Origin of the sequence: Collimonas sp. OK412, assembly GCF_900112135.1 — a bacterium.
GTDB classification, from domain to species: domain Bacteria; phylum Pseudomonadota; class Gammaproteobacteria; order Burkholderiales; family Burkholderiaceae_D; genus Collimonas; species Collimonas rhizosphaerae.
In genome coordinates this window covers 57375-114060 of sequence record NZ_FOLC01000003.1, presented here as the reverse complement: position 1 = coordinate 114060, position 56686 = coordinate 57375, and the positions used below count along the sequence as shown (strand labels likewise).

The 56686-nt window shown below is 61.8% G+C and carries 51 protein-coding genes (2 of these 51 only partly in view); 22 read left to right on the top strand and 29 right to left on the bottom strand.

The window, feature by feature from the left end:
* From BM062_RS04590 to BM062_RS04575, 4 genes are all read right to left on the bottom strand, one after another.
* Window positions 1-182, bottom strand: the 5' end (the start) of a protein-coding gene (locus BM062_RS04590; protein ID WP_092393874.1) for an NAD(P)H-hydrate dehydratase. It extends 1324 nt beyond the left edge of the window; the window shows 182 of its 1506 coding nt (coding positions 1-182); it begins with the start codon at window positions 180-182; its stop codon lies beyond the left edge, outside the window.
* An 87-nt stretch (window positions 183-269) separates the two neighbouring features.
* Window positions 270-1547 carry a D-amino acid dehydrogenase gene (locus BM062_RS04585; protein ID WP_092393871.1) on the bottom strand — a complete coding sequence of 426 codons (1278 nt, stop codon included), beginning with the start codon at window positions 1545-1547 and terminating at the stop codon, window positions 270-272.
* A 182-nt stretch (window positions 1548-1729) separates the two neighbouring features.
* A complete protein-coding gene (locus BM062_RS04580; protein WP_092393868.1) occupies window positions 1730-2932 on the bottom strand; it encodes a DUF2252 domain-containing protein in 1203 nt (400 codons plus the stop codon).
* A gap of 112 nt (window positions 2933-3044) precedes the next feature.
* Window positions 3045-3644, bottom strand: a complete 600-nt coding sequence (locus tag BM062_RS04575) for a short chain dehydrogenase (protein WP_092393865.1) — start codon at window positions 3642-3644, stop codon at window positions 3045-3047.
* 121 nt (window positions 3645-3765) lie between these two features.
* Here BM062_RS04575 and BM062_RS04570 point away from each other — a divergent pair, with 121 nt between their 5' ends.
* A complete protein-coding gene (locus tag BM062_RS04570) occupies window positions 3766-4677 on the top strand; it encodes a LysR family transcriptional regulator (RefSeq protein ID WP_092393862.1) in 912 nt (303 codons plus the stop codon).
* A 140-nt stretch (window positions 4678-4817) separates the two neighbouring features.
* Here the strand turns inward: BM062_RS04570 and BM062_RS04565 are convergent, their stop codons facing one another.
* Window positions 4818-5720, bottom strand: a complete 903-nt coding sequence (locus BM062_RS04565; RefSeq protein ID WP_175500885.1) for a LysR family transcriptional regulator — start codon at window positions 5718-5720, stop codon at window positions 4818-4820.
* 124 nt (window positions 5721-5844) lie between these two features.
* Between BM062_RS04565 and BM062_RS04560 the strand changes: the two genes are divergently transcribed.
* The gene (locus tag BM062_RS04560; protein WP_092393856.1) at window positions 5845-6864 is read left to right on the top strand and encodes a zinc-binding alcohol dehydrogenase family protein; all 1020 of its coding nucleotides are present in this window, start codon (window positions 5845-5847) and stop codon (window positions 6862-6864) included.
* Here BM062_RS04560 and BM062_RS04555 read toward each other — a convergent pair.
* Window positions 6848-8863, bottom strand: coding sequence for an acyltransferase family protein (locus tag BM062_RS04555; protein WP_092393853.1), 2016 nt, complete (start codon window positions 8861-8863; stop codon window positions 6848-6850). The two genes, BM062_RS04560 and BM062_RS04555, sit on opposite strands and share 17 nt — an antisense overlap.
* A 265-nt stretch (window positions 8864-9128) precedes the next feature.
* On the opposite strand from BM062_RS04555, the gene purL reads away from it, so the two are divergent.
* Complete coding sequence (gene purL / locus BM062_RS04550) at window positions 9129-13160, top strand: phosphoribosylformylglycinamidine synthase (RefSeq protein ID WP_092393850.1); 4032 nt, start codon at window positions 9129-9131, stop codon at window positions 13158-13160.
* Window positions 13161-13264: 104 nt separating this feature from the next.
* Here purL and BM062_RS04545 read toward each other — a convergent pair whose 3' ends face one another.
* The 7 genes from BM062_RS04545 to BM062_RS26110 all read right to left on the bottom strand — a co-directional run bounded on the left by BM062_RS04545 (window position 13265) and on the right by BM062_RS26110 (window position 17906).
* The gene (locus BM062_RS04545) at window positions 13265-14044 is read right to left on the bottom strand and encodes a peptidylprolyl isomerase (protein ID WP_092393847.1); all 780 of its coding nucleotides are present in this window, start codon (window positions 14042-14044) and stop codon (window positions 13265-13267) included.
* Between the two features lie 105 nt (window positions 14045-14149).
* Entirely contained in the window at window positions 14150-14428 is a 279-nt protein-coding gene (locus BM062_RS04540) for a BolA family protein (RefSeq protein WP_092393844.1), read from the bottom strand.
* Complete coding sequence (locus tag BM062_RS04535; RefSeq protein WP_092393840.1) at window positions 14412-15044, bottom strand: septation protein A; 633 nt, start codon at window positions 15042-15044, stop codon at window positions 14412-14414. The genes BM062_RS04540 and BM062_RS04535 overlap by 17 nt, the downstream gene beginning before the upstream one ends.
* 46 nt (window positions 15045-15090) lie before the next feature.
* The gene (gene msrB / locus BM062_RS04530; RefSeq protein ID WP_092393837.1) at window positions 15091-15489 is read right to left on the bottom strand and encodes a peptide-methionine (R)-S-oxide reductase MsrB; all 399 of its coding nucleotides are present in this window, start codon (window positions 15487-15489) and stop codon (window positions 15091-15093) included.
* A 16-nt stretch (window positions 15490-15505) separates the two neighbouring features.
* Window positions 15506-17002, bottom strand: a complete 1497-nt coding sequence (locus BM062_RS04525; protein WP_092393834.1) for a protein adenylyltransferase SelO — start codon at window positions 17000-17002, stop codon at window positions 15506-15508.
* 65 nt (window positions 17003-17067) lie between these two features.
* A complete protein-coding gene (locus BM062_RS04520) occupies window positions 17068-17682 on the bottom strand; it encodes a DUF2239 family protein (RefSeq protein WP_092393831.1) in 615 nt (204 codons plus the stop codon).
* An 89-nt stretch (window positions 17683-17771) separates the two neighbouring features.
* On the bottom strand, window positions 17772-17906 hold the full coding sequence (locus tag BM062_RS26110) for a hypothetical protein (RefSeq protein ID WP_256381564.1): 135 nt from the start codon (window positions 17904-17906) through the stop codon (window positions 17772-17774).
* 37 nt (window positions 17907-17943) lie between these two features.
* Between BM062_RS26110 and BM062_RS04515 the strand changes: the two genes are divergently transcribed.
* The 10 genes from BM062_RS04515 (at window position 17944) to BM062_RS04470 (ending at window position 30743) form a co-directional block, all read left to right on the top strand.
* On the top strand, window positions 17944-18888 hold the full coding sequence (locus tag BM062_RS04515; protein WP_092393828.1) for a branched-chain amino acid ABC transporter permease: 945 nt from the start codon (window positions 17944-17946) through the stop codon (window positions 18886-18888).
* A 5-nt stretch (window positions 18889-18893) separates the two neighbouring features.
* Window positions 18894-19946, top strand: a complete 1053-nt coding sequence (locus BM062_RS04510; RefSeq protein ID WP_254784921.1) for a branched-chain amino acid ABC transporter permease — start codon at window positions 18894-18896, stop codon at window positions 19944-19946.
* Complete coding sequence (locus BM062_RS04505) at window positions 19943-20713, top strand: ABC transporter ATP-binding protein (RefSeq protein ID WP_092393823.1); 771 nt, start codon at window positions 19943-19945, stop codon at window positions 20711-20713. Before BM062_RS04510 ends, BM062_RS04505 begins: the two co-directional genes overlap by 4 nt.
* Window positions 20710-21402 (top strand): ABC transporter ATP-binding protein, encoded by a 693-nt coding sequence (locus BM062_RS04500; RefSeq protein ID WP_254784920.1) that lies wholly within the window; start codon window positions 20710-20712, stop codon window positions 21400-21402. Before BM062_RS04505 ends, BM062_RS04500 begins: the two co-directional genes overlap by 4 nt.
* 479 nt (window positions 21403-21881) lie before the next feature.
* On the top strand, window positions 21882-22373 hold the full coding sequence (locus tag BM062_RS04495; protein ID WP_092393820.1) for an Hcp family type VI secretion system effector: 492 nt from the start codon (window positions 21882-21884) through the stop codon (window positions 22371-22373).
* 102 nt (window positions 22374-22475) lie between these two features.
* Window positions 22476-25226, top strand: a complete 2751-nt coding sequence (locus tag BM062_RS04490) for a type VI secretion system Vgr family protein (protein WP_092393817.1) — start codon at window positions 22476-22478, stop codon at window positions 25224-25226.
* 58 nt (window positions 25227-25284) lie between these two features.
* The gene (locus BM062_RS04485) at window positions 25285-27471 is read left to right on the top strand and encodes a T6SS effector phospholipase Tle3 domain-containing protein (protein ID WP_092393813.1); all 2187 of its coding nucleotides are present in this window, start codon (window positions 25285-25287) and stop codon (window positions 27469-27471) included.
* Complete coding sequence (locus BM062_RS04480) at window positions 27456-28943, top strand: virulence factor (RefSeq protein WP_254784919.1); 1488 nt, start codon at window positions 27456-27458, stop codon at window positions 28941-28943. Before BM062_RS04485 ends, BM062_RS04480 begins: the two co-directional genes overlap by 16 nt.
* Before the next feature lie 163 nt (window positions 28944-29106).
* The gene (locus BM062_RS04475; protein WP_254784918.1) at window positions 29107-30444 is read left to right on the top strand and encodes a hypothetical protein; all 1338 of its coding nucleotides are present in this window, start codon (window positions 29107-29109) and stop codon (window positions 30442-30444) included.
* A 35-nt stretch (window positions 30445-30479) separates the two neighbouring features.
* Window positions 30480-30743 carry a PAAR domain-containing protein gene (locus BM062_RS04470; RefSeq protein WP_092393810.1) on the top strand — a complete coding sequence of 88 codons (264 nt, stop codon included), beginning with the start codon at window positions 30480-30482 and terminating at the stop codon, window positions 30741-30743.
* Between the two features lie 85 nt (window positions 30744-30828).
* On the opposite strand, the gene BM062_RS04465 is transcribed toward BM062_RS04470, so the two are convergent.
* The 3 genes from BM062_RS04465 to hutC are packed head-to-tail and all read right to left on the bottom strand — an operon-like array spanning window position 30829 to window position 33875.
* Window positions 30829-31632 carry a ferredoxin--NADP reductase gene (locus BM062_RS04465; RefSeq protein WP_092393807.1) on the bottom strand — a complete coding sequence of 268 codons (804 nt, stop codon included), beginning with the start codon at window positions 31630-31632 and terminating at the stop codon, window positions 30829-30831.
* Window positions 31629-33113, bottom strand: a complete 1485-nt coding sequence (locus BM062_RS04460; RefSeq protein ID WP_092393805.1) for an MFS transporter — start codon at window positions 33111-33113, stop codon at window positions 31629-31631. Before BM062_RS04460 ends, BM062_RS04465 begins: the two co-directional genes overlap by 4 nt.
* Before the next feature lie 51 nt (window positions 33114-33164).
* Window positions 33165-33875, bottom strand: a complete 711-nt coding sequence (hutC, locus tag BM062_RS04455) for a histidine utilization repressor (protein ID WP_254784916.1) — start codon at window positions 33873-33875, stop codon at window positions 33165-33167.
* A gap of 287 nt (window positions 33876-34162) precedes the next feature.
* On the opposite strand from hutC, the gene hutU reads away from it, so the two are divergent.
* The 6 genes from hutU to hutG are packed head-to-tail and all read left to right on the top strand — an operon-like array spanning window position 34163 to window position 41509.
* On the top strand, window positions 34163-35869 hold the full coding sequence (gene hutU / locus BM062_RS04450; protein WP_092393799.1) for a urocanate hydratase: 1707 nt from the start codon (window positions 34163-34165) through the stop codon (window positions 35867-35869).
* 15 nt (window positions 35870-35884) lie between these two features.
* Window positions 35885-37426, top strand: coding sequence for a histidine ammonia-lyase (hutH, locus tag BM062_RS04445; RefSeq protein WP_371326548.1), 1542 nt, complete (start codon window positions 35885-35887; stop codon window positions 37424-37426).
* A 1-nt stretch (window position 37427) separates the two neighbouring features.
* Complete coding sequence (locus BM062_RS04440) at window positions 37428-37997, top strand: HutD/Ves family protein (protein WP_175500884.1); 570 nt, start codon at window positions 37428-37430, stop codon at window positions 37995-37997.
* A 10-nt stretch (window positions 37998-38007) separates the two neighbouring features.
* Window positions 38008-39270, top strand: coding sequence for an imidazolonepropionase (hutI, locus tag BM062_RS04435; RefSeq protein ID WP_092393791.1), 1263 nt, complete (start codon window positions 38008-38010; stop codon window positions 39268-39270).
* A 24-nt stretch (window positions 39271-39294) separates the two neighbouring features.
* Entirely contained in the window at window positions 39295-40668 is a 1374-nt protein-coding gene (locus BM062_RS04430) for a formimidoylglutamate deiminase (RefSeq protein WP_092393788.1), read from the top strand.
* A 19-nt stretch (window positions 40669-40687) separates the two neighbouring features.
* Entirely contained in the window at window positions 40688-41509 is an 822-nt protein-coding gene (gene hutG / locus BM062_RS04425) for an N-formylglutamate deformylase (protein WP_092393786.1), read from the top strand.
* A gap of 4 nt (window positions 41510-41513) precedes the next feature.
* Here the strand turns inward: hutG and cls are convergent, their stop codons facing one another.
* Together cls and BM062_RS04415 are read right to left on the bottom strand one after the other, a co-directional pair.
* Window positions 41514-42851 (bottom strand): cardiolipin synthase, encoded by a 1338-nt coding sequence (gene cls / locus BM062_RS04420; RefSeq protein WP_092393783.1) that lies wholly within the window; start codon window positions 42849-42851, stop codon window positions 41514-41516.
* Between the two features lie 131 nt (window positions 42852-42982).
* Window positions 42983-45094: a site-specific recombinase gene (locus BM062_RS04415; RefSeq protein WP_092393780.1), complete on the bottom strand. Its 2112-nt coding sequence runs from the start codon at window positions 45092-45094 to the stop codon at window positions 42983-42985.
* A 99-nt stretch (window positions 45095-45193) separates the two neighbouring features.
* Here BM062_RS04415 and aroQ point away from each other — a divergent pair, with 99 nt between their 5' ends.
* Window positions 45194-45769, top strand: a complete 576-nt coding sequence (aroQ, locus tag BM062_RS04410; RefSeq protein ID WP_092393777.1) for a gamma subclass chorismate mutase AroQ — start codon at window positions 45194-45196, stop codon at window positions 45767-45769.
* A gap of 13 nt (window positions 45770-45782) precedes the next feature.
* Here aroQ and BM062_RS04405 read toward each other — a convergent pair whose 3' ends face one another.
* The 4 genes from BM062_RS04405 to BM062_RS25870 form a co-directional block, all read right to left on the bottom strand.
* The gene (locus tag BM062_RS04405; protein WP_254784914.1) at window positions 45783-46880 is read right to left on the bottom strand and encodes a patatin-like phospholipase family protein; all 1098 of its coding nucleotides are present in this window, start codon (window positions 46878-46880) and stop codon (window positions 45783-45785) included.
* Window positions 46881-46956: 76 nt separating this feature from the next.
* Window positions 46957-47589 (bottom strand): hypothetical protein, encoded by a 633-nt coding sequence (locus BM062_RS04400; RefSeq protein WP_139219993.1) that lies wholly within the window; start codon window positions 47587-47589, stop codon window positions 46957-46959.
* A gap of 75 nt (window positions 47590-47664) precedes the next feature.
* A complete protein-coding gene (locus tag BM062_RS04395; RefSeq protein WP_092393768.1) occupies window positions 47665-48108 on the bottom strand; it encodes a CHRD domain-containing protein in 444 nt (147 codons plus the stop codon).
* A gap of 124 nt (window positions 48109-48232) precedes the next feature.
* Entirely contained in the window at window positions 48233-48445 is a 213-nt protein-coding gene (locus BM062_RS25870) for a hypothetical protein (RefSeq protein ID WP_254784938.1), read from the bottom strand.
* Here BM062_RS25870 and BM062_RS04390 point away from each other — a divergent pair.
* Complete coding sequence (locus tag BM062_RS04390; protein ID WP_254784934.1) at window positions 48350-48541, top strand: double zinc ribbon domain-containing protein; 192 nt, start codon at window positions 48350-48352, stop codon at window positions 48539-48541. The genes BM062_RS25870 and BM062_RS04390 overlap by 96 nt on opposite strands.
* A 37-nt stretch (window positions 48542-48578) precedes the next feature.
* Entirely contained in the window at window positions 48579-49508 is a 930-nt protein-coding gene (locus tag BM062_RS04385; RefSeq protein ID WP_092393762.1) for a cation diffusion facilitator family transporter, read from the top strand.
* Between the two features lie 125 nt (window positions 49509-49633).
* Here the strand turns inward: BM062_RS04385 and BM062_RS04380 are convergent, their stop codons facing one another.
* From BM062_RS04380 to BM062_RS04350, 7 genes are all read right to left on the bottom strand, one after another.
* The gene (locus tag BM062_RS04380; RefSeq protein ID WP_092393759.1) at window positions 49634-50644 is read right to left on the bottom strand and encodes a GGDEF domain-containing response regulator; all 1011 of its coding nucleotides are present in this window, start codon (window positions 50642-50644) and stop codon (window positions 49634-49636) included.
* 29 nt (window positions 50645-50673) lie between these two features.
* Window positions 50674-51735: a chemotaxis response regulator protein-glutamate methylesterase gene (locus BM062_RS04375; RefSeq protein ID WP_092393756.1), complete on the bottom strand. Its 1062-nt coding sequence runs from the start codon at window positions 51733-51735 to the stop codon at window positions 50674-50676.
* Window positions 51732-54014 carry a hybrid sensor histidine kinase/response regulator gene (locus BM062_RS04370; protein WP_092393753.1) on the bottom strand — a complete coding sequence of 761 codons (2283 nt, stop codon included), beginning with the start codon at window positions 54012-54014 and terminating at the stop codon, window positions 51732-51734. Before BM062_RS04370 ends, BM062_RS04375 begins: the two co-directional genes overlap by 4 nt.
* Window positions 54011-54694, bottom strand: a complete 684-nt coding sequence (locus BM062_RS04365; RefSeq protein WP_092393750.1) for a chemotaxis protein CheW — start codon at window positions 54692-54694, stop codon at window positions 54011-54013. Before BM062_RS04365 ends, BM062_RS04370 begins: the two co-directional genes overlap by 4 nt.
* 81 nt (window positions 54695-54775) lie before the next feature.
* Window positions 54776-56011 carry a CheR family methyltransferase gene (locus BM062_RS04360; RefSeq protein WP_092393747.1) on the bottom strand — a complete coding sequence of 412 codons (1236 nt, stop codon included), beginning with the start codon at window positions 56009-56011 and terminating at the stop codon, window positions 54776-54778.
* Window positions 56011-56469: a chemotaxis protein CheW gene (locus BM062_RS04355; protein WP_092393744.1), complete on the bottom strand. Its 459-nt coding sequence runs from the start codon at window positions 56467-56469 to the stop codon at window positions 56011-56013. Before BM062_RS04355 ends, BM062_RS04360 begins: the two co-directional genes overlap by 1 nt.
* Window positions 56470-56491: 22 nt before the next feature.
* Window positions 56492-56686, bottom strand: partial view of a methyl-accepting chemotaxis protein gene (locus BM062_RS04350; RefSeq protein WP_092393741.1) — the 3' portion only. 1434 nt of this gene lie beyond the right edge of the window; the window shows 195 of its 1629 coding nt (coding positions 1435-1629); its start codon lies beyond the right edge, outside the window; the stop codon is at window positions 56492-56494.

Below are 56686 nucleotides of genomic sequence, written 5' to 3'. Positions count from 1 at the left end.
CCGTTGTTGCCGGGGCCTGCCAGGACCAGGATCGTGGATGTATGGGGCGGGCCCGGGAGCATGCGCAAGGCCGCTTGCGCCGCCGCCTGGCCGGCGCGTTGCATCAGGCTGTACGGCGGCAGCGCGCGCAAGGCGGACTGTTCGATTTTGCGGATGTCGGCGACGGGATAGATGGCGCTCATGGTGTGTTGTCCGTTAGCAGGAGCCAGGGCAGCCTGGAGCTTCCAGCATATAGCAAAAGAAACGCCGCCTTCGGCTGACCGTTTTTGTCAGCGATAGCGCGCGACAGTCAATCCGTCCAGGTCAACCTCGGGTACTAGCCCGCTGATCTGGTCGGCCAGCACCTTGGCGGCGCCTAGCGCCATGCTCCAGCCCGAACCGCCGTGCCCGATATTGACAAATACGTTGCTGGCGCCGGTATGGCCGATGAGCGGTACCTCGTCAGCCAGCATCGGCGTATGGCCGCACCAGAAACTGGCGCTGTTGAAATTGGCGGCATCGGGGAACCAGTCCTGCGCCACTTTCAGCAGTGTACGCATGGCCTTGTCGTCGAACGACATGTCCTGGGCGCCGAACTCGGCAATCCCTGCCAGTCGGATACGATCGCCGATGCGCGCCATGGTGACCTGGTAACTGCCGTCCAGCACTGCCGTCTGCGGCGCGACGTCGTAGTTCTTTACGGTGGCGGTAGCGGTGTAAGTCTTGATCGCGTGCAGCGGCAAGCGCAGGCCGAGCGGCTTCAGCAGCTCCGCGCTGGCGCCGCCGGCGGCGCACACCACGGCGTCGGCCAACAGCACGTTGCCGTCGATATGCAGAGCGACTTGCGCGCCTTGCGGTGCGACGGCGGAGACTTTGCTGTCGAAATGAAACTGTACTCCCAGTCCTTGCAGGATGGCTTTCAACTGCTTGGTAAACAGGGTGCAATTGCCGGCGCCGAGGTCGGGGAAATACAAGCCGCCGGCCAGCTTGCCGGCGCCGGCCAGGGCCGGTTCCTGCAGCCGCACGGCAGCCTCGTCAAGCAGCTGGTGCGCTACGCCGCATTCGGCCAGCAGCTCGCGGGCGGGAGCCAGCGCCGCCAGTTCGGCTTCACTGCGAAACAGGCGCAGCAAGCCCGGGCTCTGCTCAAAGTCGAGCTGGAAATGCTGTTGTATCTGCTCCAGCAAATCCTGGCTGTAGGAAGCCAGTCTTTGCATCTGGCGGGCGTGGGAGCGAAAGCGCTGGATATCCGATTCCGCCATCCAGCGCCGCATCCAGCGCCACAGCGCAGGGCTGAAGCGGGCGTTGAGCACGTTCGGCGCTTCCTGGTTGAACATGCCGGAGAGGATCTTGCGGCGCATGCCCGGCACTGCCCACGGTAGCGCGGCGCCGGCCGACAAGATGCCGGAATTGCCCAGCGTCGACTGCTCCGCGACATTGCTGCGTTGTTCGACTACGGCAACCTGGTGCCCGGCTTCGGCCAGAAAATAAGCGCTGCAGACTCCCATCACGCCGCCGCCGATAACCACGATTTGTTTCTGTGTCTGCTGCTGTATCACTATTGTTCTCAAGGGGTTCTGCGCGGCACGACGCGTTGCAGCCGACCAGAATCATACCTTGAATTACTTGATGACAGGACAGCAGAATGCACAATTACCTCGTCGCCGGCGGTTTGGTTAACTCAGGCAGGGGCGGGGCATGGCGCCCCATGTTTGTTCAAATGTGCACTTGAACCAGCGGCCGCCCAACGTGGCTATAACTTAAATGCGCCGGCGTCATAGGCCTTGCTGTAGGTCTGCCAATCCTTGCGTACTTGCGCCGCGCAATCCTGGGCCGCATCCAGCAACTGCTTTTTCCATTTCTTGCCTTCTCCGAAAGCGATCAGCTCATCGGCAATCGCCGATCCCTGGCGGCCGGAGCTGCGCAATTGCGCCCAGGCGACGATATTGCCCATGACTGTCATGACTTGCTGGATTTCGGCCAGCGTGTGGCGCGGCTGCTTGAGCGCGACCCGGTCTTCGCTGGGTTGCAGCCCGCGCAGCACATAAGCGGTCTTGCCCAGCATGACCGGCTGCAGGAACGCCATCGACACCGCCTGGCAGCGCCGCTGCAGCGACACCACGCGCTGCGCCTGGTTCTTCCATCTGGGTTGGGCCGCCTTCAGGTAAGGCGCCAACGATGAGGGCAGCGCCTGCTTCAAATCAAGCAGGTAGTTGCCGTCCGGCGAACCCTTGCCCTGCACCAGGATGGTGTAGCGGTCGACGCCCAGGCTGCCGGTGCCGGCGATGCGGCGCGCCACATCCAGCACCTTGTAGAAATCCGGATTGGGCTGTTCGGCGGCGAAGCGCTTCATGAATGCAGTGACTTTGGCGCGTTGCTTGTCTGAAGCCGGCAGCGCTTTCTTGCCATCCGTGTTCAGTACGCGCAGCTTGCCTTTGCGTACCGTGCGGGCATTCAGGTAATCGGCGCGCTGCCGGCCGCGCAAGCTGTTCAGCAAATCGCCGACCATGCCTTGCGCGGTATCGCGCTCGACCCAGCGCGGTTTACCCAGCGTCAAGGCGGCGCCGTAGGCGTCGATGAAGCTGCGGCACAGGATCCGGCTATCGGCGGCGCCGTTGGGCGCGGCATCGGCCGCAATCAGCACGCTGGTCAGCAGCCGCACCAGTTCCCAGCTGACCGGCGCCAGCGCGGCTTCATCGAAATCGTTGAGGTCGAAATAAGCCAGGCGGTTGTCGCCCTTGTAGCTGCCGAAATTTTCCAGGTGCAGGTCGCCGCAGATCCAGGCCAGCGGCGCAGAACGCATCACGCCGCTTCGCGGCAGGCGCTCATAGAACAAGTGGCAGGTCCCGCGCAGGAAAGTGAACGGATCGTTGCGGATATTCTTGTATTTCAGCTGCAGCCGCTGCGGATCGCGGCCTGCGTTGTATTCCTGGATGCGTTTTACTACATTCACCATGGCACGCCTCTTGAGGATGGGATCGGTTGCTTTGGAGCAGTGCCAATCTTACTGCATCATCTTGACAAAATGCTGACAAGAACGATGCGGCTTCCTCAGAGGCAGTCCTGGTTTACCAGACCCGGTACACGCGCCCGGTCTGTGCGCCTTCGACGCTGCGGCTGTATGCCTGGGCCACGCGGCTTGCCGGGGCCGCCTCGAAACCATAGAAGAACGGGCCGTAGACAGGCAGCGATTCTTCCAGCACCGTCGGATTGACGACATTGATGCGGATGCCGCGCTTGAGTTCGATCGCGGCGGCGCGCACAAAACCGTCCAGCGCCGCATTGACCGTGCTGGCGTTGACGCCTTGCAGGATAGGTTCGTCGCTGAGAATGCCGCTGGTGAGCGTGATCGAACCGCCGTCGTTCAGGTGGTGCTGCGCCACCAGCGCCAGGTTGATCTGACCCATCAGCTTGTCGCGCAGGCCGACTTCGAATTTCTCGGGCGTCAGTTCCTGCAGCGGGCCGAAATGCAGTTTGCCGGCGGTGGAGACGATCGCATCGATCTTGCCGATCTGCGCGAACAAGCCTTCGACGCTGCGGATGTCGGTGATGTCGACCTGGAATTGGCCGCTGCTGTTGCCGACCTGGATGATTTCATGGCGGCCGGCCAGTTGTTTGACGACTGCCTTGCCGATGGTGCCTGTGGCGCCGATAACTGCGATTTTCATGATGTGCTCCGTAAAAAGTGGGTAAGGAAGGAGATCCAGCGTTCATTGTGATTGCTTCTTTGTGGTAGATAAACAGCGTAATATTCATATTACTTAAAACCATTGGTGCGCAATAAGAAATATGGACAGACTGACCAGCATGCAGATTTTCGTCCGCGTGGTTGAAAAAGGCGGGTTTTCGGCGGCAGCGGAAGAAGCACGGATTTCGCCCACCATGGTGGGCAAGCACGTGCGCCAGCTGGAGGAGCAGCTCGGCGTGCGCCTGTTGAACCGCACCACGCGCCGCCAAAGCCTGACCGAGATCGGCCAGCTGTACTTTGAGCGCTGCAAGCAGGCCTTGCTGGAAATCGAAGCGGCCGACGCTTCGGTCAAGCAGATGCAGCTGCTGCCGCGCGGCGTGCTGCGGGTGACGGCGCCGGCCACTTTCGGCGGCCAGATGCTGGCCGCCGTGGTGCGCGCCTACCTGGAACGTTACCCGGATGTCGAACTCGACCTGTCCCTGAACGACCGCGTGGTCGACCTGGTGGAGGAGGGGTTCGAGGTGGCGATCCGGATCGGCGCGCTGCCCGATTCGACCCTGGTCGCGCGCCCCTTGCAGCCATATCGGGCGCTGGTTTGCGCGGCGCCGGAATACCTCGCGCGTTGCGGCACGCCGCAGACTCCGCAGCAATTGCGCGATCACAATTGCATGAGCTTCGTGCACGGCAACCATTACAACCGCTGGCGCTTTTCCAAGGACGGCGTGGAGCAGGAGGTGGAAGTGCACGGCAATTTCCGCGCCAACAACGGCCTGGCGCTACGCACCGCCGCCCTCAACGGCATTGGCATCATCATGCAGCCGGAAGCCTTGCTGTGCGGGGAAATTGCCGCGGGACGGCTGCGGCGCTTGCTGGTTGGCTATGAGCTGGAACACCGCGCCATGCACATCGTGGTGGCCTCGAACCGCAAGATGACGCCCAAACTGACGTCGTTCATCGAATTCGTGGTCGAACATTTCGGCCGGGACGCCGGATCGTTCACGGCGCCGGATTAAGGGGCCGTCAGGGAATAAGTTGAACATTTGCGCTGGCCGTAGCCGGCGCGCCGCTGCGTTAGCCGCCGCTTGCAGTGCTCGCACTGCGGCGCGTCGTCTGCCTTGCTTCGCATCCAGCTATGACCGCCCAAATATCCAACTTATTCCCTAACGGCCCCTAGCGCGGCAAACTGCGCACGCAAGAATGCCAGCAAAGCGCGCAGCGACGGCGACATGCTGCTGCGATGCGGATACACCATGCTGAGCGGTGTTTCTTCGCCGGTGAACTGTTCCAGGATGATTTCCAGGCGGCCGTCGGCTACATCCTGCCGCACGTCCAGCCAGGACTTGTAGGCGATGCCTACGCCTGCGACCGCCCAGGTCCTGGCGATGGCGGCGTCGTCGGTCATGCGGTCGCCGCGCACCTTGACGTCGACCGCGGTCTTGCCGGTGTAGAAGCGCCAGTTGTTGAACAAGCCGTGCTGCAGGTAGTACAGCAGGCAATTATGGCTGGCCAGGTCCTTCGGCACGCTGGGCCGGCCGTGTTTTGCCAGGTAGGAGGGCGCCGCCACGGCCACCCGGCGGCTGGGCGCGAGGATCTGCGACACCAGGGTCGAGTCGTCCAGCGGGCCGTAGCGAAAAGCCACATCCACCGGATCGCGGAACAGGTCCACCACGCGGTCGGAAAATTGCAGCGACAGGGTCACTTGCGGATGATTGTCCTGGAAGGCGTCCAGCCACGGCAGCAGTACATTGCGCCCGACATCGGACGGCATCGACAGCCGTAAATGACCGCTGACCGGGCCGCCGGCGGTGAGCAGGGCCTGGCCTTCCTGCAGCAGCGCCAGCGCCTGCCGGCTGTATTCCAGGAACAGGGTCCCTTCCGGCGTCAGCCGCATGCTGCGGGTCGAGCGCACGAACAGCCTGGTGTTGAGCTGCTGCTCCAGCCGCTTCAGGCTGGCGCTGGCGGTGGCCGGCAGCAGGTCGAGCTGGCGCGCCGCGTTCGACAGGCTGCCGAGATCGGCGGTGTGAATGAAAAGCTGGAGGTCGGTGGTCGAATACATTATCAAATATGGATTGAAAGTGAATCAAATCCAAGGCTATTTATAAAATAATTCAACATTATCATAATGGCTCTCATTCGATCGGATTGATCGTGAATCTGTGTTTATCCTCAGGAGCCCGCAAATGAAAGCCATCGCCTTAACCCGATACCTGCCCATCGAGAACCCCGAATCGCTGGTCGACGTCCAGCTCGACAAGCCGACGCCGCAAGGCCGCGACATCCTGGTCGAAGTCAAGGCCATCGGCGTCAATCCGGTCGACGTCAAAGTGCGGGCGCCCAAGGACGCCATCGAAAAAGCGCCGCGCGTGCTGGGCTGGGATGCCGCCGGCGTGGTGCAGGTGGTCGGACCCGAGGTCAGCGGTTTCAAGGCTGGCGACAGGGTGTTTTATGCGGGCGACATCACCCGCCCCGGCAGCAACAGCGAATTCCAGCTGGTCGACGAGCGCATCGTCGGCCATATGCCGCAATCGCTGTCATTCGAGCAGGCCGCCGCCTTGCCGCTGACCACGATCACCGCCTGGGAAGCGTTGTTCGAGCGCCTGCATGTGCCGCCCGCGGCGACGGCGTCGGCCAAATCCATCCTGATCATAGGCGGCGCCGGCGGCGTCGGTTCGATTGCGATCCAGCTGGCGGTCAAGGTCGCCGGCTTGAAGGTGATCGCCACGGCATCGCGGCCTGAGTCGGAAAAATGGGTGCGCGAGCTGGGCGCGCAGCATGTCATCAACCATTTCGGCGACCTGCCGGCGCAGCTCAAGCAGGAAGGTTTCGACAACGTCGACTATGTGCTGATCCTGAACGACACCGACCGCCATTTCCCGGCAGCGGCAGCAGCGGTAGCGCCGCAGGGGATGATCTGCACCATCGTCGAAAACGCTGCGCCGCTCGACGTCAGCCTGCTGAAAGCCAAGAGCGCCGGCTTCATCTGGGAATTCATGTTCACCCGCTCGATGTTCCAGACCGCCGACATGCAGCAGCAAGGCAACCTGCTGGACCAGGTGGCGCGCCTGATCGACAACCAGGTGATTGTCACCACGGTGAACCAGGTTTTGTCGCCGATTAATGCGGCCAACCTGCGCCAGGCCCATGCCACGCTGGAAGGCGGGCGCGCGATCGGCAAGATCGTGCTCAAGGATTTTTCTTGAACGCGAGGTTCCTCCAGATCGACAGCAGGCTTTCTGTGAATGAGGATGTAAGCACACGATTGCCGTGGCCGCTGAGATGATTGGAGTCGAAATAGAGCGGCTTGCCGCGATCGTCGTAGGCCGAGCAGGTAGCGCCGGGGCAGAGCAGCGGCAACGGGTCCCAGACAGTCAGGCCGGGATGTTCCCGTTGCAGCAAGTCCAGGAGTTGCATCTGCGGGGCACGCAGGCGTTCGAGCTGGACGCGTTCCATCGTCAGGCCGGGAGCGCAAACTGGGTTCATCTTGTTGAACCAGTCCGAGCAGCGGTTGGGCGGCGCCTTGAACAAGGGTTTGGGCGCGTCGATCAGGACCTGCACTTGCGCTGCTTCCAACCCCGCGAGGATGGCTGCGGCGGAGCTTCGGGCGCCTTCGTTCATCGAAGGTGTCAGCTCGGCCAGCGCTTCATTGACGACGGCATTCTCGCCGCGTTGCCACTCGCGGCCGTCGAGTTCGGGCATCCTGAGAGAGGCAAGGAAGACGATGTCGCCCGGTTTTGCCTGGGCCTCGATGGCTTTCAGGTCGGTTTCCCGGCGCTGGGCACACTTGGCCGGATCGGGACCGATCAGCGTGACCACGCCACAACCGCCCTGTTCGTATTCCAGCACCTTGATGCCGAGTTTCAGCGATACGATCTTCAGCATGGTGCGATAGGCGGCGGTATGCGAGTCGCCGATGACGAACAGCTGGCGCCCCTCCACCTGCGGATCATCGATCTTGCTGATTTCCTCCCGAGGAAAATGCCGGTACGCATACCAGGTGTAGGTGTCGCGTGTCTGGCTGAGTGACAGGCGGTCAGGGTTGTCCGAGATCCACAGCGCGGTCCATGAGAACAGGCCGAGCGCCATGAAGCTTGACGCGAATGCGACCCACGCGCGGCGCTGCAAAAGCGACTTGCCGCTGCGGATCGGCGTCTCGATCCAGTGATAGGAGGCGGCGGCGAGCGCTACGACAATCACGGGATAGAGGAGCTGGACGGCGAGGTGCTCCAGCCCCGTTGTCCAGCGCAAGAACACGGCGACCGGCCAATGCCAGAGGTAGAGCGAATAGGACAGCCGGCCAATATAGGTCGCCAACGGCGATTGCAGCAGGCGCTGCAGCGGGGAGAAGGGACCTTCGGCCCGCAGCACCAGCGCCGCGATCATCAGCAGCGAGCCTGACACCGTTGCCAGCGCCCAGGGGAAGGGGAACTGATTGCGCCCGGCGAAAAGAAACCCCGCCATGACGAGCGCGAGGCCGGCCGGCAGCAAGACGTGGGCCAGCCATCTGGGGCGTGCTGAAAAGCGCCTTGCGCCGATGACTTGGAAGAGCATGGCGCCCGCCGCCAATTCCCAGAACCGGCTTGGCAGCAGGTAAAAGGCTGAGAGCGGCTCGGCGCGTGTCTGGAAGGCGCTGATCGCCAGCGAAGCCAGGGCCAGGACCGGCAGAATAGCCCACACCATCGTGGTCTGTTTCCTATATCGAAGCCACACGAAATAAATCGCGGGAAAGATGACATAGAACTGCTCCTCCACGGCCAGCGACCAGGTATGCAGGTAGGGATTGAGCTCGGCGCTCGGTGAAAAATAAGTGTCCGTGTTCCAGGCCAGCACGAAATTGCTGAATCCAAAGAAGGCCGCAAGTCCAGTGCGGTTCATCAGCTCGCTAAGCCAGAATTGCGGCATGAACATCGCCGATGCCAGGAAGCTGGCAAACAGGACAACCAGGAGCGCAGGCAGGATGCGCAGGAAACGCCTGCGATAAAAATCCTTCAGATAATCGGCAAATCCCAAGTCGGCCCGCTCGAAACGCTCGGAAAGGGATTGGCTGATGACATAACCGGAGATCACGAAGAACATGTCGACGCCGGTGAAGCCGCCAGGAAGAATGCCTAGGAAGTTGGCGTGAAAGATGATGACGGAGAGCACGGCGATGGCGCGCAGGCCGTCGATTGCAGGAATGTAGGCTGGAGAGGGGTGGGGCATCGTGCGGAGTAGATGGATTGTAATTGGTAAAAGATTAACATGAATGGGTAGCCTGCCTTGTCCTGGCCGATTTTTTATTCTTTTTGCCTATCTCGCTTCAGCGAGTTTTAATTAAAACAACGAGTTATGCGCTCGCCGCGGCTTTTGTCCGGTTTGGCGGCAAGGTGATTTTGTCATCAACCCTGGGGCGCTGGGCGGGCCGGCACTGTATAATGGCGGCTTCTGATTTAACCCGCAGCAACGCTGCATCAACTCCCTCCTCGCCATGTTGATTTTGCCCGGTTCCAACGCTCTGCCTGCCTTCCGTTCCCAACGTCTTCTAGCCCAGTTACAAGCGATCGACAGCAATGTCGTCGAAGTGACCGGGCGTTTTGACCATTTTGTCGATGCCTCGACCGTGCTCAGCCAGGACGATATCGGCCGCCTGAACGCCTTGCTGACCTATGGCGATCCATTCACTGCAGGCGAAGGCGGCGAAGAATTCATCGTGATTCCGCGGTTCGGCACCATCTCGCCATGGGCCAGCAAGGCCACCGACATCGCCCATAACTGCGGCATGGCGCATATCAAGCGCATCGAACGCGGCATTGCCTACCAGGTGAAACTGAAGAGCGGCTTGCTGGGCGGCGCCAAGAAACTCAGCGACGACAGCGTGCGCGCCATCGCCGACGTGCTGCACGACCGCATGACGGAAACCGTCTTGCGCAGCGCCGAACAGGCGGCCGGCCTGTTCCGCGAACTGGATGCCAAGCCTCTGGCGTTCGTGGACTTGCTGGCGGGCGGCAAGGGCGCCCTGGAACAGGCCAACAGCGAGCTGGGCCTGGCGCTGTCGGACGATGAAATAGATTACCTGCTGGCCGCCTTCACCAGCGCCAAGCGCAATCCGACCGATGTCGAGCTGATGATGTTCGCGCAAGCCAACAGCGAACATTGCCGCCACAAGATTTTCAACGCCGACTGGGTTATCGACGGCGCAGCGCAGGACAAGTCATTGTTCGCGATGATCAAGAACACCCACCAGCTGCAGCCGAAAGGCACGATCGTCGCCTATAGCGACAATTCCTCGATCATCGAAGGCGCCACCGTGTCGCGCTTCTACGCGCGCGGCGCGGCGGAAGGCAATACCTATCGTGCTTCGGATGAGCTGACGCACATCCTGATGAAAGTCGAAACGCATAACCATCCGACCGCGATTTCGCCGTTTCCCGGCGCCTCCACCGGCGCCGGCGGCGAGATCCGCGACGAGGGCGCAACCGGCCGCGGCGCCAAGCCGAAAGCTGGCTTGACCGGTTTCACCGTATCCAACCTGCTGCTGCCGGATGCGCAGCAAGCTTGGGAGAATTCAGCTGACGTCAGTGCCAGCGACGCCACCGCTGCCGGCCAGTCGGATGCAAGCCAGTACGGCAAGCCGGAGCGCATCGCTTCGGCCTTGCAGATCATGATCGACGGTCCGCTTGGCGGCGCTGCGTTCAACAATGAATTCGGCCGGCCCAACCTGGGCGGTTATTTCCGCACCTACGAACAGAACGTCGGCGGCAATGTGCAGGGTTACCACAAGCCGATCATGATCGCCGGCGGCATCGGCAGCATCTCCGACAAGCACACCAAGAAGAACGAACTGCCGGTCGGCAGCCTGCTGATCCAGCTGGGCGGTCCCGGCATGCGCATCGGCATGGGCGGCAGCGCGGCATCGTCGATGGCCACCGGTTCGAATACCGCCGACCTCGATTTCGATTCGGTCCAGCGTGGCAATCCAGAAATGGAACGGCGCGCCCAGGAAGTGATCAACGCCTGCTGGGCCATGGACGACAAGAATCCTATCCTGTCGATCCATGACGTCGGCGCCGGCGGCTTGTCCAACGCTTTCCCGGAAATCACCAACGACGCCAAGCGCGGCGCGATTTTCGATTTGCGCAAAGTACCGCTGGAAGAAAGCGGCATGGCGCCCAAGGAAATCTGGAGCAATGAATCGCAGGAACGCTATGTGCTGGCGATCGCGCCGGAAAGCCTGCCGCTGTTCGAGTATTTCTGCCAGCGCGAGCGCTGCCTGTTCGCGGTGGTCGGCACGGCTACCGAAGAGCGCCAGCTGAAGGTGATCGATCCGCAGCACAGTGATAGTCAAATGAGCAATCCGGTCGACATGCCGATGGACGTCCTGCTCGGCAAGCCGCCCAAGATGCAGCGCGACGTCATTCGCTTGAATCCGACCTTGCCGGCGGTCGACCTGACCGGCATGGACCTGCTGGAAGTCTCGCAGCGCGTGCTGAAGCTGCCGACGGTGGCCGACAAATCCTTCCTGATTACCATCGGCGACCGTACCGTGGGCGCGACTTCGGTGCGCGACCAGATGGTCGGCCCATGGCAGATCCCGGTCGCCGACTGCGCGGTCACCAGCATGAGTTTCGAGGGCTACCTGGGCGAAGCGATGGCGATGGGCGAGCGTACGCCGCTGGCGGTCATCAATGCCGCCGCATCGGGCCGCATGGCGGTCGGCGAAGCCTTGACCAACATCGCTGCCGCGGCGATTGCCGATATTTCCGACGTCAAGCTGTCCGCCAACTGGATGGCTGCCTGCGGCCAGCCAGGCCAGGACGCCGCCTTGTTCGATACCGTCAAGGCGATCGGCATGGAGTTGTGCCCGGCGCTGGGCATCAGCATCCCGGTCGGCAAGGATTCGCTGTCGATGCGCACTACCTGGAATGACGACGGCCAGGCCAAGGCGGTGACCTCACCGGTGTCGCTGATCGTCTCCGCATTCGCGCCGGTGAGCGATGTGCGCCGTTCGCTGACGCCGCAGCTGCGCACCGATCTCGGCGATACCGCCATCATCCTGGTCGACCTCGGCCGCGGCAAGAACCGCATGGGCGCTTCGGCGCTGACCCAGGTGATGCAGCAGATCGGCAATGAAACGCCGGACGTCGACAGTGCGGAAGACCTGAAGGCTTTCTTCGCCGCGATCCAGCAATTGAACAGCGAACAGAAACTGCTGGCCTACCATGACCGTTCCGACGGCGGCCTGTTCACTTCCTTGTGCGAGATGGCGTTCGCCGGCCACAGCGGCCTGTCGATCAATCTCGATATCCTGACCATGGAAAGCGAGCACGCAGCCGACTGGGGCGATTCCAAGAACTGGACCGGCCAGGTGGCCGAGCGCCGCAATGAACTGACCTTGCGCGCGCTGTTCAGCGAAGAACTGGGCGCGGTGCTGCAAGTGCGCGCCGAACAGAAGTCGGAAGTCATGAACGTGCTGCGCAGCTTCAACCTCGGCGCTTGCAGCCACATCATCGGCAAGCCGAACACGCGCGACGTCATCGAGTTCAGCCGCGACGCCAAGACCATCTACAGCCAGACCCGCATAGCGCTGCAGCGCCTGTGGAGCGAAACCAGCTGGCGCATCGCCCGCCTGCGCGACAATCCGGCCAGCGCCGATGCCGAATACGACCGCATCCTGGATGCCGCCGATCCTGGCATCACGCCGGTCGTGCCGTTCGACCTGCAAGACAATATCGCCGCGCCTTTCCTCAACCTGGCGGCCAAGCCGCGCGTGGCGATCTTGCGCGAGCAGGGCGTCAACTCGCATGTAGAGACTGCTTATGTCATGCACCAGGCCGGTTTCTCCGCGGTCGACGTCCACATGAGCGACCTCATCGCCGGCCGCGCGCGGCTCGACGATTTCAAGGGTTTCATCGCGGTCGGCGGTTTCTCGTACGGCGACGTGCTGGGCGCCGGCGAGGGCTGGGCCAAGACGATCCTGTTCAACGCCAAGCTGGCGGAGCAGTTCTCGCTGTTCTTCCAGCGCGGCGACACCTTTGCGCTGGGCGTCTGCAACGGCTGCCAGATGATGAGCAACCTGAAGGCGATCATCCCCGGCGCCCAGGCATGGCCGAAGTTCACCCGCAACAAGTCGGAAAAATTCGAGGCGCGTTTCTCGATGGTGCAGGTGGAATCGTCGCCATCGATTTTCCTGCAAGACATGGCCGGCACCCAAAGCGCCATCGCCATCGCCCACGGCGAAGGTTTTGCCGATTTCTCGCAAACCGGCGATATCAAGGAAGCGCTGGTCGCCATGCGCTTTGTCGACAACAAGGGGCAGGTGAGCGAAGCTTATCCGTACAACCCGAACGGTTCGCCGCAAGGCATCACCGCGGTGACTACGCCGGACGGCCGCTTCACGGTCTGCATGCCGCACGCCGAGCGGGTGTTCCGCACCGTGCAGCAATCGTGGCACCCTGATTCGTGGGGCGAGGATTCGCCATGGATGCGCATGTTCCGCAATGCGCGCAAGTGGGTGGGATAATCGCCAGGCCGGCTGGCCATGCCGTTCGCGGCATGGCCGGGGCATAAAAAAAGCGCTCCGAGGAGCGCTTTTTCATTTACTGCGGTTTTGCTGTTGCCGGGGTCTTATTGCACCTTGGCTTTGGCGCGCAGATCAGCTTGGTAAGCTTGCAGTTTTTTCTGTTGCAGGGCTTCAGTGATTTGCGGTTTGACTTCAGCCAAAGTAGGAATCTTGGCTGCGCGTACTTCTTCCAGCTTGATCACGTGGTAGCCGAACTGGGTCTTGATCGGCGTTTCGGTCAATTGGCCAGGCTTCAAAGCCACCAGCGCATCGGAGAAAGGCTTCACGAAAGAAGCTGGAGTCGCCCAGCCCAGGTCGCCGCCGTTGGCTGCCGAACCTGGATCTTTCGATTGTTTGGCCAGGTCTTCAAACTTGCCGCCGGCTTTCAGCTTGGTGATGACGGATTTTGCATCGGCTTCGTTTTCAACCAGGATATGGCGAGCGTGATATTCCTTGTCGCCGGCTTGCGCCTTGAACTTGTCGTATTCAGCCTGGATGTCGGCATCCTTGATCGGGTTCTTCTTGACGAAGTCGGCAACCAGGGCGCGGATCAGGATCGATTGGCGGGCGATGTCGGCTTGCGCCTTGACGTCGGCGTTATTGCCCAAGCCCAGCTTGTCGGCTTCCTGGATCAGCACTTCGCGGTTGATCAGTTCGTCCTTGACCATGCTGCGCAGTTCCGGGGTGTCGGCTTGGCCGCCTTGCGCGGACAATTGCTTGACCATCATGTCGGCGCGCGACGAAGGGATTGCCTTACCATTCACGACTGCAAGGTTTTGGGCCATAACAGGCAAAGTCGCTGCTGCAAAAAGTACCACCAGTAAACGTGAAGGTTTAAATGTCATTATCAAATCCTAAATTGGGGAGGTTGTTAATAAATCAATGCGAGGCAAGGGCAGAATAACTGAAGTGTGTTTGAAGGGCAATTATTCTTTAAGATCACTTATGTTTTACGCAGCTTTGGTTTCAGATGGAGCCAGTGCAGTGATAGCCAATGCATGAATTTCAGTTTGCATCATATCAGCCAAGCAATCATACACCAGCCTATGCCGATTTAAGCGGTTTTGTCCTTCAAAAACTGCGCAAACTATCCGTACTTTATAGTGTCCGCCGCCTGATGCAGCACCGGCGTGTCCCACATGCAGCGCCGATTCGTCCTCAACTATACATTCCGACGGCGCCAGCGCCGCTGTCAATTTGTTACGAATGGTATCAAGTCTTGGGTTCATCTGGGTCCTTGATGTATTTGGAGAGCAGGATGCTTTGGCCGATCACGAAGGCAAACATCAGTCCCATGCCGCCGAACAGCTTGAAGTTGACCCAGGTAGCGGTCGGGAAATTGAAGGCGATGTACAGGTTCAGGCAGCCCATGGCGATGAAGAAGGCGATCCAGGCAAAGCCGACCCGCGGCCAGATCGGGTCGGGCAGGGCGATCTGCTTTTCCATCATGGTGCGGATCAGGTTCTTCTTGAGCAGCACCTGGCTGATCAGCAATGCCGCCGCGAATGCCCAGTACAAGACGGTCGGCTTCCATTTGATGAAGGTTTCGTTATGGAAGTAGATGGTGGCGCCGCCGAAGACGCAGATGATGACCAGGGATACCCACAGCATCGCATCGACTTTTTTCCGGCGCAGCAGCAGGTAGCCGATTTGCGCAATCGTGGCGACGATCGCCACCGCGGTAGCCAGCAGCACCGGCGCTTGCGTGGCGGTGACCACGCCGCCGGACACGAAACCCGACAGGTACTGGCTGACCAGTGCCTGGGCAGCATCGGCGTTGCCTTCGCTCCATTTGAAGATACCGAAAAAAAGGATTACCGGGAACAGGTCGAACAGGAACTTCATGGGTGTTTTTGCTTTCAGTCAGGATAAATGGTGGTCAGCGCGTGCATCAGCCGGCGGGATCAAAACGCAGCGACGCCGAATTGATGCAGTAACGCAGGCCGGTTGGCGGCGGGCCGTCGGGAAATACGTGGCCGAGATGGGCGTCGCACACCTTGCATAAAATTTCAGTGCGCATCATGCCATGGCTGCGGTCGACGCGCTCTTCGACATTGTCAGGATTGATCGCCTTGAAATAGCTCGGCCAGCCGCAGCCGGAATCGAACTTGGCGTCCGATTCGAACAAGGGCGTGCTGCAGCATACGCAGGTATAGACGCCATGCTCGTGATGATCCCAGAACTTGCCGGTGAACGCCCGTTCGGTGGCGGCGTGGCGGGTTACTTCGTATTCCATCGGTTCCAGCTCGGCGCGCCATTCGGCGTCGGTTTTGATGACTTTGCTGCTCATAACGTTTTAATCCAATCTAGGACGAACAACTGACTTCCAGCCCGCGCGCCCAGTCAGGGGGCAATTCGGCGTACCGGGCATGTTGCGGCTGTTCGTCAAACGGGTTTTCAAGAATCTGCTGCAGTTTCCTGACTTCCGAGAAGTCTTTCTCCTGCGCTCTTTCGATAGCGGTTTGCGCCAAATAGTTTCGCAACACATATTTGGGGTTGCTTGCATCCATGGCAAGCTTGCGGCTCCGGTCCTGGCTGTTTTCCAGTTTCAGGCGCGCCCGGTATTGTAACGCCCAGGCGTCAAATGCCGCACGGTCGATAAACAGGTCGCGCAGGGCTTCGTCGCCGCCGCTGCCGTCCAGGCGCAAATTGCCGAGCCGGCGGAAAAACAGGGTGAAATCGACGTGGCTGCCCTGCATCAGGGCAAACATGGCGTCCAGCAATTTATCGTCGTCAGGCTGGCGCGACGCCAGGCCCAGCTTGGCATGCAGCAATTCATCCAGCTTGGCGCCGTATATGGCCTGATAGTTGCCCAGCGCAGCTTCGGTTTCCTCGACGCTGCCGATCAGCGGCAACAGCGCCTGGCCCAGGGCAAAGCAGTTCCAATGGCCGATCTGCGGCTGCCTGGCGTAGGCGTAGCGGCCTTGCTGGTCGGTATGGTTGCAGATATGGCCCGGGTCGTAGGCTTCCATGAAGCCGAACGGGCCGTAATCCAGGGTCAGGCCGAGGATCGACATGTTGTCGGTATTCATCACGCCGTGCATGAAGCCGACCGCCTGCCATTGCGCCATCAGCTGCGCGGTGCGGCGTGTCACTTCGGCCAGTAGCGCCTGGTAAGGATTGCTTGCCGCCTGCAGTTCCGGGTAAAAACCGGCGATCACATGGTCGGCCAGGGTTTTCAGTTCCTCGCGGCGGTTGTTGTAATACCAGTGCTCGAACGAACCGAAGCGCACGAAGCTGGGCGCCATGCGCGTCACCACGGCGGTGGTTTCGGGCCGCTCCCGCATCGCCAGCTGGTCGGAACCGATCACCGACAAGGCGCGCGAAGTAGGGATGCCAAGCGCCGCCATGGCTTCCGAGCACAGGTATTCGCGGATCGACGAGCGCAGCACGGCGCGGCCGTCGCCCATGCGCGAATAGGGCGTTGCGCCGGATCCTTTGAGCTGCAGCTCCAGCCGCCCGCCGTCGCTGGCGGCGACGTCGCCCAGCAGGATGGCGCGGCCGTCTCCCAATTGCCCGGCCCAGACGCCGAACTGGTGGCCGGAATAGACTGCCGCCAACGACTGTGAATCGGCGGCGGCGCGGTTGCCGGAGAACGTCTGGATGAAGTCCTCGCTGGCGCATGCCGGCGGCGCCAGTCCGATCAGCTGCGCGGCTTGTTCGCTGGCGGCGACCAGGTAGGGCGCGGGCAGCGGTGTCGGCGCAAGCCTTGTATAAAAGGCAGCGGGCAGGCTGGCAAATGCGTTGGCGAAGCGTAGATGCGCGATTCCGGTCGCTTCGGGGAAAGCCAGGCGGTTGTTCATGACTGCATTGATCCTGATGGCAAGAAGGGAAAATCCAAGTATCGCACGGCGGCCGTTTACCGTTTTTATTCGGCTGAAGCGAAGGCTCTGGCGGCCAAGGTCCTGGCGTGATCGCGGATGTCGATCTGCCATGGTTCGCTCAATTCTTCGAAGCGCGACTGGTCGCCGGCAAAAAAGGCGCGCGTCGCCTCTTCAAAATTGGCCTGGTTGCCGGCCATGGCTGACATGAAACGGTAAGCGTATTCTTGCGCCTTGCGTACCTGGTCGCGCTCTTCGCTACGACGTTTTGCATCTTCGACCAGCTTGCGCAGCGCCACCGAAGCGCCGCCCGGCTGCTGGTTGAGCCAGGCCCAGTGACGCGGCAGCAGGGTGACCTCGCGGCCGACGACGCCCAGTTTCGGACGTCCCGGGCCACGCGCCGTTTCCTGCGCGTCGACGCTTGTTTCTGCTGCCGCGGCGACGGCTTCCGTAGCGGACAGGCGCTGCAATACCTGCTCGGCGCTGCCGCGGAAATCGATTTCGACCTGTTCGCTGGTGACGCCGTCGAAGATCAAGATGCTTGCCGAGTCATTCCGGTCGATCAGTTCTTTTGCTTTCAGCGCCACCAGCTCCAGCTGGCCGGAAGCAATACGGTTGGCGCCGGCAAAGGCGATAACCTGGTGCGGGGTAATCTGGTTCATCGGATTCTCGTGATCTGTTTAGGTGAGTTAATATTACCCTGGTTTAATTGATGGGTCAATATTACCTTGGTAAAAATATTCGACTGACATTAACCATGGCCGGCAAACCGGCGGCCGGCGAACCGGTGGCCGGCGAACCGGTGGCCGGCAAACCGGTGGCCGGCAAACCGGTGGCCGGCAAACCGGTGGCCGGCAAACCGGTAGAATGCCGCACTGCCTGTCATTACCGTCTCTCATTACCGTCTCTCATCATCCTGCGCAATGGAATTTACCCTCATTACTTTGCTCAACGGCCTCAGCTACGGCTTGCTGCTGTTCCTGCTGTCGTCGGGACTGACGCTGATTTTCAGCATGCTGGGCGTGCTCAATTTCGCGCATGCGAGTTTTTACATGCTGGGCGCGTATTTCGCCTATGCGATCAGCACCAGGCTGGGCTTCTGGCCGGCGCTGCTGCTGGCGCCGCTGCTGACCGGCCTGCTGGGGGCGCTGGTCGAGCGCTTCGGACTGCGCCATGTGCGGCGCCATGGGCAGGTAGCGGAGCTGCTGTTTACTTTCGGCCTGTCTTACCTGATCGTCGAGCTGGTGCAGCTGGCCTGGGGCAAAGCGGCGCTGCCGTATGCGATTCCGGCGCAGCTGGATGGCCCGCTATTCACGTTTTATGCCACCACGTTTCCCATCTACCGCGGCTTCATGATGCTGCTGGCGTTGCTGGTCTTGCTGACAGCGGCCTGGCTGCTGAAACGTTCGCGCATCGGCCTGCTGATCCAGGCGGCGCTGACGCATCCGCAGATGGTGGAAGCGCTCGGGCATGACGTGCCGCGGATTTTCACACTGGTGTTTGCGGCCGGTTGCAGCCTGGCTGGGTTGGCGGGCGTGGTCGGCGGCAATGCCTTTGTCACCGAGCCGGGCATGGCGGCCGGGGTCGGCAGCATCATTTTCGTGGTGGTGGTGGTCGGCGGCCTCGGTTCGCTGCGCGGGGCGTTCATGGCTTCGCTGCTGATCGGGATCCTGCAGACGTACGCGGTGGCGCTGGATGTATCCCTGGCCGGCGCCCTGGCGCATTGGGGCGTGGCGCTCAATCCTGATGCAGCCGCCTACCCGCTGCTGCAACTGACGCTGGCCCAGCTGGCGCCGGTGTTGCCGTACCTGCTGCTGGTGCTGGCCATGCTGCTGCGCCCGCGCGGCTTGTCCGGGGTGCGCGACTGATGGACATGCGCTTGACACGAAAATGGGCCTGGATGGCGTTTGCATTGGTGCTGCTGGCCGCGCCCTGGGTGTTCCAGCAAAGCGCCGCGCTGTCGCTGCTGTCGCAATGCGGCAGCATGATGATCCTGGCGCTTTCCTACAACATGCTGCTCGGGCAGGCCGGCATGCTGTCGTTCGGACACGCCATGTATTCGGGGCTGGCCGCTTTTGCCGCCGTGCACGTGATGAACCGATGGGCTGGCGGCAGTCCCGCCGCGCTGGTGCTGGTGCCGCTGGTCGGCGGCTGCGCCGGTTTGCTGTGCGGCGCTGTTTTCGGTTTTGTCACTACCCGTAAAGCGGGCACTGCCTTGTCCATGATCAGCCTGGCGCTGGCCGAACTGGCGGCGGCCGGCGCCTTGATGCTGCCGGGATGGTTCGGCGGCGAGAGCGGGATCAGCGCCGATCGTGTGCTCGGCGCGCCGCTGCTGGGCATCGACTTTGCTTCGCAGCTGCAGGTGTATTACCTGATCGCTTTCTGGCTGTTCGTATCCGCCGCCGCCATGTACGGGCTGACGCGCACGCCGCTGGGCCGCATCGCCAACGCCGTGCGCGACAATCCCGAACGGGCGGCATTCATCGGCCACGATCCGCGCCGCGTGCGTTACCTGATGTTCATGCTGTCGGCGTTCTTCGCCGGCATCGGCGGTGCGCTGGCGGCGATCAATTTTGAAATCGCCAGCGCCGAAAACCTGGGTTTGCTGCGTTCGTCGCAGATCCTGCTGTTTACCTTTATCGGCGGCATCGCCTATTTCTTCGGCCCGATGTTAGGCGCGCTGGCCGGCGTGCTGTTTTCCGCCCTGTCGACATACACGCGAGGCTGGCAGCTGTATCTTGGCCTGCTGTTTGTGATCGTCGTGCTGTTTGCGCCCGGCGGCATCGCCGGCGTCCTGGTGAAAGCGCTGGCGATGCGGCGGCGGCCGGCGCTGCCGTCCTTGCTGCGTTCGGCCGGGTGGCTGCTGCTGGCAGGCTGCTCCGTGCTCTTGATTGAAATGCTGTACCGACGGGCGGGCGGTGTATGAGCGCGAATGACCTGCCTGTCGTCCTGGAGCTGCGCAACCTGCGCAAGCATTTCGGCAATACGCAGATCATCCGCGGCGCGGACCTGCAGTTGAAACAGGGCGAACGGCTGGCGTTGATCGGCCCCAACGGCGCCGGAAAATCGACCCTGTTCAACCTGGTCTCAGGCCGTACCGCCGCCAGCAGCGGCGAGATCCTGCTGCGCGGACGCAACATAAACGGCCTCAGTCCGTTCCAGGTCAACCGGCTCGGCCTGGCGCGCAGTTTTCAGGTCTCCAATATATTCCCGCAGCTGAGCGTCCGGGAAAACCTGCGTGCCGCGGTGCTGTCGTCGCACGGCTACCGTCATGTTTTCTGGCGCCGCCTGTCGGCCCTGCGCGCAGTCAGCCAGCGTACCGAAGAAGTGCTGCGGCAATGCGGTTTGCAAGCCGAGTGCGACACCCTCGGCGGCGACCTCAGCTATGCCGCCCAGCGCGCGCTGGAAATCGGCATCACGATCGCCGGCGACGCCGGCCTGATCCTGCTGGACGAACCCACCGCCGGCATGAGCCGGGATGAATCGGCTGCCGCCGCCGAGCTGATCCGCAGCGTCAGCGCCGGCAAGACCTTGCTGATGATCGAGCACGACATGGATGTGGTGTTCGGGCTGGTGGACCGCATCGCGGTGCTGGTCGACGGACGGATCATCGCTTGCGATACGCCTGCGGCCATCCGCGGCAACCGCGCGGTGCAGGACGCCTACCTGGGCAATGCGGAGGCGGCGCCATGACGGCCATGCTCGAAGTGCGCGGCTTGCACGCTTTCTACGGTCAAAGCCATGTCTTGCACGGCGTCGATCTTGATGTCGGGCCAGGCGAGATCGTCAGCCTGCTGGGGCGCAACGGCGCCGGCCGTTCCTCGACCCTGAAAGCGATCATGGGCATGCTGCGCAGCAGCGGCTCGGTGCGCTTCGACGGGATCGAGCTGAACGGCTTGAAAACTTTCCGCATCGCCCGCCAGGGCCTGGCTTACGTGCCGGAAGAGCGAGCCGTGTTTCCGACCCTGACGGTGGAGCAGAATCTGCTCCTGGGCCAGCAGCGCGAGCGGGTGGCGATGGACGACATGTGGCGGCTGATGCCGCAGCTGGCGGCGCGCAGGCATGTGGCCGCCGGCCTGTTGTCCGGCGGCGAACAGCAGATGCTCAGCCTGTGCCGCAGTCTCATGGGCAAGCCGCGGCTGGTGATGGTGGACGAGCCGACCGAAGGCCTGGCGCCGCACGTGGTGCAAGCGGTGGCGCAGCATTTGCTGGCGTTGCGGGCGCAAGGACTGGGTGTGTTGCTGGTCGAGCAGAAGCTTGGCATCGCGCTGGACATATCCGACCGTGTGCTGGTGATGGGGCACGGGCAGGTCGTGTTTACCGGTACGCCGGCCGAATTGCGCGCCAATCCTGAAGTGCGGCGGAAGTGGCTGGAAGTCTGAAGTGTAGATGGGCGCCCGAAGTTCGGCGATGCCCATCAGGCCGCATAACTCTTCAATCATAAGATCACTGATGCGTGGGGTGGAAAGAATCTGCGGCTGCATCGAATACCATTTGCTGTGCGTATCGCCGAAACTATCTTTGGTTGAATAAATCAGCGTTTCCCTAATCTGGTTTTATCCGTAAACCTCGCCTCTCAGTCAGCTATCGTTTTAAATCCAGGTTTATTACAAATACAAAAATAACACGCATCGCAAGTGTTATTTGATGGTCATCAAATGTTATTTGACTGACAATGTTTCTCGTGTAAAAATACGAAAAATAAATGCATGGCAACGGGATATCTACCGCAAAAATTCCAAGTTCATTGTGTCCGTTGAGCAATCACCTTTAAGTCTCTGCTGATCAAAAGTCAGCGCCATCCGTGTGGTTGTTCAATTCGAACATCCAAACAATTTTTATATGAAAAAAAGGAGTAAATATGGCAATTGATGTCTATTTGAAAATCGAAGGCATTAAGGGGGAATCCACCGACGACATTCACAAAGACTGGATCGAATGCAAATCGGTGCAATGGGAAGTGTTACAGCCAAAATCGGCCTCATCATCGACTGGCGGCGGCCATACGGCAGAACGTTGCGAACACAAAGATATTGTGCTCACCAAGATCGCGGATTCGGCATCTCCGCTGCTGCTGCAAAATTGCTCGTCCGGCAAAACCATCCCAAGCGCCAAATTTGAATTCCTGCGCGCTGACGGCAAAGGGGACCGTATCAAGTATTTTGAAGTCGAGCTGGAAAACATCCTGATTTCCAACGTTGCTCCGGTCGTCGCTGAGGGCGAGGTTCTGAGCGAAAGCGTGAGTCTGAAATATTCGAAGGTCAAATGGAAGTACACCCAGCAAAAAATGGGCGGCGGCTCGGGCGGCAATACATCTGGCGGCTGGGATCTATCGACCAACAAGATTGCTTAATTCGTTGCACCGTTCAAGCGCGCCGTGGCACGTTGATGCACGGTGCCGCTTTCAAAAGCGCCCGGATCAATGGGCGCCTTCCTTCACCCAATATAGCGTGCGATGAATTCGAACACACTATTCGGCGCAATCGCCGGCCTGACCGAAGCCAACCGTCCCATCCGCCTGCGCCTGTCGCAAGAAAAAGGCGTCGTTGACGATGTGTTGCTGGTCAAGCATGTGCGCGGCGTGGAACGAATCTGCGGCGGTATCGAATACCATTTGCTGTGCGTGTCCACCCAGGCCAATCTGCCCACCAAACAGTTCATCGCGATGCCGGTAGAACTGCAGTTCGTCACCGACTCCGGCGGCATGCGCTCCGTGTGCGGCATTGTCGATGGTGTAGTTGCCGGCGAAGCCGATGGCGGTCTTGCCAGTTACCAGTTGATCGTGCGCGACGCGCTGGCGATCATGGAAAAGAGCTGCAACACCCGCATCTTCCGCAACAAGAGCGAAGTCGAGATTACGGAAATCATGCTCGGCGACTGGCGCCAGAAAAATCCTATTCTGGCACGCGCCTTCGATTTCGAGTTGTCGAACTTGCAGGGAAATTACCCGCAAAAAGAATTCACGATGCAGTACAACGAATCCGACGCGGCGTTCTTGCGTCGTTTGTGGAAACGGCGCGGCCTGTCGTGGTTTTTTCAGCCCGGTCAATCCAGTGCCGCCGGCAGCGACCAGACCCCAGGGCATACCCTGGTGCTGTTCGACGATTCCTGGTCCTTGAAACAAAACAGTGCCGGGACCGTACGCTACCATCGCGATGACGGCACCGAACAGCGCGATTGCATCACCGCATGGCATAAACTGCGCAATCTGACCGCAGGCAACGTCACGCGCCAGAGCTGGGACTACAAGACGGCGCGCATGAGCAGCGCCAACCTGCTCGGCACCAATGACCAGGGCGTGCTGGGCAATCGCTTTGCCCGCACGCTCAACGATACGCTGCTTGAGGCGCCCCACATCGGCGACAACGCCGCCGATTACACCAGCCTCGGCACTTTGCGCATCAAGCGTCATGAATACCGCACAAAATGCTATCAGGCCGAAAGCGGCGTGCGCGACCTGTGCGTCGGCGAATGGGTTGCCGTTACCGGCCACGCCGGTATCGACAGCCATCCGGTCAAGGAACGCGAATTCGTCATTACGGAACTGTGGGTCGAAGCAGAGAACAATCTGCCTTATACCGTCGGCGAACGTGCGCAGCGTCTGTTTGCGCTGAACCAGTGGGGCATAGGCAACAGCAACCGGGAATCGGCGCTGGGCCAGGCCAATGCCGAACGTGGCGTCCGCTACACCAATCAATTCACCTGTGTGCGGCGTGACATTCCCATCGTGCCGGCCTACGACCCCCGCATCGATCTGCCGCGCGCCGATGCGCAGGATGTGGTTGTCGTCGGCCCGGAAAATGAGGAAGTGTTTTGCGACAATCTCGGCAGAGTGAAGGTAAGGTTTCCTGGCGTCCGGCCGGAAGAACGCGCAACGCCGCAACTGGCCAGCACCGGCGTCACGGAACATGACTCGGCCTGGGTACGGGTTGCGACCTCCTGGGCCGGCGCGCAATGGGGCGCGATCTCGCTGCCGCGCATCGGCACCCTGTGCCGATTGGGGTTCCTGGGAGGCGACCCCGATAAACCGATCATTACCGGCGCCGTGCACGGCGGCACCACGCCGCCGCCCAGCTTTAGCCGCACCAGCAGCTTGCCGGGTGATCGCTACCTGTCTGGCATCGTCAGCAAGGAAGTCCGGGGGAAACGGGCGAATCAGCTGCGCATCGACGACTCGCCTGGCCAGATCTCCGTGCAATTGGGCAGCGGGCACGCCGCGACACAGCTCAATCTCGGCTACCTGACTCACCCGCGCAGCAACGGCAAAGCGACGGCACGCGGCGACGGCTTCGAACTGGCCACGAATGAAAGCGGCAGCCTGCGTACCGCGAAATCCCTGCTGATTTCAGCCTGGAAGCGGCTCGATGCCAGCGGCAGCCAATTGAGCAGCGAAGAACATATCGCGCTCATGCAGGACTGTCTGGACCTGTTTAAATCTCTGGGCCAGTATGCCGCCGAGCACCAGGCGCTGGCCCTGGATGACGCGCCACAGGCTGCGCTCAGGGATGACATCAACAGCGCGGCCGCTGGCAGTAACGTCAACCCACAGGGCGAGGGCGGTAAACCAACGATCAGCGTGACGGCGCCGGACGGTCTCGCCTTCAGCACGCCCAAGACTATCGTCAGCTATGGCGGCAAGAATGTCGACACGGTGGCGCAGCAGCATGTGCAATTGACTGCCGGCCAGCGCTTCAACCTGAACGCCGGCAAGGGTGTTTCCGTGTTCGCGCACCGGGACGGCATCAAGCAGATTGCCCACTACGGAAAATTCCTGATGCAGAGCCAACACGACGAGATGCAGATTGATTCCGCTACTGACCTCAAGGTGAGCGCCGGCAAACATCTGATCCTGATGGCGGACGAAATCACGCTCATGAGTAGCGGCGGCGCCTATTTCAAGCTCAAGGGCGGCATGCCCGAAATCGGCGGCACGGATGCGCTGCACGTCAGGACCGACGGCCATAACTGGGACGGTCCGGCCAGCGTCAGCGCCGGCCTGCCGAAATTCAGCGAGGGCGACCTGAGCCGCACGCCGCGCCTGTTGAGCCCGACGGACGGCGAACCGGTCGCAGGCATGAAATTACATGTCGAGCGCCCTGACGCCAACCCTGTGACCGGCGAGAGCGCCGGCGACGGCACCGGCGGCAAGGTGACGGCCAGCGGCTTGCAGCAGCTCAAGGCGTTTTTCTTTACGCCACGCGCATGAGGCGCGTATCCAGCATAACCGGACAGCAACCAACGATGACGTTTGAGGACATAACACAATGACCGACATTTCAACCAGCCCGGAAAGCCCGGCCTCTCCCGCTGATGATCTCAGCATCCTCGTTGTGGGTAAAAAAGAGGGCATCTGCCTGTTCAACCATAGCTACCTGGATGTCATCAAGCAACTGCCACTGCCAGGCGTCGTCATCTTTGTGCACGGCGTGAATTCGGATGGCGAATGGTATTCGGAAGCGGAAGAAGGAATATGCGCAGGATTGAATGACCGCCTCAAACGGCGGAATGAAAATCTGTTCTTTCCGACTACTGAAGCCGGCCAGTTGCGACCCGTTAAATACATGCGGGAACTGACAGCCGATGGTTATCTCAATCCCGATATGCAACCGGATACATTTCTAGATGGTGATGATACGTTTTCGCCGGTCATCCGCTTCCGCTGGGGCTACAAGGCCAGCCTGGAGGAACTGCAGCAATACGGCGACGGCATCTATGTCAACGAGCAGAACTACTGGGGCGGCGGCCCGTTTGCGAATGGCTGCACTGCGCTGCCCGACCTGTGGGGCGAAGGCTTGTCGGAAAAATTGTTCCTCTGGATGGACGTGCAGCACATGAATCCGGCCAATGACCGCCATGTATATGCTTGTCCGCCGCGTCCTTATTACGTGCTGGCGGCGCTGCGGCTGGCGAGGCTGGTGGAGTCGCTGCGCAAGAAACAGGCCGATGTGCCGGTCACCATCGTCTGCCACAGCCAGGGCAATATGGTGGGACTCGCGGCAGCCTTCCTGGGCGACCGTTTGGACCCCGCCATCGATGGCTGCGGCAAGAGCGCGCCCTGCGTGGCGGACAATTACGTGCTGTGCAATCCGCCGTATAGCCTTCGGGAAGATAATTTTGCCGAGAACTGGAGTCAGGCCGGCATGAAAGGCCCTGATGGCGATACTGGCCGTCAGACGCTCGATGCACGCAAGGCGACCCTGGCGGCATTTTTTGCGATCGTCAAGGCACGCAAGGGCGCCGAGCAGGAACCGGATCGCGTTGACCGGCGCATGGCCAATGCGGGACATGGCTTTACCGCCGAAGCCGACCGCGAGAATTATGGATATAACGGCTCGACCTATGGCCGCGTCACCCTGTACTGCAATCCGCATGACCAGGTGATTTCAGCCGCGCCGATACAGGGCATAGGCTGGCTCGGCATGAGCAAAGAGGAGATCGTGGACACCGGCGGCGCCGGCGTATTCACCCAGCGCGTGTTTGCACAGGATTTTGAAGTAGGCAAACAAGGGCAGTACGACTACTGGGAAGACCATTGGCGAAAATTGGGCGCCAAGCGCGGCAGCCAGGACTTCTGGCATCCGGAATCCCCAGCCGTCAAATATTCCGTGGCCAAGGGCTTGGATGCGAGCAAGGATAAGGGCTTTCCCAGCATTCTCACCTTTGCTTTTGCCCCCGTCATGATCGTGGCAACGAAACTGTTCGACAAGCGCGTCAATGCGCTGCCGCCGAAGGACTGGGTCATCCCGTTGGAAGCGCCGCTGCTGCCGGCGTTCCTGCCGGCCTCGAAGAGTTTCGGTGTCATGAGCACCGATTTCGACCAGGGCCTGGATGCCCCTGGCGCGTTGCGTGACAAGGAACGCGAACAGGATCCCGACGATCCCTTTGCCGGCGACCGCAAAAGGAAAGACGGCAGCACCGACGCCGCGCAAGGCAATGCAGACAGTGAAGCGACGCTGCGTTATGAATATCACGCGCTGATGCGCATGAAGGCCAAACGCGCAAGGCGGTACAGGAACGACGAGCAAGTGACCGAGGAAGATAATCCCGCGAGCGCCAGTGCTGAATATACCGCCTGGCGCAACGAGCAGATAAAGACCACCCTGGCCGACAATCTCGATACCCATGCGACCGACCATTCGACGATCATGACCAATGGCGTGCATGCGCAGAAGGCGCTGGCCTATGACGTGGCGATTGGCTGCTGCGATATACCGGAAAAGGATTTGCACAAATTGCGAATAGCAGCGGACTGGCGATTTCTCAAAGGATTGGATGAAGGTGATTCCAGCAAGCAATTTAAAGAATATTTTTCTGACGGAAAATTTTTGGGCGTGTCGACCTATGAATGGGCCAACGCACAAGGTAGTGAAGGCCGTCTGCCGGACAAAATTGTCGATAAACGTCAGTACCCAGATTTCACGTCGCAACCGCAGTCATGGCAGCGCGCTTGAATACGCTGATTGCCACCCGCAACCGGCGGCTGGGCTGGACCGTCCTTGCCTTTGTGATCGCTATTGCTGTCGCGCTGTGGCTTGCCTGGCGCGCCGATACCGCTACACCGCAACCCATGACTATTGGAGAACTTATGACCCGTTTGCTTGCTTTGCCAGCCCTTGTTGCTATTGTCGTACTAGGTTTGTTGACGGCATGTGCCGGCACACCGGTTGCCGCCGCGGCGACTGCCGCCGTTCCCGCGGCAACCGAATCTGCCAATCCGTTCATGGCGCAAGTCGTCGGCGTGCAATGGCTCAATCCGTTGCAACGTCGCGATTATCCAACTGAATGGCAATTGCTGTGGACGCTGGGGCTGGTACAGCCCAATAAGAACGACGACATGGTCAAGGCCAATCCTGAAAAATTCACAAAACTTCAAGTGATTGGGTCGATAGCCGCTGGAAATGATGGCGAAGAAACCTTCAAGGGCTATCATCATAAATATGTCGAAGAATTGATTGATATTTTCCATGACAACTATGGTGCTGATTCCCGCTATTTTTATAACGTCCACTCGCTCGAAAACAAGAAATCATGGCGTGAACTCGCCGGCATCCATATTGAATATGCGCTGCCAGCAGGGAAACTCGATCCGGTCGAGGCTGCCGATTTCACAAAGAAATACATTACTAGAAGTTTTGGGATCGGCAATCCCAGCTCTCCAACACTTTGGACGCGCAGCACGCCGCCCGACGTACGCGTAACGATGGGCGGCCCGAACGCCGGCTTCACTTCGTTGTCGGCAGCATTGGATTATCTGCAAGCACATCCCAATGAAACCGCCTGGGCCATGAATTGGGACGCACCAAGCCGCCCCAAGGATAAGCAAATCAACGAAAACATGGTGCTCCTGGTGCTGGCTGGCCCCAACTACAACACCGAGCGCGCGGCGCTGGCCTGGATCGGCTATCCAGCCACCAAGGCAGTGGCGGATTTCAACGCAGAGAAAGGCAAGCCGCCCCGCATTGTGCAAGCCTGGAAAGCCACGATGGACGCTGCCACCCACAACGCTGGCAAACAGGATACCGATATCGGTTACGTGATCCACGACGCCAACAATACGCATCCGAATTCATCGGACCGGATCGGCAACCTGGCGCAGACGCTCAGCGCTGAACTGGTCGAATTCGATTTCACGAAACAGACTTTCAACACGCCGGCCTTGCTGGGCGAGATGGGCGCCGGCACCGCCCTGACCAATGTGGCGCTCGGCATCGCCTACGCCAATCATTTCGGCAAGAACGTGCTGGTGGCCGGCACCAGCGACGCCGCCCATCCGACCGCCGTGTTGGTGACGCCGCCAGCCAAGGTTCGTCCTATCGATCCCGACAAACCCTGGTTCCGCGCCCGTGGCGGCAACAACGCTTTCCTGCCATGGTGGGGCTTGCGTCACGATGCTCCGCCAGGGTCGCAAGGGTATTCCAAGTAAGGCCGCATCAACGGCATTGAGCAGGAGAATTCAGCATGCGTGGCGTTATCCGTTTGAACGACCCCACCAGCTGCGGCGCAGGGTGATGTCGGCAGCACCGGTACAAGACATAGGCTGGCGCGCCGATACCGCTACACCGCAACCCATGACTATTGGAGAACTTATGACCCGTTTGCTTGCATTACCCGCCCTTGTTGCTATTGTCGTACTAGGTTTGTTGACGGCATGTGCCGGCACACCGGTTGTCGCCGCGGCGACTGCCGCCGTTCCCGCGGCAACCGAATCTGCCAATCCGTTCATGGCGCAGGTCGTCGGCGTCCAGTGGCTCAATCCTCTGCAACGGCGAGATTATCCAACTGAGTGGCAATTATTATGGACACTAGGGCTGGTACAACCGAACCAGAATGACGATATGGTCAAGGCCAATCCGCAGAAATATAGCAAACTTCAAGCAATTGGTTCAATTGCAGTTGGCAATAATGGGGAAGAAACCTTCAAGGGCTATCATCATAAATATGTCGATGAACTGATTTATATGTTTCGCGATAATTATGGCTCTAACTCGCGCTATTTCTATAATGTGCATTCTCGTGACGACAAGAAGACGTGGCGTGAATTGGCGGGTATCCATGTCGAATATGCGCTCCCTGTTGGTAAACTCGATCTAGTTGAAGCCACTAACTACACTCGAGATACGATCATCAAAGCCTTTGATATCGGTAATCCTAGCTTTCCGACTGTCTGGTCCCGCAGCACGCCGCCCGACGTCCGTGTAACGTTGGGCGGTCCAAACGCCGGCTTCACTTCGTTGTCGGCCGCATTGGATTATCTGCAGGCGCACCCGAATGAAACCGCCTGGGCCATGAATTGGGACGCACCAAGTCGCCCCAAGGATAAGCAAATCAACGAAAACATGGTGCTCCTGGTGCTGGCCGGCCCCAACTACAACACCGAGCGCGCAGCGCTGGCCTGGATCGGCTATCCAGCCACCAAGGCAGTGGCCGACTTCAATGCAGAGAAAGGCAAGCCGCCACGCATCGTGCAAGCCTGGAAAGCCACGATGGACGCCGCCACCCACAACGCTGGCAAACAGGATACCGATATCGGTTACGTGATCCACGACGCCAACAATACGCATCCGAATTCATCGGACCGGATCGGCAACCTGGCGCAGACGCTCAGCGCTGAACTGGTCGAATTCGATTTCACGAAACAGACTTTCAACACGCCGGCCTTGCTGGGCGAGATGGGCGCCGGCACCGCCCTGACCAATGTGGCGCTCGGCATCGCCTACGCCAATCATTTCGGCAAGAATGTGCTGGTTGCCGGCACCAGCGACGCCGCCCATCCGACCGCCGTGTTGGTGACGCCGCCGGCCCAGGTTCGTCCCATCGATCCCGACAAGCCCTGGTTCCGTGCGCGTGGCGGCAACAACGCTTTCCTGCCATGGTGGGGCTTGCGTCACGATGCTCCGCCAGGGTCGCAAGGGTATTCCAAGTAAGGCCGCATCAACGGCATTGAGCAGGAGAATTCAGCATGCGTGGCGTTATCCGTTTGAACGACCCCACCAGCCACGGTTGCAAGGTGGTGTCGGCAGCGCCGCAGAGCAAGGTGAGGGGCTTGCCGGTTGCGCGCAAGGGAGATCGCTGCATCTGCCCGATGCAAGGTCATAAAAATTGCGTAATCGCCGAGGGCGATCCCGGGGTATTGATCGATGGCATCCCTGTTGCCTTCGAGGGACACAAGACCACTTGCGGCGCCGTGCTGATCTCCACCATGCCGAACAGCGGTCGCAAATAGCTGCCCGTGAGTAAAGCAGATCCGGCTAGGATAAAACATCGCTAGAAAACACAAAAAAGGACCTGGCTTTCCTTATAGTAATTTGTCACCAATAGTCTTCAGTCACAAACTGCCCCGGCACGGCCCGTCGGCAAGGCCGCAGTCCGCGCTGGTAGAGGATTTCACGCGTGGCGGTGATCATTTCCGGATTGCCGCACATCATGATGCGCGATTTTTCTGCCGTGATATCCAGGCCCGCCGCCGCTTCCAGCTCGCCGCTGGCGAGCAGGGCGGTAATCCGTCCTTGCAGGTTGCCGTGCGCGGCCGCTTGCACATCGCGCGTAGTGGAGCGTATCAGTTGCAGCCTGGCGCCGCCGGCAGCCAGTTCCGGCCGCAACGGCAGGGCCGACAGCAGTTCCTGGTACGCCAGCTCCTCGGTGTTCCTTACGCAATGCACCAGGACCAGGTTGCGGAATTTCTTCCATACCGCGGGATCTTGCAGGATCGAGATGAACGGGCCGAGGCCGGTGCCGGTGGCCAGCATCCATAAATCCTCGCCATCCACAAAACGGTCCACGGTCATGAAGCCATAGCTGAATTTTTCCACCAGGATCGGATAACCCGGCTTCAGCCCTTTCAACTGTTCGGTAAACAAGCCGCCGGGGACTTGCACCAGGAAATATTCCAGTTCGTCTTCGGTGGCGGCCGATGTCACCGAGTAGGCGCGCCACAGCGTTTCTGCGCCGGCGGTTACGCCCAGCCGGGCAAACTGTCCCGGCGTGAACTGGTAGCCGGCCGGGCGCGTGGTGCGGAACGACAGCAGCTTCTCGGTCCAGTAATGCACGCTGGTGACGATCTCGGTGCTGGCTTTGAGCTGGGAAACCGGGGTTTTCGGTGGCGTGCTGCTCATGGCAGGGGTTCCTGTAGTTGTCCGCCGCCGCGCACCGCGCCGGAGGCGGCGGGCGGGTTCAGGCGCAAGGCCTGGCGCACGGTGAAGAAGGCCAGCAGCGGCGCCGCTGCGAAACAGATGAACAGCCATTGTGCCGCATTTGCGGCGCCAGGCAAACCGCCCGGGTCGGCCAGTCCCGCCAGCGAGGTCACCATGCCGGCCAGGGCGGCGCCGATGGCGGTGGCAAACAGCTGCACCGTCGTCAGCGAATAAGCCGCCAGGTTGCCTTCATCCGACGGCGCGCTGCTTAATATCTTTGCCATCAGGTGCGGCATGCCCATGCCTATGCCGAAACCGACCAGCACCAGCGCGATGCACAAGGGCAGCAGGCCATAGTCGTCCAGCGCAGCGGCCGACGGCAGCATGAACGACAGCGCGAGCAATGCCGCGATCACCACCAGCGGTCCGGCTTTCATGACAAATTTCGCGCGCGCGCCGCTATAGCTGGAGAACAGCAAGGCCGCCAGGGTCCAGCCGCAAGACATGATGCCGGTCAGGTAGCCGGCCAGCAGCGGCGAGTGGCCCTGGATCACCTGCAGGAAATACGGCACGTAGATTTCGGTGGTCAGTCCCAGGATCATCAGGATCATGGTGGCGTACAGGGCGCCGATGCGGCTGCGCAGGGAAAATGCGCCGGTCGGCAACAAACGTGTGCCGCCGCGCCGTTCCAGCCAGGCGATCAGGCCGACCAGGGCAATGCCGAACAGGATGCCGCCGATATTCAATACAGCGCTGCTGGACAGGCTGGCCGCCGACACCGACAGCACCGCTGCCGCCAGCAGCAATATTTTGGCGAGCGGGATGCTGTTGGCTTTTTCTTCCGGCGCCGTTTGCGCCGGGACTTTCAGCGTGAACTGCACCAGCAGCGCAAGGATGACCGCTGCCGGCAACAGCGACCAGAACGCGCCGCGCCAGCTGCCGGCTTGCGCAAACATGCCGCCGATGGCAGGACCCGACAGCGTCGAAATGCCCCACATGCCCGACATCAAAGCCATGGCGCGCGACCACAAGGGCGGTGCGAACACCACCCGGATCATGGCGTAAGACAGCGCCACCAGCACGCCGCCGCCGAATCCCTGCACGGTGCGCGCCAGCAGCAGCCACACCATGTGCGGCGCCAGCGCGCAGCCGGCGGAACCCAGCGAAAACACCAGCAGCGCCAGCAGGCAGGCGGGACGGTAGCCGATCCACTCGACCAGCCGCGAAGCCAGGCCGGCGGCGATGATCGACGCCACCACGAACAGGGACGTGGCCCAGGCATAGTATTCCAGGCCGCCGATATCCTTGACTACCGACGGCAGGATGGTGGTGACGATATAGACATTGGTGGCATGCATGCCGATGCCGCCGGCCAGCGTGATGGAGCGTAAGGCGTTGCGTCCTGACAGCAGGTCTGCCCAGCTGGCAGAGGGTGCGTCAGGCAAAGTAGAGGTAACTGACATGAATCGGTATGTCCTGTGTGCTGCGTGCTAATGGGAATTTTACTGCGGGGATCAGAATCCGCCGGTAAATTGATATCTTGAGCCTGGGTGCCACAAGGTGACCGAAGTCGCCACCGCCTGCCGCACCCAGGTACGGCGCGACAGCAGCAGGCACGGTTCGCCGGCTTCCATCTGCAACAGCTTGCGCACGGCGGTTTCCGGCATCTTGGATTCGATGCTGTATTCGGCTTTGTCGAGCGGCGCGATCTGCACCATGTAGTGGTTCGGCGTGATGCGGTGGAAATCCTGCTGCAGGTAGTCGGGGAACAGCTGCGGATTGGTGTAGCGGTCTTCCAGCTGGATCGGGATGTCGTCGGCAAAATGCACGATCACTGAATGAAACGCCGGGCCGCTTCCCAGTCCCAGCGCCTTCAACGCGACCGGCGCATTGCTGGCTTCCAGCGTCAGCACCTGGCTGCGGTAGCGGTGGCCGCGCGCCACCAGTTCATCGTCGATGCTGTGTATCTCCACCAGGGTCGACTGGTATTTGCCAGGCGCGACGTAAGTGCCCGAGCCCTGGATCCGTACCAGCAGCTGGTTGTCGGTCAGTTCACGCAGGGCGCGGTTGACCGTCATGCGCGACAGGCTGAATTGCAGCATCAGTTCGCGCTCGGAAGGGATCAGGTCGCCCGGTTTCCATTCGCCGCTGCGGATCTGCTGCAAGACGTGGTCCTTGACCTGTTGAAATGCCGGGACTGCTTTGTTGTTTGATGCGCCATGCATGTGCAGGCTCCTACTCAAGAAATTCATCACGGATACTACATCAGTTGCTAACAGAACTCATTTCCCCCATATGAGCGCGAACGCGGATATGAGGGAAATGAGTTTTTTGCCAAGTATGCAAGTTCAAGTGGCCTTGAAGTCAACAACAATTTTTACTCGCTTGCATAAATTCGGTTGACTAAGTTGTATAGGCATTATATTTTACTGGACTATACAACTTGCTGTTTTGTTTTCCAGCGATCTTAATGATAAAGATCGGCGCCGCCACTTTAAGGAGATGAGTCAACATGAGCACAATGAGCAAACACGCCGACCCACGGCGCGACCCCAGCCGCACCATCCGCGCCCCGCGCGGTACTACCTTGACCGCCAAGAGCTGGCTGACCGAAGCGCCGCTGCGCATGCTGATGAACAATCTCGACCCGGAAGTGGCCGAACGGCCGAACGACCTGGTGGTCTACGGCGGCATCGGCCGCGCCGCGCGCGACTGGGCCTGTTTCGACAAGATCGTCGAGGCGCTCACCAAGCTGGACGACGACCAGACCCTGCTGATCCAGTCCGGCAAGCCGGTCGGCGTATTCCAGACCCACGCCGATGCGCCGCGGGTGCTGCTGGCCAATTCCAACCTGGTGCCGAAATGGGCCAACTGGGAGCACTTCAACGAACTCGACCGCAAGGGCCTGTTCATGTACGGCCAGATGACCGCCGGCAGCTGGATCTACATCGGCAGCCAGGGCATCGTGCAAGGCACGTTTGAAACCTTCGCCGAAGCAGGGCGCCAGCATTTCGGCGGCGACCTGTCCGGGCGCTGGATCCTGACCGCCGGCCTGGGCGGCATGGGCGGCGCGCAGCCGCTGGCGGCAACGCTGGCCGGCGCCGCCTCGCTGACCGTCGAATGCAAGCAGTCCAGCATCGATTTCCGCCTGCGCACACGTTATCTCGACAAGCAGGCCAAGGACCTGGACGATGCGCTGGAGCTGATCAAATACCATACCGAACGCAAGGAAGCGATTTCCATCGGCCTGCTCGGCAACGCCGCGGAAGTCTTGCCTGAGCTGGTCAGGCGCGCCAAGGCCGGCGGCATCAAGCCTGACCTGGTGACCGACCAGACTTCCGCGCACGACCTGATCAACGGTTACCTGCCGACAGGCTGGAGCGTCGAGCAGTGGGTGGCAGCGCAGCACGATCCGTCGCAGCAAGCCCGGCTGACCGCCGACGCCGCAAAGTCTTGCGCGCAGCATGTGCAAGCCATGCTGGATTTCCATGCGATGGGCATCAAGACCGTCGACTACGGCAACAACATCCGCCAGGTAGCGTTCGACCAAGGCGTCAAGAACGCCTTCGATTTCCCGGGTTTCGTGCCGGCCTATATCCGGCCGCTGTTTTGCGAAGGCAAGGGACCGTTCCGCTGGGTCGCCCTGTCCGGCGATCCGGAAGATATCTACAAGACCGACGCCAAGATCAAGGAGCTGTTCCCGCAAAACAAGCATGTGCACCGCTGGCTGGACATGGCGCGCGAGCGCATTTCCTTCCAGGGCTTGCCGGCGCGGATCTGCTGGCTCGGCCTGGGAGAGCGCCATATCGCCGGCCTTGCCTTCAACGAAATGGTGCGCACCGGCGAACTGAAGGCGCCGATCGTGATCGGCCGCGACCACCTCGATACCGGTTCGGTCGCCAGTCCGAACCGTGAAACCGAAAGCATGAAAGACGGCACCGATGCGGTTTCCGACTGGCCCTTGCTGAACGCCTTGCTGAACACCTCCGGCGGCGCTACCTGGGTTTCGCTGCATCACGGCGGCGGGGTAGGCATGGGCTACTCGCAGCACGCCGGCATGGTGATCGTCGCCGACGGCACCGAAGCCGCCGCCAAGCGCCTGGCGCGAGTGCTGGTCAACGACTGCGCCTCCGGCGTGATGCGCCATGCCGATGCCGGCTACGAAGCGGCGATCGAGTGCGCCAAGCGCCATAATCTGAACCTGCCGATGATCAGCTAATTTGAAAGAATGACCATGAAAACACCATTAACTCTGCAACCAGGAAAAATGTCTTTGGCAGAGATCCGCGGTATCTGGGCCGAAGCCGTGCCGCTCGCATTGCCGCCTGCCGCTTATGACGCCATCAATGCTTCCGCCGCCACCGTCGCCAGGATCGTCGAACGCGGCGATGCCGCCTACGGCATCAATACCGGCTTCGGCAAGCTGGCCAAGACCCGCATCCCGGACGAGCAGCTGGAACTGCTGCAGCGTAACCTGATCCTGTCGCACTCGGTCGGCACCGGCGACCTGATCGACGATGCCGCGGTGCGCCTGATCCTGGCCATGAAGATCGGCAGCCTGGCGCGCGGCTACTCCGGCATCCGGGCGCAGGTGATCGATACCCTGCTGGCGATCTACAACGCCGGCATCATGCCTTGCATCCCGGTCAAGGGTTCGGTCGGCGCCTCCGGCGACCTGGCGCCCTTGTCGCACATGACCCTGGCGATACTCGGCGAAGGCCAGGTGCGGGTCGACGGCAAGCTGGTCGACGCCAAGCAAGCGCTGGCCCGGGCCGGCATCGCGCCTATCGTGCTGGCAGCCAAGGAAGGGCTGGCGTTGATCAACGGCACTCAGGTGTCTACCGCCTTGACCTTGAACGGCCTGTTCCTGGCGGAACGCGTGCTGGAAGCCGCCACGGTAACCGGCGCATTGGCGGTCGACGCCGCCCGCGGCAGCGATGCGCCGTTCGATCCGCGTGTGCATGAAGTGCGCGGCCAGCCGGGGCAGATCGCCACGGCCAAGATTTACCGCCAGTTGCTGAGCGGCAGCGCGATCCGCCAATCGCACCTGGTCAACGATGAACGGGTGCAGGATCCCTACAGCTTGCGCTGCCAGCCGCAGGTGATGGGCGCCTGTGTCGACCTGATCGGCAACGCGGCGCGCACCTTGCTGATCGAAGCCAATGCCGTGACCGACAATCCGCTGATTTACGCCGAGCATGACGAAGTGATCTCAGGCGGCAATTTCCACGCCGAGCCGGTGGCTTTCGCGGCCGACACGCTGGCGCTGGCGATTGCCGAAATCGGCGCCTTGTCGGAGCGCCGCATCGCGCTGCTGATCGATTCCTCCTTGTCCGGTTTGCCGCCGTTCCTGGTGCAGTCGTCCGGCCTCAATTCCGGTTTCATGATCGCCCATGTCACCGCAGCGGCGCTGGCGTCCGAGAACAAGTCGCTGGCGCATCCGGCCAGCGTCGACAGCTTGCCGACTTCGGCCAACCAGGAAGACCACGTCAGCATGGCGACTTTCGCCGGCCGCCGCCTGCACGAAATGGCGCACAACACCGCCACCATCGTCGCGATCGAATTGCTGGCGGCGGCGCAGGGCGTCGATTGCCACCTGCCCCTGACCACCTCGCCGCTGCTGGATGAAGTGCAGCAGCGTTTGCGCCAGCAGGTAGCGTTCTACGATAAAGACCGTTTCTTCGCGCCGGATATCGAAGCCGCCAAGCAGCTGGTGCTGCAAGGCGCGGTCAGCGGCAGCTGCCATGCCTTGTTTGCCGGCCTGTACGGGCAGTAACATGCGCTTGCTCAAGTTCGAAGAGCTGCAGGCCACGCCCTGGAAAAACGGCGGCGGCGTCACGCGCGAGCTGTACGGTTATCCGGCAGGAGCCTCGTTCGATGCATTTTTATGGCGAGTGAGCATTGCCGATGTCAGCCAGTCCGGCGCCTTCTCCAGTTTCCCGGGCGTCGACCGGGTGATCATGTTGCTGGAAGGGGATGGCATGCAGCTGCGCTCGGCCGGTGGTGGTTCTGCCTTGTTGACGCCTTTGCAAGCGCACCGTTTTCGCGGCGAAGAACAGGTCGACGCGCAGCTGGCAGGCGGCGCCTGCCAGGATTTCAACCTGATGCTGCGGCGCGGGGCGGCTAGCGGCACAGTCGATGTCTGGCATGCCGACCAGGACCTGGCGCAGGACACCAGCCTGCTGTTTTGCGTGCAAGGCCGCTGGGACGTGCTGACCGATAATGGCGAACAGGCAACGCTGGCGCCGCGCCAGGCCCTGGTCTTTGACGAACAGCCGGGCCGGCTGGCGTTGCGTTCATTGCAGGCCGGCAGTATCGTTATCAGTGTCAGCATCAATCTGCTATAGGAAAACCAGCATGCCGCAGAGTCAAGTTGAAGCAGCCCGCTTAGCCGACGGCGTCTGGCGCCAGGCCAGGATTGCGCCGTCCGGCAACCCCGGCCAAGTCATCCTGGATGGCGCCATGGTGGTGCGCGACGGCCTGGTCGCCTGGATCGGCAGCGAGGCTGAGCTGCCTGCAGAATTCAGGCAAGCGGGCCTGGCGCAGCACGATGTAGGCAACCGCTGGATCACGCCCGGCCTGATCGATTGCCACACCCACCTGGTGTATGGCGGCAACCGCGCCGACGAATTCGCCATGCGCCTGGCGGGCGCCAGTTATGAAGAAATCGCCAGGAGCGGCGGCGGCATTGTATCGACCGTGCGCGCTACCCGCGCAGCCGACGAAGACAGCCTGTTCCGGCAATCGGCGCGACGCCTGGAAGCCTTGCTGGCGGAAGGCGTGACCACGATTGAAATCAAATCCGGCTACGGCCTCGACCTGCCGGCCGAACGCAAGATGCTGCGGGTGGCGCGGCGCCTGGGCGAGTCTTATCCGGTCACCGTCTACACCACGTTTCTCGGCGCCCACGCCTTGCCGCCCGAATACAAGGACCGCGCCGACGAATACATCAGGCTGGTCTGCGACCAGATGCTGCCGGCCTTGCATGCGGAAGGACTGGTCGACGCGGTCGATGTGTTTTGCGAGAACATCGGCTTTTCCGTAGCGCAGAGCGAACAGGTATTTATCGCAGCCGGCAAGCTTGGCCTGCCGGTGAAGATGCACGCCGACCAGCTGTCGAATATCGGCGCCACCCAGCTGGCGACACGCTACAAGGCGCTGTCGGTTGATCATCTGGAACACCTGAGCGAAGCAGATGTGGCGGCGATGCAGGAAAGCGGAACGGTCGCCGTGCTGCTGCCCGGCGCCTATTACTTCATCCGCGAAACAAAACAGCCGCCGCTGGAATTGCTGCGGCGTTACCGGATTCCGATCGCGGTTTCCACCGACAGCAATCCGGGCACTTCACCCAGCACTTCCTTGCTGCTCATGCTGAACATGTCTTGCACCTTGTTCAGGATGACGACCGCGGAAGCCCTGATGGGAGTGACCGGCAACGCCGCGCTGGCGCTCGGCAAGGCCGATCGCCATGGCTTGCTGGCGGCGGGACGCGCCGCCGACTTTGTGGTCTGGTCGGTGGAGTCGCTGGCGGAGCTGGCTTACTGGTCGGGTCTCAATCCCTGTAGCGCGATAGTGCGCGGCGGCCGTTTCGCTGCGGTATCGCAAAAGGAAATGTCATGAGGAAAATATCATGAGGAAGATATCATGAAGCAGCTGATAGCCGACCGCGCCCTGTTGCCAGGAGGCTGGCGCAACAATGTCCTGCTGGAGTGGGACGACCATGGCATCCTGACCCGCGTCAGACCTGATTCCGATGCCGCCGCGGTGGCTGTCGCCGGCACGGTGTTGCCAGGCATCGCCAACCTGCATTCGCATGCATTCCAAAGGGCGATGGCCGGGCTGACCGAATACCGCAGCGATCCGAAAGACAGTTTCTGGAGCTGGCGCACCCTGATGTACAAGTTTGCCGGCAAGCTGTCGCCTGCCGACCTGAAGGCGATTGCGCTCCAGCTGTATATCGAGATGCTGCAGGCGGGTTATACCTCGGTCTGCGAATTCCACTACCTGCATCACGATGCGGACGGCAAGCCTTACGCCGACCCGGCCGAAAACATGGTGTGCCTGATCGAAGCTGCGCAGGAAGCGGGCATCGGCCTGACCTTGCTGCCGGTGATGTATCAATACAGCGGCTTCGGCGCCCAGGCGCCGCATATCGGGCAGGCGCGTTTTGTCAATTCGCCGGAGTGGATCATCGGCGCCTTGCAAGCCCTGCAGGCGGCGCACCCGCAGCATGCCGGCCTGCGCTACGGCGTCGCTCCCCATTCCTTGCGCGCGGTGTCGCCGCAATCGCTGCAGCAGCTGCTGACGCTGCTCAGGCAATGGGATGCGCAGGCGCCGGTGCATATCCACATTGCCGAACAAGAGAAAGAGGTCGAAGACTGCGTCGCCGCGCTGGGTGCGCGGCCGGTGGCATGGCTGCTGGAGCATGCCGAGGTCGACCGCCGCTGGTGCCTGGTGCACGCCACCCACATGACGACCGCCGAAACCGAAAAGCTGGCGCGCAGCGGCGCCGTTGCCGGCATTTGCCCGACCACCGAAGCCAACTTGGGCGATGGCATTTTCAACGGCGTGGCCTATGCCGGCGCGCAAGGTACATGGGGCATCGGCTCTGACAGCCATATCAGCACCAGCGTCAGCGAAGAGTTGCGTTTGTATGAATACAGCCAGCGCCTGCTGCACCGCCAGCGCAACATGCTGGCCGGCGGCGAGGGCGCTTCCGTCGGCGGCTACCTGTACCGGCAAGCCTTGCGCGGCGGCGCTATCGCCAGCGGCCGCCAGGTGGCAGGGCTGGAAACCGGACAGCGCGCCGACCTGCTGGTGCTGGACCCGCAGCACGCCGACCTGGGCGGCAAACACGGCGACCAATTGCTCGACAGCTTCGTGTTTTGCCAGCACGGGCAAACGCCGGTGCGCGATGTCATGGCCGGCGGCCATTGGGTGGTCCGCGACCACAAGCATGGCCGGCAGGAACAGAGCGCCGCGGCTTATGCGCGTACCATGAAGAAATTGCTGGATTAAGAATAGTGAAGGAAAGTTGATGAACCCGCCTGTAGAAAAATTCCTGTTTCATCGCGGCAGGCTGCCGCTGCTGGTGTCGATGCCGCATGCAGGAGAGTACATCCCGCCGGATATCGCCGCGGACATGAGCGCCGCGGCGCTGGAGATTGCCGATACCGACTGGCACATGCCAAGGTTGTACAGCTTCCTGGAGGAACTGGGCGCTTCAGTCCTGGTGGCGACCCATTCGCGTTACGTGATTGACGTCAACCGGCCCGAGGACAACGTCAACCTCTATCCGGGGCAGGATACGACCGGGCTGTGCCCGCTGGACACCTTCCACAAGCAAACCCTGTATCAGGCCGGGAAAGATCCGGGCGAGGCGGAAATACAGCGCCGCATCACGCAGTACTGGCGCCCTTACCACCAGCAGCTGGAGCAGGAACTGCAGCGCATGCGCGCCGAGCATGGCGTGGCGATGCTGTGGGATGCGCACTCCATCGCATCGGTGGTGCCGCGCTTTTTCGAAGGGCGCTTGCCTGACCTGAACCTGGGCACCGGCGCCGGCAGCTCGTGCGCGCCGGAACTGACGCAGCAATTGCAGGCGGTCGCTGCGCAGGCTGCCGAGGCGGGCTACAGCTACGCAGTGAACGGCCGCTTCAAGGGCGGCCACATCACACGCCATTACGGCAAGCCGGAGCAGAACATCCATGCGGTGCAGCTGGAGCAGGCGCAACTGACCTATATGGAAGAACAGCTGCCGTTTGCGTTCGACGAACAGCGCGCGGCGCTGGTGCGGCCGACTTTGCAGCGTTTCATGGACGTGATGCTGGCCTGGGCCAAAGATCACGCATCGGATTGAACCCTCACAACCAGTAACCGAGCGAGCGCGCCGCCCATTCCTTGATGCGTTCGGAAAGCGGCCGCTGCTGCCATTGTTCCAGCGTGATTTGCTGCGAGCCGCGGATGTCTTCGCGGAAGGCTTTTTCCATTTCGCGGCCGAACTGTTCGTCGATGACGATCACGTTGGCTTCATAGTTGTGGAGGAAACTGCGGATATCCAGGTTGGCGGAACCGACGGTAGACCAGCTGCCGTCGATCACGGCGGTCTTGGCGTGCAGCACCGCAACCTGTAGCTGGTAGATGTGGATGCCGGCGCTCAGCAACTGTGTATAAAACGACTGGCCGGCGTGGAACATCAGGCCGATATCGGTCACGCCGGGCAAGATCAGGGTAACGTCGACGCCGCGCTTGGCGGCGGCAACCAGCGCATCCACCAGCTGGCGGTCGGGAGTGAAGTAGGGCGTGGTGATGTGTATGCTTTTGCGCGCTTGCTGGATCGCCAGGATATAGGCTTTGTAAAGGCTGTAGTCGCTGTCGGGCTGGGTGCTCAGCACATGCACCGTCTTGTCGCCGGCGTTGTCCAGTTTCGGAAAATAATCGAGGTCCGGCAAATCTTCGGCATGTTGCGTGCCCCAGGTCTGCAAGAACAGCAATTGCAGTGACGCTACCGCCGGGCCTTCTATCTGCAGGTGGGTATCACGCCAGCCTATGGCGCCTGAGTCGGCGCGGCGCCGCGCGCGGAACAGCGAACTGTTGGCATAGGCGGCGCTGATGTTGACGCCGCCGGTGAAGCCGGTCTTGCCGTCCACCACCAGGATCTTGCGGTGATCGCGATGGTTCAGCTGCCAGCGGCCGAAGCGCTTGAGCGGGTTGACCGGATTGAATTCGACCAGCCTGATGCCGGCGGCGCGCATGCGCTCGAAAAATTCGGTGGGCGTGCCGATGCTGCCGACGCTGTCGTAGATGATGTTGACCTGGACCCCGGCGCGCTGCTTTTCAATCAGCAGGTCGGCAAACTGCAGGCCGAGCTGGTCCTGGTCGAAAATGTAGGTTTCAAAATTGATCGTGCTTTTGGCCTGCTGTATGGCGGCGATCATGGCCGTCATGGTGTCCGGCCCGTCGAACAGCAAAGTGACCTTGTTGCCTTTGACCAGCGGACTGTTGGTCACCGCTTCTTCCATCGCTGCCAGCATGGCGAGCCGGGCCGGGCCGTTTGCCGGGGCGCTGCCGGCTGCGCTTACTTGCGCTACCGAGGCGCTCAGGTTGCTGACGTCGGGCAGCGTCGAGCAGGCCGCTGTCAGGACGCACAGCAGCGCAACGGCGTATCGTAGAAAAAATCCATGCAGCTGGGGATTCGACATGTTTCAAGACCTTGCGGCGGGTTCAAATATATTGCCGTTCGGATACTACCGTGTTGCGCCGGTTCTTGCTTGGCTAATCACGTTGCGGCGTTCCAGGATAGTAAAGCGGATCATTCCGCAACATCTGGCCGCTAAGCGGCGGGCTTGTCCTCTTCCATCGGCGCCTGCCGTTTAGGCGGAATGAAAAAATCCTTGGGGCTTTTCCTGAAACGCATGAAGACCGCCTTGGCCAGCGCCAGGCCATGGCGGAAGCGTACCTGGCGCGCACGCAACGCCACGAACAGCGCCAGCGAAAAGCTGACCCAGAGGTTGACCGTCCCGATCGCCAGCACGCCGATGACGGAAACCACAGCGGTTTGCCAGCTCATGTGGTTATCGAGGCCGGCCAGGGCGGTGGCGAAATTGGTCGCCGAAAACGTGATGTGGCGGATGTCGATAGGCAGGCCCAGCATGAAACCGATGGTGCCGATAGTGCCGAGCAGGATGCCGAAATAGAAATTCCCCATCAGGCCGCCCAGGTTGCGCTCCAGGTATTCGCCGAAGCGGGCCAGCCGCGGCTGGCCCAGCAGCCTGCGCAGCCAGTGCGCGCGCGCCACCCGTAGCGCCATGTGGGTGTAGAGCGCCTTGTTATCGTAGTAGCCCGAGATCAGGCCGGCCAGGAACAGGCAGACGCCGGCGATCGCTGCGTGGAACAGCGCCAGGCTGGCAAACGGGTCGATATCGTGCAGCAGGTGCGCCGCCTTGTCAGGCGTCACCAGGTGATGGCCGGACAGCGCCTGGTAGCCGAGCGCGATCAGATAAGCCACCGGGAAAGCCAGCAGCAGGTTGCCGGCGACCGCAATGAATTGCGTGCGGATCACCTTGACGATCAGTTCGACCAGGCTGTCGAGGTCGATATTGCGGCCGTCGCGGCTTTGCAGGCCGGAAGCGATGCGCGACGCGGTCATCGCCGGCTGCTTGGTAGCGACCGTGAAATGCAGGACATGGATCAGCATGAAACCGAGCGAATAGTTCATGCTGAATAAAAACGCTTCCACCAGCGGCGCGGCGCGCAGGTAGGAGGCCAGGATCTTCAGCAGCGACATGAAGCCGATGACCAGGCCGGCGCCGGAGGCAGAGCGGAACATCGCGGCGTATTCGGAGCGATCCTCGGCGACGTAGTGTTCGCCGGTGCGGCTGGCGTTTTCGGTGACGTTGCGCGCCAGCAGGTTGATGTTGTCGGCGAACAGTTCGCGCACCGCGTATTTGCGGTTATGGCCCTCGACCAGTTCCTGGCCAAGCGCCAGCGCCTGGCTGCGCCGGGCGAGTTGCCGGGCTTCGGCCGCGCCGGGATCGGATGCCGCGTCGGCCTGTCCATCCTCGGCCGGGCCGGCATCGACCAGGCTCAGCAGCTTGCGCAGGCGCGCGGTGCTTTGCTCCAGCCGCACCAGCAGGTAGGTGAGGGAGACGCTGCTGCCCATGCGCAAGGCGTTCTTGCGGATCTTGAGGACGATGGTTTCGCACTGGTCCAGCATCACCGACAGGTGGCGGGCGTCTTCCAGCGGCGGTAATTCGCTCGGATCGAGGGCCGAGTCGGCGGCAGCCAGGCGGCGGCGATAGCTGTTCAGGTACAGGTGCAGCTCGACGTTCTGCATCAGGAACGGCGATTCGAACTCGTCGATGCTGGGATAGAGCCGCAGCAGCGCCGGCTCCAGGCCCATGGCGCTGATGCGGTAGGACAGGGTCTGGATCGCTTCCAGCAGTTCGCCCACGGTCTTATGGCGGTCGACGGCGTCGCTGGCGGCGTTGTTGTCGGCGTCGGTATACGGCGCGGCCTGGCTCAGCAGGTCGAACAGGCTCAGCCAGTCTGCCGCGGGCACGGCGTTGATCCACAGGTAATCGGTTTCAACCGGCAGCAGGCGGTCGAGGCAATCGCGCAGATAGTTTTCATCCAGCGCCGGCGGCAAGATGCGGAACGACAGGCGCTGGAACAGTTCGGTAAAAAAACCGGCGTTGGGCAGGATGCCGGTGTCGGTGTACAGGCTGATCTGGCGCCGCGTCGAAAACAGCCGCAGGATATAGTGGCGCAGGGCGCCGGCCTGGGCCGGCTCGCCATGCAGCAGTTGCACCAGCACCCGCACGTTCTCGGCCGCTTCCTGTCCAAGCTCCGGCCTGGTGGGGCGCAAGGTCTTGATCAAGGCCACCAGATGGTCGATATTGTCGGAGTTGGGATCGGCGGCGATGAGTTTTAGTGTTGATAGCATGCAAAGTTTTATAAAATGCGAAGTCGATAGTGTACGGTCAGTTTATCGAAATCAGTTGTTAATGAATGTTATGTTTTTGGTTTGCCATAGAAAGAGCCCATGATATTTTTGAAAACCCCAGCCTTGGGCAAACTGTTTGCCAGCCTGTTCCTGATGGTTCTGCTGGCGGCTTGCCAGGGCATGCCGCCGGCGCCGAGCGCTGCCGACGCTGCCCAGGCCGATCATTTGCTGGTGCTGATAGACCAGCGCCTTGCGGTCGCTCCGATGGTCGCCAAGGCGAAATGGAATTCGGGCGGCGCCGTCAACGATCCGCCGCGCGAACAATTGATACTCGATGCCGTCGTAGCCCAGGCCAAAGGGCTGGATCCGGTTTTTGCCCGGCGTTTTTTCCAGGCCCAGTTCGACGCCAGCAAAGCCATGCAGCTCGGGCTGCATGCGCAGTGGCGCCAGCAAGGCCGGGGCCGTTTCGACGATGCGCCGGACCTGGGGCGCGATGTGCGGCCGGTGCTGGACAAATTGACGCCTGAGCTGATCGCCGAGCTGGAAAAGATCCGGCCCTTGCTGGCGCAGCCGGGCATGCCGGCCTATATCGAAATGCGTTCAGCGGTCCTGGTGCGCGGCGACCTGGACGGCGAGCCGCGCCGGGTCGCATTGACGGGCTGGCTGCGGAACTAGCCGCGCGCGGACTTCATGGCCGTACCCTGTTGTGCCTGGTCGCATGGCGCATGTGCCGTTTGTAGTTGGGGCCAGGCTGGCCAAATGCTTCCAGCCCGCGCTGATAGCCGTAGTGCCATTGTGCTTCCACATGCTCCTGGTAAATTTCATGGCGAGCCGGCATCAGCAGGCGCAGGCGATTCTTCGGCCAGGACAGTTTCTGCTGCATGCCGCGCTTGCGGAATACGCTTTCCACATCCGACGCATCGATCCAGACATCGGCATGCTGGCTGTGGACGTGGCGCAGGCGCTGGTTGCCATCGACTCCCAGCACCGCGCGCCAGGCCGGGATCGCCAGCGCCTGGCTGAACGGCGCCTTCAGTTCCATCACCACCCGCTGCGCCAGCCGTTTTGCCAGTTCGATGGGAAACAGGTCGACCACGCCGCCGGTATAGTGCCCGGCCTGGTGCGTGTGGCAGGGAAAATAAAACATGTCGGCAATCGAAATCCGCACGGCGTCGCCGATCGGCATCTGGACGTCGGTCAGCAATTGCGGCGCGATGGCGTTGTCGCCCCACATCGGATCGCTCATGGGCGAGGCCATGCCGTCCAGCAGCGCCGCCGTACGCGGATCGCAAAACACGGTTTCGGCAAACAGCTTGCGGCCGGCCCTGCGCTGCCCGACCTGGTCTTTGGAAAACAGCATCTTGCCGCCGACGATGGCGACCGCGGGCGGGGCTTCCGCTTGCGCCTGCAGCGGCGGCAGCGGCAGTTGCGGCGGGATATCGAAAAAATAATCGCTGAACAGGTCCGGGATGACGGCGGCGCGCCTGGCCGTCAGGCGCCGTTTGACAGCGTGCAGGAAAGAACGGCCGATGGCGGCCTTGGGCGTCGACTGCAAGCCGCACAGGAAGCGGTACATCGCCGGCGAGCTGATCCACGCCTTGCGCTGCGCATCGTCCGGCAGCGCCCGGATCACGGCGGCAGCGATCGAGCCGCCGCAGCTGGCCAGCAGCAGGTCAGGCTTGTTGCCGGTGTCGACTGCCGCGGCATACATGCCAAGGTAGTAGCCGAAGCGGAAGCCGCCGCCCGCCATCACCATGCAGCATTGATATTTTTCGGTTCGGGTCATGGGCTCGAATGATGCATCAATAGCCGCTTGCATATCAAGCATCTTGTTGCCGGAGGGAGTGCCGTCCGACAGGCTGCTAGCAATGGGCCCAGAACCACCTGGTCTGCAGTTCGTCGCGCTCGCGCCGCATGCGGTCGCGTATGTACGGCGGCTGCCAGCGGTGCGCCATGTAACCCAGCCATTCGATGCGCCGTCCGAGCGCCGGACAATCGACGCCGGCGTCGGTGGTGATGGAGCTCACCGGCGGTTCGATCACGGCGGCGGGCGGCGCGGCCTGGGCCAGCTGTGGCGGCGGCGCCGGCTGGCGCAGTGTGCGTTCAATCGTGGCGCGGTCGACGCCGGGAACGACGGCGTTGTCGGTGATTTGTAAAGATCTGGATTTGCTTCCTTGCGGACAGCCCTTGTCGGTATAGACGATCTTGCCGTCGATGTTGCATTTGGCGATGGCGCCGGCATTGTCGGCCAAGGGAGGGCTGGCCGGCGCCGGCGGCAGGGTATCGCTGGCTGCCGGCGGCGCCGCTGTTGCCGCTGCAGATGCAGCAAATGCCGCAGGATTCTCTGTCGGCGCCACGGCGCCGGCTGTTTTTACCGGGCTCTCAAGGTTCTTGACGCTGTTGCTGCCGGACGAGTGGTCGATTGCATACAGCACGCCGCTGGCAAGCGCGATGGCCAGCAAGAATGCGGCGAAAATCCGGATGGTCGAATGCATAGGCTGATTAAGGTTTTTTATATCAGCCGCCATGGCTGGTTTGCAGTACGCGCATGGCGGCTCGGGAGGCTCGGCTCAGGGCTGCAGCTGGCCGCGGATTTCGCCGCCGGGATTGGTGGCGCTGTGGACATTGATATACAGGTTGCCCGCCATGTAGCTGGCGTATTGGGCGTCGGTGAACTTGGTGCCGTCCGGCACCGACCACATGTTGTCTCCGGTCTTGGTCAGGCCGACCATGACGGGGCCGTTCTTGCCCAGCGCGCCTTCATGGATGTGCGCCACTTTTCCTTGTATGCCCCTGGTGGTGACGCTGCCGCTGACCGATTTGTCGGCCTTGACCACGATGGTGCCGGCGCCGCTTGCGCTCGAGTCGTTAGGCGGGACTTCGTGCGCGCTGTCCAGGGTAACTTCGCTGGTGTGGGTGGTATCGGCCGGCATGGTCGAGCATGCCGCAAGCAGCAATGCCAGTGCAACAGAAGCGAACAGCGATGGCCTCAGGTTTTTTAACTGGGTAGTCATGTGTTTTCCTTTGTGCTGTTTATAGGGGGAAAGCAAGCAATAGTGTAGTCCGCTTTCTTTCTTGCGGATTTTTTTATGTATCCGCTTGACCCTGTAGTAACTACAAGGTTTTAAATGAGGCCATTCAACCACAAAGGAGAGCAAAGTGCGTTTTTTCAAAAACCTGCTTGGCCTTGGCCACCATGGCGACGGACACAATTCGCCATATCGGCAGGGCGGCAAGCACGGGTATCGTGGCGGCATCCAGCAAAATGCCTGGGGCGCGGCTGCGCCCGGCCGAGGCAATTGCCCGAACTGCAATGCAGGCAATGTCGCCGGTGCGCGTTTTTGCCAGCAATGCGGCAATTCCCTGCAGGCGGCGAGTTGCAGCGGTTGTGGTGTCGCCAAGGCCGCCGGCGCAAAATTCTGCGGCAATTGCGGAACGCCGCAATAAGGCGCTACATTACCTCTACGCAACCTAAGGACCCCTCATGAGCGCAGGCCATTCCCACGCCTTACCCACCAGCCAGAACGAAAAATATATCTGGACCGCATTAGGACTGACTTCGACCTTCCTGGTAGTCGAAGTGATCGGCGGCCTGGTCACCGGCAGCCTGGCGCTGATCTCGGACGCGGCGCACATGCTGACGGACACCATGGCGCTGGCGATTGCCTTGGCGGCAATCCGCATCGCCAGGAAGGCGCCAGACGCCAAGCGCACCTTTGGCTACCATCGTTTCGAGATCCTGGCGGCGGCGTTCAACGCGGTCTTGCTGTTCCTGGTGGCGATGTACATCTTGTACGAGGCTTACCAGCGCTTCCGCAGCCCCGCTGAAATCGAGTCGACCGGGATGCTGGTGATCGCCGTCTTCGGGCTGCTCGTGAACCTGGTCAGCATGCGGCTCCTGAGCAGCGGCAAAGACGCCAGCCTGAACGTCAAAGGCGCCTACCTGGAAGTCTGGAGCGACATGCTGGGTTCGCTGGGCGTGATCCTCGGGGCGCTCGTCATCCGTTATACCGGCTGGGAGTGGGTCGATTCGCTGATTGCAGTGTTGATCGGATTCTGGGTCTTGCCGCGTACCTGGATCTTGCTGAAGGAAAGCGTCAACATCCTGCTGGAAGGAGTGCCGGAAGGCATGGACATCGAGCAGGTGCAAGCCGCGCTGCGCGCGGTGCCGGGAGTGGTGAGCGTGCATGACTTCCACCTGTGGGCGGTCACCAGCGGCAAGGCCAGCCTGACCGCGCACGTGGTGTACGACCCCGCTTATCCGGCGGAACAATTGCTGCCGCTGCTGAAGGAGGTCCTGGCGTCGCAGTTTGCGGTGTACCACACCACGCTGCAGTTCGAGCTCAGCCCCTGCGCCCATACCGAGGACGGCTGCAACTACAGCGCGCCAGAGGAGAGGCATGTGCATGCCTGAAGCGGCATCGGCGTAAACCGTACGGATGCATGCTGCATGCTTCCGTTTTCATTTCCGGGCTGCCAATCGGCAGTCCCCGGGCAGTTGCCGAACAGGTCGCGGCCGAACCGGTCCGCAAGCGCTTTTTACTGAGCGATCTCGACCCGGTTCTTGCCGCCGCGCTTGGCGCGGTACAGTGCCTGGTCGGCCGCTTCCACCAGTTTTTCCTGGGAGCTGCCGCGCTGCGGCACCATGCTGGCGCCGCCGACGCTGACCGTGACCCTGGCGTCGTTGCTGGAGGATGCGTGGGCGATGCCCTGCGCATGCACCGCGGCCTGCAGCTTGTCGGCCTGGACCTCCATGTGCTCGCGCGACATGGATGGCAGCACCAGCACAAACTCTTCACCGCCGATGCGGGCCGCGAGATCGGTCGGCCGCCTGGCAAAATAGCCGATGCTTTCCGCCACCTGCTTGAGCGCGGTGTCGCCGGCCAGGTGGCCGTAGGTATCGTTATACAGCTTGAAATCGTCGACATCGATCATCAGCAGCGACAGCGAACTTTGCTCGCGTTCGGCGCGCTTCCATTCGGCGCTGAAATATTCGTCGAAATAACGGCGGTTGGCGAGCCCGGTCAGGCCGTCCGAGTTGGTCAGGCGCTGCAGTTCCAGGTTGGTTTCCAGCAGCTGCTGCTGGCTTTGGCGCAGCGCGCGATAGGCTTCGTCGCGCTGCAGCAGGTTGACGTAAGAGCGCGAATGGTAGCGGATCCGCGCTACCAGCTCGATGGTGTCGGGCAGCTTGACCAGGTAGTCGTTGGCGCCGGCGGTAAACGCGGCGCTCTTGACCGCCGGATCTTCCCGGGTCGACAGCACGATGATCGGCACGTTGCGGGTGGCCGGGTTGGCGCGGTACTGGCGCACCAGGGTCAGGCCGTCGATGCCGGGCATCACAAGGTCCTGCAGGATGACCGTGGGGCGGGTTTTCTGGGCGGCTTCGATCGCCTCGTCGGGATGGGCGCAGTAGTGGAAATCGATGTTGACCTGGTTCGCCAGCGCGCGCCTGACCGCTTCGCCCACCATGGCCTGGTCGTCGACCAGCAGCACCATGACCGGATAGTCGTCTGGCGGCTGATCGATGTCGAGATTGAGTTCTTTTGGCATGACTTACTCCGTATCTGTGCTGATTGTAGCTATCGTTTGCTTATGATGCCGGCCAGCTTGCCGGCGATCTGGTTCACCGGCAGGATGGCGTCGGCCGCATCGAGCAGGGCGGCCGCTTTCGGCATGCCGTACACGGCGCTGGATTGGCGGTCCTGGGCGATCGTGTAATACCCTTTGTCGCGCATGGCTTTCAGGCCCAGGGCGCCGTCGCGCCCCATGCCGGTGAGCAGGATGCCGATCGCCTTGCCGGCCCATAATTCGACGATGCTCTGGAAAAAAACGTCAATCGACGGCCGGTAGGGATAGCCGCTGGGCTGTTCTGTATATCCCAGCTGGAACGGCCGCGTCAGGCGCAGATGGTCGTCGGTCCCGGCCAGCAAGACCTGGCCCGGCGCCGGGCTGTCTCCGGCCAGCGCCAGCCGTACCGGCAGCTTCGACTGGCTGCTGAGCCATTCGGCCATGCCGGACGCGAACTGGGCATCCACGTGCTGTACCACCACCAGGGCCGCCGGAAAATCCGCCGGCAGCTGCGACAGCAAGGTCGCCAGCGCAGCCGGGCCGCCGGCGGAAGCGCCGATGGCGACCAGGTATTTCGAATCGGGAGCCGGCAGCGACGACTTCCTGCCGCCGGCCGCAATGGCGGTTGCGGCGGCCGAAGCTGCCGCCGGCGCGCCCTGTTCAGGCAGCGACTGGCGCTGGTTGAGCAGTTTTTCGATGGAGTCGATCTTGGCCAGCAAGCTGTTGACGTCGTTGCGCGGATAACCGCTCAGGGTGCTCGGGGTATCGATTGCATCGAGCGCGCCGTAGGCCATCGCATCGTAGACCGCCGAGACATTGGCGCCGACGTCGCCGGTGACGATCAGGATCGCGCACGGCGTATGCGCCATGATATGGCGGGTGGCGGCGACGCCATCGAGCACCGGCATCATCAGGTCCATCAGGATCAGGTCCGGCACCTGCCAGGCGCACAGCTCGATGGCGCGCTGGCCATCCTCGGCAATCCAGATGATTTCATGGTCCTGGCGCTGGACCAGCGTGCGGCGCAGCGCTTCCACTGCAATTGGCGCATCGTTGACGATACCGATCTTCATGAATGCGCCTCGCCGATCAGGTCTTCCACTGCCTGCAGCAGGGTCTCGTCATGGAAACTGGCTTTGGCCAGGTAGTAGTCGGCGCCGGCTTCGAGCCCGCGCTGACGGTCTTCCTGGCGGTCTTTGTAAGATACGATCATGACTGGAATGGCTTTCAGCTGCAGGTTTTTCTTGATCAAGGTGACCAGTTCGATGCCGTCCATGCGCGGCATGTCGATGTCGGTCACCACCAGGTCGAACGGCTCGCTGCGCAAGGCGTTCCAGCCGTCCATGCCGTCCACCGCGACGCGCACCGTATAACCGCGGCTGCTCAGCAGCTTGCGCTCCAGTTCGCGCACGGTGAGCGAATCGTCCACCACCAGCACCCGTTTGCTGGTCCGCACTTGTTGCTGGCTGCTGTTGTTTTCAATCTTGCTGAGCTGGCCTTGGGCGATCAGTTTCTCGACTGAATTGAGCATGTCGGCGACGTCCAGTATCAGCACCGGTGCGCCGTCTTCCATCAGCGCCGCCGCCGCGACATCCTTGATCTTGCCCAGGCGCGCGTCCAGCGGCTGCACCACCAGCATGTGCTCGCCCAGCAAGCGGTCGACCTGCAGGCCGTAGGTCTGCACCTGGTCGCCTATGACGACCAGGGTGATGCGGTCGCCGCCCGGGGCCGCATCGCCGCTCTGCAGGATCTGGCTGGCGGCGACCAGGCCGATCTGGCGGTCTTCAAATGCGAAGTGCTGGCGGCCTTCCAGCGATTCGATCTGGCTGCGCTCCAATATCATGGTGCGGTTGACGTAGGCCAGCGGAAAGGCGTAGGGTTCGCCGCCTATGCTGACCAGCAGGCTGCGCACCAGCGACAGCGTCAGCGGCAGTTGCAGCTGGAAGCGCATGCCGTGGCCGGCTTCGCTGAAAATCTGGATGGTGCCGCGCATGCGCTTGAGCATGTTGTGGACCACATCCAGGCCGACCCCGCGCCCGGAAATTTCAGTCACCGTGTCGCGCATGCTGAAGCCCGGCAGCAGCAGGAAATGCAGCAGTTCGGTATCGCTCAGGCGGCTTGCGGTGGCATGGTCCACCAGCCCGCGCCGCACCACGGCGGCGCGCAGCTGCTCCAGGTCGACGCCGTTGCCGTCATCGCTGATGGTGATCTGCAGCAGGCCGGCGTGGTGGCGCGCGGTCAGCGTGATCAAGCCTTCTTCGTCCTTGCCGGCGGCGCGGCGCTGCGGCGGCGCTTCGATGCCGTGGTCCAGCGCATTGCGCAACAGGTGCACCAGCGGCGCATCCAGCTGCTCCAGGATGTCGCGGTCAACCTGGGTTGCCTGGCCGTTGATTTCCAGCTTGACCTGTTTGCCCAAGGTGCGTCCGAGGTCGCGCACCATGCGGTCGTAGCCGACCACGCGGTCGGCGAACGGCCGCATGCGGCTGGCCAGCGCCTGGTCGTACAGACGTTGCGCGCGGCTGCTGTTGCGCCGTTCGAACAGCTCCAGCTCGGCCAGGCGCTCCGCCAGCATTTTCTGGCTGGCGTCGATATGCTGCCGGACCTCCTGCAGCGCCATGAGGTGGTCGCCCGCGAGATTGTCCTCGCGCAGCGAGTCGTGCAGGACTTCCAGCGATTGCGCGGTGTTTTGCTGCAGTCGTTTCAGGCGCAGCAGGGATTCGTTGAAAGCCGGCAGCCAGCGCGATTCGACCAGCGATTCGCCCGACAGGCTGACCAACTGGTTCAGGTGCGCGGCGGTGACGCGCAGCATGCGGTCGCCCTGGTCCTGGTTCTTGATCTTGTCCAGGTGCTTGCCGGGTGCGGCTTCATCGGCTGTCGCCATTGCCTCATCCGCTTCCGTTGCGGCAAGCGCAATCGCCGCTTCCGGCTCGCGGGCGCGGTCATCGGCTTGCTGCAAGCTGTTTTCCAGGCCGCGCAGGAAAGTTTCGATTTCCTTGCGGCCGCTGCCGGCCTGCCACAGTTCCAGGTCTTCGGCGCTGGCGGCGATCCGCTGCAGCAGGTCGACGCCATGCAGCAGCTGGTCGATACGGCGCGGCCCGAGCTGGATTTTGCCCTGCTGCGCCGAGACAAAACAGTCTTCCATGACATGGGTAACGTCTACCCCGGCCTGGATGCCGACGATGCGCGCCGCGCCTTTGATCGAATGGGCGGCGCGCATGCAGGCTTCCAGCTGTTGCGGCGAGGGCGCGCGTTCAATCGCCAGCAAGCCGCTGCTCATGACTTGCGCCTGGGTGTCTACTTCCAGGCGGAACAGGTCGAGCATGGAGGCGTCGCGCATATCGTCGGCGTTCATGCCAGGCTCCGATCCAGCGTGTGGAACAGCAGTTCCTGGTCCAGCAAGCCGACGCTATGCCCGTTCCATTGGATCACGGCATGGGTGAAGTGGCCGGCGGCGCGCGTCAGCGTGGTCGGCACCGGCTGCCAGGCGGAAGCGGCGACACGCAAGGTGCCATGCACTTCATCTGCGGTGAAGGCGGTGGTCTGGCCGTTGTGCCTGACGATCAGCATGCGCCGCAGCAGTTCCTGGCGCGCTGTGGCTTGGCTGTCGTTGCTGATGCCGAGCATCGCCGCCAGCGACACGCAAGTCACCAGCGCCCCGCGGATATTGCTGATGCCGAGCACGACGGCGTTTTGCCGGTGCGGCAAACGGTGCACGGTGCGCAGCTCGGTGATCTCTTCCAGCAGCGCGGTCGGCAGCGCCAGCCATTCTTCGCCGATGCGGAACAGCAGCAAGGACTGCAGGCCGGCTGTGTTTTCCGCCGGCTGCTCGGCTTGCTCGCGCCAGCCGTCGCCGATGTCGTCGATCTGCAAACGGTCGAGCAGCTCGGCTGCAGCGCGTGCATGCACCGGGCAGTTGCGGCAATCGATGTGCAGCGCCAGGCGCTCGCACGAGGAATCGCCGCGCACGCCGATGCGGTTCCAGCAGTCGTCGATCAGCGCGCTGTCGATTTGATAATCAAGTGGTGTGCTCATGATTGCCACATCATACGACTAACCGGCAGGCTGGAATAGCCGGTCCGGGAGTGATGGGCGGGTGCCGTGGTCAAGTGCATGTCAAGGCGGATTGTTTTCTGCCGAACGCCGCGCGCGCTGTTGCAGGAGCCTGGCGCCGGCGGCGTCGCCCTGGGTTTGCAGCAGGGCTGCCAGGTGCGTCATGGCGCCGGCATGGGCTGGTTCCAGGTACAAGGCTTTGCGATAGCAGTCCGCCGCGGCTTGCTTGCGGTCGCCAGCGTCGTGGATCAGGCCCATCAGGTAGTATGCGGCGGCCGATGCGCCATGATGCTGGATCAGCTGTTCGCACAGGCTGGCGGCTTCGTCCAGTTTGCCCTGGTCGGCCAGCAGCTGCACCTGTGCCAGGGTGGCCTGCGGCAGCGGTGGCGAATCGGCCGCGGACCTGGCCTTGGAAGGCGCGGTGCGTATGGCAGCCGATCTTGGCGCAGGACGCGCCGGCGGCTGCGGTGCGAAGACAGCGGCCGGCGCCGGTTTGGCCGCATCCTGCCTGGGCGCGCCCTGGCGGAAGGCGAAGGCCATCGGCGCCTTGATCGGCGTCAGCGCATGCTGCATCATCAAGGCGCTTTCGGCCGGACCGACAAACAGCAAGCCCTCAGGCGCCAGCCGCTGGGTCAGGATGGTGACAGCCTGGTGCTGGGTGGCGCGGTCGAAATAGATCAGCAGGTTGCGGCAAAAGATGATGTCGTAAGGCGCTTCGCCATACAGCAAGCCGGGCGCAAACAGGTTGCCCTGGATGAAGCATACCTGCTGGCGCACCGTTTCCGACAACGCATAACCCTGTTCATTGAGGGCAAAATAGTGATCGCGGAACGCGAGAAAATCGCCGCGGAACGAATTCTTGCCGTATACCGCCTGGCGCGCAATGGCCAGCGATTGCGGGCTGATGTCGATGGCGTCAATGCGGAAATGCTGCGGCGGCATGCCAATGTCCAGCAATGCCATTGCAATCGAGTACGGCTCTTCGCCGGTAGAGCAGGGCAGGCTCAGGATGCGCAAAGGCAGACTGGCGCTGACCAGCCGCTGCGGCAGCAGCTGCACCATTTCATTGAACGCTTCGCGATTGCGGAAGAACCAGGTTTCCGGGACGATGACCGATTCGATCAGGTGCAGCTGTTCCTGCTCCGACATCTGCAGCAGCAGCCAGTAGGCGTCAAGGTCGTCGAGGCCGCTTTTGTCGCGCCGTTCGTGCACGGCGCGCTCAAGCATGGGGCGGCCGATGGACTGGACATCCAGCCCCATCGTACGCTTCAGCATGGCTTCGAATTTTTCCAGCGGCATTATTGCTCCGCGGCCGGAAACAGTTGCGCCCGTACTTCAGGCGGCAGCAGGTCTTGCACCCGGACCGACTGGATCAGTCCGCGCGCATCGTCGGTAACCGGCCCCAGGTAAGGCGCGTCGCTGTGATCGAGGCCGCTGCCGCGGAACTCGGACGGCTCGCGGCGCATGATTTCGCTGGATTTTTCCAGCACCAGTCCCAGCAGGCGGCTGTCCGGGCCCGGGGCCGGATAGTGCACCAGCACGATGCGGGTGCTCAGGCGGCGCTGGGCAGGGCGGCCCAGCGCCAGCTGGCTGAGGTCGATCACCGGCACCGACTGGCCCTGGTAGGTGAACACGCCGGCCACCCAGGGTGCGGTCGCCGGTATCTGTTTCAGGCTGACCAGCGACAGCACTACCGCGACCTGGCTGGTGTCGAGCGCGTAATGGTCCTGGCCGATTTTGAACAATAAGAAAAGCATGGGGGGCAACTCCGCGGCTGCCTCAGCCGAGCTTCAGCTTGAAGCGCGAGACGCCGTTGCGCAGGCCGTTGGCGGTCAGCGTCAGTTCATCGATCGCCTGGCTCGACTGGCGCAGCGATTCCACGCTTTGCTGGGCGGCTTCGCTCAGCTGGGTCAGCGCCTGGCTGATCTGTTCGGCGCCGATGGCTTGCGCCTGCACCCCTTCATTGACCGACTG

What these genes read in the sequence shown, in the direction of transcription:
- BM062_RS04580 (WP_092393868.1), bottom strand. Translation starts at nt 2,932, where the DNA reads ATGGTGAATGTAGTAAAACGCATCCAGGAATACAACGCAGGCCGCGAT.
- BM062_RS04575 (WP_092393865.1), bottom strand. Translation starts at nt 3,644, where the DNA reads ATGAAAATCGCAGTTATCGGCGCCACAGGCACCATCGGCAAGGCAGTC.
- BM062_RS04570 (WP_092393862.1), top strand. Translation starts at nt 3,766, where the DNA reads ATGGACAGACTGACCAGCATGCAGATTTTCGTCCGCGTGGTTGAAAAA.
- BM062_RS04565 (WP_175500885.1), bottom strand. Translation starts at nt 5,720, where the DNA reads ATGTATTCGACCACCGACCTCCAGCTTTTCATTCACACCGCCGATCTC.
- BM062_RS04560 (WP_092393856.1), top strand. Translation starts at nt 5,845, where the DNA reads ATGAAAGCCATCGCCTTAACCCGATACCTGCCCATCGAGAACCCCGAA.
- BM062_RS04555 (WP_092393853.1), bottom strand. Translation starts at nt 8,863, where the DNA reads ATGCCCCACCCCTCTCCAGCCTACATTCCTGCAATCGACGGCCTGCGC.
- purL (WP_092393850.1), top strand. Translation starts at nt 9,129, where the DNA reads ATGTTGATTTTGCCCGGTTCCAACGCTCTGCCTGCCTTCCGTTCCCAA.
- BM062_RS04545 (WP_092393847.1), bottom strand. Translation starts at nt 14,044, where the DNA reads ATGACATTTAAACCTTCACGTTTACTGGTGGTACTTTTTGCAGCAGCG.
- BM062_RS04540 (WP_092393844.1), bottom strand. Translation starts at nt 14,428, where the DNA reads ATGAACCCAAGACTTGATACCATTCGTAACAAATTGACAGCGGCGCTG.
- BM062_RS04535 (WP_092393840.1), bottom strand. Translation starts at nt 15,044, where the DNA reads ATGAAGTTCCTGTTCGACCTGTTCCCGGTAATCCTTTTTTTCGGTATC.
- msrB (WP_092393837.1), bottom strand. Translation starts at nt 15,489, where the DNA reads ATGAGCAGCAAAGTCATCAAAACCGACGCCGAATGGCGCGCCGAGCTG.
- BM062_RS04525 (WP_092393834.1), bottom strand. Translation starts at nt 17,002, where the DNA reads ATGAACAACCGCCTGGCTTTCCCCGAAGCGACCGGAATCGCGCATCTA.
- BM062_RS04520 (WP_092393831.1), bottom strand. Translation starts at nt 17,682, where the DNA reads ATGAACCAGATTACCCCGCACCAGGTTATCGCCTTTGCCGGCGCCAAC.
- BM062_RS26110 (WP_256381564.1), bottom strand. Translation starts at nt 17,906, where the DNA reads ATGACAGGCAGTGCGGCATTCTACCGGTTTGCCGGCCACCGGTTTGCC.
- BM062_RS04515 (WP_092393828.1), top strand. Translation starts at nt 17,944, where the DNA reads ATGGAATTTACCCTCATTACTTTGCTCAACGGCCTCAGCTACGGCTTG.
- BM062_RS04510 (WP_254784921.1), top strand. Translation starts at nt 18,894, where the DNA reads ATGCGCTTGACACGAAAATGGGCCTGGATGGCGTTTGCATTGGTGCTG.
- BM062_RS04505 (WP_092393823.1), top strand. Translation starts at nt 19,943, where the DNA reads ATGAGCGCGAATGACCTGCCTGTCGTCCTGGAGCTGCGCAACCTGCGC.
- BM062_RS04500 (WP_254784920.1), top strand. Translation starts at nt 20,710, where the DNA reads ATGACGGCCATGCTCGAAGTGCGCGGCTTGCACGCTTTCTACGGTCAA.
- BM062_RS04495 (WP_092393820.1), top strand. Translation starts at nt 21,882, where the DNA reads ATGGCAATTGATGTCTATTTGAAAATCGAAGGCATTAAGGGGGAATCC.
- BM062_RS04490 (WP_092393817.1), top strand. Translation starts at nt 22,476, where the DNA reads ATGAATTCGAACACACTATTCGGCGCAATCGCCGGCCTGACCGAAGCC.
- BM062_RS04485 (WP_092393813.1), top strand. Translation starts at nt 25,285, where the DNA reads ATGACCGACATTTCAACCAGCCCGGAAAGCCCGGCCTCTCCCGCTGAT.
- BM062_RS04480 (WP_254784919.1), top strand. Translation starts at nt 27,456, where the DNA reads ATGGCAGCGCGCTTGAATACGCTGATTGCCACCCGCAACCGGCGGCTG.
- BM062_RS04475 (WP_254784918.1), top strand. Translation starts at nt 29,107, where the DNA reads ATGACCCGTTTGCTTGCATTACCCGCCCTTGTTGCTATTGTCGTACTA.
- BM062_RS04470 (WP_092393810.1), top strand. Translation starts at nt 30,480, where the DNA reads ATGCGTGGCGTTATCCGTTTGAACGACCCCACCAGCCACGGTTGCAAG.
- BM062_RS04465 (WP_092393807.1), bottom strand. Translation starts at nt 31,632, where the DNA reads ATGAGCAGCACGCCACCGAAAACCCCGGTTTCCCAGCTCAAAGCCAGC.
- BM062_RS04460 (WP_092393805.1), bottom strand. Translation starts at nt 33,113, where the DNA reads ATGTCAGTTACCTCTACTTTGCCTGACGCACCCTCTGCCAGCTGGGCA.
- hutC (WP_254784916.1), bottom strand. Translation starts at nt 33,875, where the DNA reads ATGCATGGCGCATCAAACAACAAAGCAGTCCCGGCATTTCAACAGGTC.
- hutU (WP_092393799.1), top strand. Translation starts at nt 34,163, where the DNA reads ATGAGCACAATGAGCAAACACGCCGACCCACGGCGCGACCCCAGCCGC.
- hutH (WP_371326548.1), top strand. Translation starts at nt 35,885, where the DNA reads ATGAAAACACCATTAACTCTGCAACCAGGAAAAATGTCTTTGGCAGAG.
- BM062_RS04440 (WP_175500884.1), top strand. Translation starts at nt 37,428, where the DNA reads ATGCGCTTGCTCAAGTTCGAAGAGCTGCAGGCCACGCCCTGGAAAAAC.
- hutI (WP_092393791.1), top strand. Translation starts at nt 38,008, where the DNA reads ATGCCGCAGAGTCAAGTTGAAGCAGCCCGCTTAGCCGACGGCGTCTGG.
- BM062_RS04430 (WP_092393788.1), top strand. Translation starts at nt 39,295, where the DNA reads ATGAAGCAGCTGATAGCCGACCGCGCCCTGTTGCCAGGAGGCTGGCGC.
- hutG (WP_092393786.1), top strand. Translation starts at nt 40,688, where the DNA reads ATGAACCCGCCTGTAGAAAAATTCCTGTTTCATCGCGGCAGGCTGCCG.
- cls (WP_092393783.1), bottom strand. Translation starts at nt 42,851, where the DNA reads ATGTCGAATCCCCAGCTGCATGGATTTTTTCTACGATACGCCGTTGCG.
- BM062_RS04415 (WP_092393780.1), bottom strand. Translation starts at nt 45,094, where the DNA reads ATGCTATCAACACTAAAACTCATCGCCGCCGATCCCAACTCCGACAAT.
- aroQ (WP_092393777.1), top strand. Translation starts at nt 45,194, where the DNA reads ATGATATTTTTGAAAACCCCAGCCTTGGGCAAACTGTTTGCCAGCCTG.
- BM062_RS04405 (WP_254784914.1), bottom strand. Translation starts at nt 46,880, where the DNA reads ATGACCCGAACCGAAAAATATCAATGCTGCATGGTGATGGCGGGCGGC.
- BM062_RS04400 (WP_139219993.1), bottom strand. Translation starts at nt 47,589, where the DNA reads ATGCATTCGACCATCCGGATTTTCGCCGCATTCTTGCTGGCCATCGCG.
- BM062_RS04395 (WP_092393768.1), bottom strand. Translation starts at nt 48,108, where the DNA reads ATGACTACCCAGTTAAAAAACCTGAGGCCATCGCTGTTCGCTTCTGTT.
- BM062_RS04385 (WP_092393762.1), top strand. Translation starts at nt 48,579, where the DNA reads ATGAGCGCAGGCCATTCCCACGCCTTACCCACCAGCCAGAACGAAAAA.
- BM062_RS04380 (WP_092393759.1), bottom strand. Translation starts at nt 50,644, where the DNA reads ATGCCAAAAGAACTCAATCTCGACATCGATCAGCCGCCAGACGACTAT.
- BM062_RS04375 (WP_092393756.1), bottom strand. Translation starts at nt 51,735, where the DNA reads ATGAAGATCGGTATCGTCAACGATGCGCCAATTGCAGTGGAAGCGCTG.
- BM062_RS04370 (WP_092393753.1), bottom strand. Translation starts at nt 54,014, where the DNA reads ATGAACGCCGACGATATGCGCGACGCCTCCATGCTCGACCTGTTCCGC.
- BM062_RS04365 (WP_092393750.1), bottom strand. Translation starts at nt 54,694, where the DNA reads ATGAGCACACCACTTGATTATCAAATCGACAGCGCGCTGATCGACGAC.
- BM062_RS04360 (WP_092393747.1), bottom strand. Translation starts at nt 56,011, where the DNA reads ATGCCGCTGGAAAAATTCGAAGCCATGCTGAAGCGTACGATGGGGCTG.
- BM062_RS04355 (WP_092393744.1), bottom strand. Translation starts at nt 56,469, where the DNA reads ATGCTTTTCTTATTGTTCAAAATCGGCCAGGACCATTACGCGCTCGAC.